The organism is Pseudomonas sp. FSL R10-1350 (genome assembly GCF_009600525.1).
In the GTDB taxonomy this organism is placed as follows: Bacteria; Pseudomonadota; Gammaproteobacteria; order Pseudomonadales; family Pseudomonadaceae; genus Aquipseudomonas; species Aquipseudomonas helleri.
The window spans coordinates 1-57671 of record NZ_WIVR01000018.1; the positions used below are offsets into that span (position 1 = coordinate 1).

Here is a 57671-nt window from a genome sequence, read left to right on the forward strand (position 1 = left end):
CTCGCTGTCGTTGGCTTCTAATAGAATGCCACCGTGGCGCACAGACGCCTCGGCTTGGGCGAGTCCATGTAATTACAGGTTATTCGCTCTGGTGAATATGCCCGAACAGCTCTTGGGTAAAGCGCACGCGCTCTTCGGGTGTCTCTTGAATGCCTTTTTCTGCCAGTTCGGCGAGGTGGGCTTCCACGGCGTGGGTGCGCAGGGTCAGGCCGCAGTTGTTGGCGATCTGGATGTTCAGCCCCGGTCGGGCATTGAGTTCCAGAATCAACGGGCCTTTGTCCTGGTCGAGCACCATGTCGACGCCGATATAGCCCAGGCCGCATAGCTCATAGCAACCGGCGGCCAGCTTCATGAAGCCGTCCCAGTTGGGCAGTTGCACGCCGTCCACCGCATTGGTGGTGTCCGGGTGCTTGCTGATGATGCTGTTCAGCCACGTGCCGCGCAGGGTCAGGCCGGTTGCCAGGTCGACACCCACACCGATGGCGCCCTGGTGCAGGTTGGCCTTTCCGCCCGATTGGCGGGTCGGCAAGCGCAGCATGGCCATTACCGGGTAGCCCATCAGCACAATGATGCGTATGTCCGGCACGCCTTCATAGCTGATGCTTTTGAAGATCTGGTCAGGCGTGACGCGGTACTCGATCAGTGCCCGGTCGCGGTGCCCGCCCAGGGAATACAGGCCGGTGAGGATGCTGGAAATCTGATGTTCGATTTCTTCGTGGCTGATGATCTTGCCCGACACGGTGCGAAAGCGGTCTTCGAAGCGGTCAGCAATCACCAAAATGCCATCGCCGCCCGCGCCTTGCGCGGGCTTGATCACGAAGTCCGAGCGGCCACCGATGATGTCATCGAGCTTCTCGATTTCTTTCTCGGTGGAGATCACCCCGTACAACTCCGGCACATCAATGCCGGCGGCAATGGCGCGCTCTTTGGTGATGATCTTGTCATCCACAATCGGGTACAGGCTGCGTTTGTTGTACTTGAGTACGTAGTCCGCATTGCGCCGATTGATGCCCATGATGCCCTTGGCTTCCAGGGCCTTCCAGGTCTTCCAGAAGCCAAACATCAGGAGTCAGCCTTCAAGAACGCTTTGAAACGCACCAGCTCGGTCAGGCGGTAGCCGCGATAGCGACCCATGGCCAGCATGAATGCCACCAGAATCAGCAGCACGGCCGGGAAGGTGAACACGAAGTACACCAGCTCAGGCACGCTCATCACCAGGTAGGCCAGGGTGGCGGCGAACAGGGTGCCGATGGCGACTTTCATGGCATGGCCGCCGCCACGCTCTTCCCAGGTGATTGACAGGCGCTCGATGGTCATGGTCAGAATCACCATCGGGAACAGTGCCACCGACAGCCCGCGTTCAAGGCCCAGTTTATGGCTGAACAGGCTGATGGCAGCGATCAGGATTACTACGAACGTCAGCACCACCGACAACCTGGGCAGCATCTGCAACTTCAGATGTTCCAGATAGGAACGCAGCATTAACCCGAGCGCCGTTATCACCGTAAACAGGATGATGCCGAACTCCAGTTGGGTTTCGCGGAACGCCAGGGCGATCAATACCGGGGTAAAGGTGCCGAGTGTTTGCAGGCCGATCAGGTTGCGCAGGACCAGAATCACCAGTACGCCAATCGGGATCATCACCATGATCATGAAGGTCTGCTGGGTTTGCAGCGGCAAGCCGTATAGCGAGTACTCGAGGAAGTTGGCGTCGGTGTTCTCGTCGGTCAGTTTGGCCAGGCGAATGGCGTTCATTTCGCTGTTGTTGAGGCTGAACGTCACGTTGGCTTTTTTGCCGCCATCCATCGTCACCAGCGGCTCGTCGCCGATCCACCAGAGCAGGCGGTCAGACGGCAGGCCTTGCTCGCCCGATTCCGGGTTGAAGTACAGCCAGTCGTTGCCGTTGAAGCTGCGCAGCCACAGTTCCGGGTTTTGCGGTTGATCGGCGACCAGGCGGATGGTGTGCACGCGCTCCATCGGGACGTGGGCAATCGACAGCAGCAATTCAATGATCTGGGCTTTGTGCGGGGTCGACGGATCGCCTGCCAGCAGCAACTTGACGTTGTCATCATTGAGGTTGTTCACCCGCTTGATGGTTTCGCTGATAAAGGTTTCGACGTCGGCAGAGTGCTGGCGAATCGGTGCGAGCAGGGCTTCGGCGGCGATTTTCTCCGGGCCGTCGACGGCGATGCTGTCGCGGAATACCGGGCCTTTGACCTTGGTTTTGTCACCCGAATAGCGCTTGGTCAGGACCAGGCGGTAGTAAAGGGTTTGCTTGCCGCTGACCCGGCGTGCCGACCAGGTGACCTTGCGGTTGCCGTCGACGCGGTTGACGCTTACCCCGTAGTTGTTCGAGATAAAGCTTTCATTGAGGCTGACGTAATCGCGGTTAAGCGGCGGGACGAACATCTGGATTTTGACCGGGTCTTTGGCGTTGGCCACGAACTCGACTTTGGCGTCGATGTTCCACAGGTCGTCGGTCGCGTCTTCGGTCACAGGGATGCCGATGACGAAAATCTGGTAGGCGGTAATTGAAACGCCCAACACCAACAGAATGGTGATCAAGATTTTCAGGTGAAGGGTAAGAGCGCGCATTTCAATTACTCTGCGATTTGAGCGTTAGCGACGCAGGCAGGTTTGCCAGCAGCGTATTTAAGACTGGGGTCGACCAGCGCATCAAAGCGTTTAAGCGCTTCGGAGCCAATCAACAGCGGGTATTGGAACGCACTTCGGTCGGTCAAGTTCACTTCGATGGTGCGTAAAGCCTTGCCCATACAAATTTCCAGGCTGATGACCGGGCGCGAGGTGTAGTTCTTGTCGGCCTGCGGGTCGTAGTCACCCGAGCGGCGTTTGATCTTGCTCACACGGGCCAGCGGGCGTTCGATGGGGTGGCTGTGGGCGTCGTCGATGGCCAGGTAAAAGCGCACCCAGCTTTCACCGTCACGTTTAAAACGTTTGATGTCGCGGGCGCTCAGCGAGGCGGTTTTGGCGCCGGTGTCGAGTTTGGCTGCAACCAGCAGGTCTATGCCTGCCAGTTCGGCGTATTCATTCAGGCCGTACACGGTTTTTTCGCCGCCAAGGCTCAGGCCCGGCAGGGACAGCAGACATAGAAAGGTGAAGAGGGTGATGAATTTCATAAATTGAGGCGTGATCTCTTGCAATCTTCAGTTCAAGGCGACTGGCAACGATGCAAGTTTCCTCGTGCGGCTGCCCGATGGATGGGGGCAGGGCGGATGCGGCGGGCATTCTAACATGATGGTTTTATGGCGCCAGCGTTCGCGCCGTCTGCGCGGGCGGTATGTGATGTCGATTACACCAAGGTCTTATTCGACGATTGTCGACAATCCATATTTATCCTTTGACTGATAGCGCTTAAATGGCTAGTTTTGGCGCTATTGATTTCGAAGGTGTCGACAATATGCAGCAAGCACTGGAGCCGTCCCTGGTTGCCCAGGATGACTCGGAAACCTTGTCCGAGAACGTCTTTCGACGCATTCAGGCGGCCATTGTCAAAGGCGAAATCGCCCCGGGCAGCAAGATCTCCGAGCCTGAACTGGCGCGCACCTACGGCATCAGCCGCGGCCCCTTGCGTGAGGCGATTCATCGGCTTGAAGGCCAGCGTTTGCTGGTGCGCGTCCCGCATGTTGGCGCCCGCGTGGTCTCGTTGAGCCATGCCGAGCTGATCGAACTCTACGAAATCCGTGAATCCCTTGAAGGCATGGCCTGCCGTTTGGCGGCCGAGCGCATGAGCGATGAAGACATCGCCGAGTTGCGCCAGGTGCTCGAAACCCATGAGCGCGATGAGGCGTTTCAGGCGGGTGTCGGGTACTACCAGCAAGAAGGCGACTTTGATTTTCATTACAAGATTATTCAAGGCAGCGGCAATCGCACGCTGACCCAGATGCTCTGCGGTGAGTTGTATCAATTGGTGCGCATGTATCGCATCCAGTTTTCCGCCACCCCCAACCGCCCGCACCAGGCGTTTGCCGAGCACCACCGGATTCTCGATGCCATTGCCGATCGCGACGGCGAACTGGCCGAGTTGTTGATGCGCCGCCACATCGGCGCTTCCAAACGCAATATCGCGCGTCACTACCAAGACAGCGCCCAGCAGACAGCCACTCCACGAGGTGAGTCATGAGCAATAAAAACAGTCCAGGCCAGCGTTTCCGTGATGCAGTCGCCAGCGAACACCCGTTGCAAGTCGTCGGTGCGATCAACGCCAACCACGCACTGCTGGCCAAACGTGCCGGTTTCAAGGCGATTTACCTGTCGGGTGGCGGTGTCGCTGCGGGTTCGCTGGGCGTGCCTGACCTGGGCATTACCGGCCTGGACGACGTGCTGACCGACGTGCGCCGTATCACTGACGTGTGCGACCTGCCGCTGCTGGTAGACGTGGACACGGGCTTTGGCTCGTCGTTCTTCAACGTTTCGCGCACGGTCAAGTCGATGATCAAGTTTGGCGCTGCGGCCATTCACATCGAAGACCAGGTCGGCGCCAAGCGTTGCGGTCATCGCCCGAACAAAGAGATCGTTTCGCAACAAGAAATGATCGACCGTATTAAAGCCGCGGTGGATGCGCGCACCGATGACAGCTTCGTGATCATGGCGCGCACCGATGCGCTGGCGGTCGAGGGCCTGGAGTCGGCGCTTGAACGTGCGGCGGCATGTGTTGAAGCCGGTGCCGACATGGTCTTCCCGGAAGCCATCACCGAGCTTGAGATGTACAAACTGTTTGCCGACCGGGTCAAGGCGCCGATTCTGGCCAACATCACCGAGTTCGGCGCAACGCCGCTGTACACCACCGAGCAATTGGCTAGCGTTGATGTATCGCTGGTGCTGTACCCGCTGTCGGCGTTCCGGGCGATGAACAAGGCAGCAGAGAACGTGTACGGCGCCATCCGCCGCGACGGTACCCAGCAAAATGTGATCGACACCATGCAAACCCGCATGGAGCTGTACGACGCCATCAACTACCACGAATTCGAGCAGAAGCTCGACGCGCTGTTTGCAGCGAAGAAATAACACGTGTGGGAGCGGGCTTGCTCGCGATGGGTTCTGCGCAATGATTCAGGCAAACCGTGTTGCTTGAATCGCGAGCAAGCCCGCTCCCACAGAGGTATGTACAAAGACTTGCCGAATCCCTAACAAATTCAAGATTGGAGAGCGCAATGGCCGAAGCAAAAGTATTGAGCGGTGCCGGATTACGTGGCCAGGTGGCCGGGCAAACAGCCCTGTCGACGGTCGGTCAGGAAGGCGCCGGCCTCACTTATCGGGGTTATGACGTGCGTGAGCTGGCAGCCGATGCCCAGTTCGAAGAAGTGGCTTACCTGCTGCTGTACGGCGAACTGCCGACTAAAACCCAGCTGGCTGACTACACCGCCAAGCTGAAAACCCTGCGCGACTTGCCGCAAGCCTTGAAAGAAGTGCTGGAACGCATCCCCGCAGACGCCCACCCGATGGACGTGATGCGCACCGGTTGCTCGTTCCTGGGCAATCTGGAACCGGAGAAAGACTTCTCCGAGCAACTGGACAAGACCAACCGCCTGCTGGCCGCCTTCCCGGCGATCATGTGCTACTGGTACCGCTTCAGCCACGACGCCAAGCGCATCGAGTGCGTGAGCGATGAAGCGTCGATTGGCGGTCACTTCCTGCACCTGCTGCATGGCAAAAAGCCGAGCGAGTTGCACGTCAAAGTGATGAACGTGTCGCTGATCCTCTATGCAGAACACGAGTTCAACGCCTCAACCTTCACCGCCCGTGTCTGTGCATCGACGCTGTCCGATCTGTATTCGTGCATCACTGCGGCCATCGGCTCGCTGCGCGGCCCGCTGCACGGCGGCGCCAACGAAGCGGCCATGGAAATGATCGAGCGCTTTGCCTCGGCCGAAGACGCCGTCGAGGGCACCCTCGGCATGCTGGCGCGCAAAGACAAGATCATGGGCTTTGGTCACGCGATCTACAAAGACAGCGATCCGCGTAACGAGGTGATTAAGGGCTGGTCGAAAAAGCTGGCTGAAGAAGTGGGCGATACCGTGCTGTTCCCGGTGTCCGAAGCCATCGACAAAACCATGTGGGAGCAAAAGAAACTGTTCCCCAACGCCGACTTCTACCATGCCTCGGCGTACCACTTCATGGGCATCCCGACCAAGCTGTTCACCCCGATCTTTGTCTGCTCGCGCCTGACCGGCTGGGCTGCACACGTGTTCGAACAGCGCGCCAACAACCGCATCATCCGTCCAAGCGCCGAGTACATCGGCGTTGAACAGCGCAAGTTCGTGCCAATCGAGCGTCGCTGAATGAGGGAGTTGACGGCCGCTGTTGACTAAATGTGGGAGCGGGCTTGCTCGCGATTCGGCTACCTCGGTCTTTCAGCAAGACCGTGTCGATGCTTTCGCGAGCAAGCCCGCTCCCACATGAGCGCTGCGCCGTCACTCTTTTTTGTCATTACCGTGATCGAGTCCCGCACCATGAATACTGAATTTCGTAAAACGCTGCCGGGCACCCGGCTGGATTACTTCGACACCCGTGCGGCGGTCGATGCGATCACCCCCGGTGCCTACGACACACTGCCTTATACCGCGCGCGTGCTGGCCGAAAACCTGGTGCGGCGTTGCGATCCGGCCACGTTAAATGCCTCCCTGAGCCAGTTGATCGAGCGCAAGCGCGACCTCGATTTTCCGTGGTTCCCGGCGCGTGTGGTGTGCCATGACATCCTTGGCCAAACCGCTCTGGTTGACCTCGCAGGCCTGCGTGATGCCATCGCCCAACAAGGCGGCGACCCGGCGCAAGTCAACCCGGTGGTGCCGACCCAACTGATTGTCGACCACTCGCTGGCCGTGGAATGTGGCGGTTATGACCCCGAGGCGTTTGAAAAGAACCGCGCCATCGAAGACCGCCGCAACGAAGACCGTTTCCACTTTATCGAGTGGACCAAAAAAGCCTTTAAAAACGTCGACGTGATCCCGCCGGGCAACGGCATCATGCACCAGATCAACCTGGAGAAAATGTCTCCGGTGATTCAGGTGCGTGATGGCGTAGCCTTCCCCGACACTTGCGTCGGCACCGACAGCCACACCCCGCACGTCGACTCGCTAGGCGTGATTGCCATCGGCGTCGGCGGCCTCGAAGCCGAAAGCGTGATGCTCGGTCGAGCCTCGTGGATGCGCCTGCCAGAAATCGTCGGCGTTGAGCTGACCGGCAAGCTGCAACCGGGCATCACCGCCACCGACATGGTGCTGGCGCTGACCGAGTTCCTGCGCAAGCAAAAAGTGGTCGGCGCCTGGCTGGAGTTCTATGGCGAAGGCGCTGCGGCGCTGACCCTGGGCGACCGCGCGACTATTTCCAACATGGCCCCGGAATACGGCGCCACGGCGGCGATGTTCTACATTGACCAACAAACCATTGATTACCTCAAACTGACTGGCCGCGAAGACCAGCAAGTGCAGTTGGTGGAGCACTACGCCAAGGTCAACGGTCTGTGGGCCGACAGCCTCAAGGGCGCGCAGTACGAGCGCAATCTGAGCTTTGACCTGTCGTCGGTGGTGCGCAACATGGCTGGCCCAAGCAACCCGCATGCGCGGGTGGCCACCAGCGATCTGGCGAGCAAAGGCATCGCCGGGCAGTGGGATGAAGTGCCGGGGCAAATGCCCGATGGCGCGGTGATCATCGCTGCGATCACCAGTTGCACCAACACCAGCAACCCGCGCAACGTGATTGCCGCCGGTTTGCTGGCCCGCAACGCCAACAAATTGGGGCTGACCCGCAAACCGTGGGTTAAATCGTCGCTGGCGCCGGGCTCGAAAACCGTGGCGCTGTACCTGGATGAAGCGGGGCTGACTGACGAGCTGGAGCAACTGGGCTTTGGCGTTGTGGCGTTTGCCTGCACCACGTGCAACGGCATGTCCGGGGCGCTGGACCCGGTGATTCAGCAAGAAATCATCGACCGTGACCTCTACGCCACGGCCGTGCTGTCGGGGAACCGTAACTTTGACGGGCGTATTCACCCGTACGCCAAGCAGGCGTTTCTGGCCTCGCCGCCGCTGGTGGTGGCTTATGCGATTGCCGGGACCATTCGTTTTGACATCGAAAAAGACGTGCTGGGCCTGGACGCTCAGGGCAATGAAATCCGCCTGAAAGACATCTGGCCGACGGACGAAGAAATCGACGCAGTGGTCAAGGCTTCGGTGAAACCGGAGCAGTTCCGCCAGGTGTACATTCCGATGTTCGCCATTCACGAAGACACCGGCCCGAAAGTCGAGCCGCTGTACGACTGGCGCCCGCAAAGCACCTATATCCGCCGCCCGCCGTACTGGGAAGGGGCGCTGGCCGGTGCGCGTCCGCTCAAGGGCATGCGCCCGCTGGCCGTGCTGCCGGACAACATAACCACCGACCATTTGTCGCCGTCCAACGCGATCATGCTCGACAGCGCCGCCGGTGAATACCTGGCGAAAATGGGCTTGCCGGAAGTCGACTTCAACTCCTATGCCACCCACCGTGGCGACCACCTGACTGCTCAGCGCGCGACCTTTGCCAACCCGAAACTGTTCAACGAAATGGTCATCGAGGACGGCAAGGTCAAGCAGGGTTCATTGACTCGCCTTGAGCCGGAAGGCCAGGTGATGCGCATGTGGGAAGCGATTGAAACCTACATGGATCGCAAGCAGCCGCTGATCATTATTGCCGGCGCCGACTATGGCCAGGGTTCGTCCCGTGACTGGGCAGCCAAGGGCGTACGGCTGGCGGGTGTGGAGGCGATTGCCGCCGAAGGGTTTGAGCGCATTCACCGCACCAACTTGGTGGGCATGGGCGTGTTGCCGCTGGAGTTCATGCCGGGCACCAACCGCAAAACCTTGCAGATCGACGGCAGTGAAACCTACGACGTGATTGGCGAGCGCACCCCGCGTGCCACGCTGACGCTGGTGATTACCCGTAAAAATGGCGAGCGTGTCGAGGTGCCTGTGACTTGCCGCCTGGACACGGCTGAAGAAGTGTCGATCTACGAAGCGGGCGGCGTGTTGCAGCGCTTTGCCCAGGACTTCCTGGAGTCGGCAACCGCTTAACCACTTCCTGTAGGAGCGAGCTCGCCTCGCGATCTTTTGATCTTCTAAAAAGATCGCGAGGCGAGCTCGCTCCTACAGAGGACATGACAGGATTCTATTCATGGCTTTTGCAGCGCAAATCAAAATCCCGGCGACGTATATGCGGGGCGGTACCAGTAAAGGGGTGTTTTTCAGCCTGCTCGACTTGCCTGACGTGGCTCAGGTGCCGGGGGCGGCCCGTGATGCGTTGTTGCTGCGGGTGATCGGCAGCCCGGACCCGTATGAGAAGCAAATCGACGGCATGGGCGCCGCCACGTCCAGCACCAGCAAAACCGTGATCGTCAGCAAAAGCCTGCACGCTGACCATGACGTCGATTACCTGTTTGGTCAGGTGTCGATCGACAAGCCTTTTGTCGACTGGAGCGGCAACTGCGGCAACCTGTCGGCGGCGGTCGGTTCGTTCGCCATCAGCAGCGGTCTGGTCGACCCGAGCCGTATTCCGCGCAACGGCACGGCGGTGGTGCGCATCTGGCAAGCCAACATCAGCAAAACCATTATTGCCCACGTGCCTATCACTGACGGCGCGGTCCAGGAAACTGGCGACTTTGAACTGGATGGCGTGACTTTTCCGGCGGCAGAGGTTCAGCTTGAGTTCCTCAACCCGGCGGCAGAAGAAGAGGGCGCGGGTGGTTCGATGTTCCCCACCGGCAACCTGGTGGACGACTTGGAAGTGCCGGGCGTTGGCACCCTTAAAGTCACGATGATCAATGCCGGCATCCCGACCATTTTCATCAATGCCCACGACATTGGTTACACCGGCACGGAACTGCAGAACGACATCAACGCGGATGCGAAAGCGCTGGCGCTGTTCGAAACCATTCGTGCCTACGGTGCGTTACGCATGGGCCTGATCGATAACCTCGACGATGCAGCCAAACGCCAGCACACACCCAAAGTGGCGTTTGTGGCCAAGCCTGCGGATTACCTGTCGTCCAGCGGTAAGCCGGTAAGCGCGAACAGCATTGATTTGCTGGTGCGTGCCTTGTCGATGGGCAAACTGCACCACGCCATGATGGGCACTGCTGCGGTAGCGATTGGCACGGCAGCCGCCATTCCGGGCACCCTGGTCAACCTGGCCGCGGGTGGTGAATTGCGCAGCGCCGTGCGCTTCGGCCATCCGTCGGGCACCCTGCGGGTGGGCGCACAAGCGCAGCAAGTTGACGGCGAATGGACCGTGACCAAAGCCATCATGAGCCGCAGCGCGCGGGTCTTGATGGAAGGTTGGGTGCGGGTGCCCCCGATTTGAAATAAAAACCTGTAGGAGCGAGCTTGTCTCGCGATCTCTTAACTACCCAACAGATCGCGAGGCAAGCTCGCTCCTACAACTGGTATGTAGAGCGGGCATTCAGACCTGCCAGCCTGACCCTGAGGATGGAACACGACACTCATTCACCCACTTGGAGTCACTCCACATGAGCGCCAACGTCGACCTCAACAACCGTCCCGACTATGACAAGGTCTTGCAGGACATTGCCGACTACGTCCTGACTTACCGCATCACTTCCCCAGAAGCCCTGAACACCGCCCGTAACTGCCTGATGGACACTTTGGGCTGCGGCCTGCTGGCACTGCGTTTTCCGGAATGCACCAAACACCTGGGCCCGATTGTCGAAGGTACGGTGGTGCCGTTCGGCGCACGCGTGCCCGGTACGTCGTTTCGCCTGGACCCGGTCAAGGCTGCATGGGACATCGGCTGTATCGTCCGTTGGCTGGATTACAACGACACATGGCTGGCGGCGGAGTGGGGGCATCCTTCGGATAACCTGGGCGGTATTCTGGCGGTGGCCGACCACCTCTCGCAAAAGCGTGTGGCCAATGGCGAAGCGCCTTTGACCGTGCGTGCGGTGCTGGAGGCGATGATCATGGCGCATGAGATTCAAGGCGTCATTGCCCTGGAAAACTCCTTTAATCGCGTCGGCCTTGACCATGTGCTGCTGGTGAAAGTTGCGTCGACGGCGGTCTGCGCCAAGCTGATGGGCGCTGATCGCGAGCAGTTGCTGGCGGCGTTGTCCCATGCGTTTGTCGATGGTCAGGCCTTGCGTACCTACCGCCATGCGCCCAACGCCGGCTCGCGCAAGTCGTGGGCGGCGGGGGATGCGTCGAGTCGCGGCGTGCGCCTGGCGGATATCGCGCTGCGCGGTGAAATGGGTATCCCGGGCGTGCTGACGGCGCCGCAGTGGGGCTTTTACGACGTGCTGTTCAGCCACACCAACAAGGACCTGGCGCTTAAGCCTGAAGGGCAGCGCCAATTCAGCCTGTCACAGCCTTATGGCACCTATGTGATGGAAAACGTGCTGTTCAAGATCAGTTTTCCGGCTGAGTTCCATGCGCAGACGGCGTGCGAAGCGGCCGTGACCTTGCACCCGCAGGTGAAAGATCGCTTGCATGAGATCGACAAAATCGTGATCACCACCCACGAATCCGCGATCCGGATCATTTCCAAGCAAGGCCAGTTGGCCAATGCGGCGGATCGAGATCACTGCATTCAATACATGACTGCCGTGCCGCTGGCATTTGGCAATCTGGTGGCGGAACAGTACGAAGACGACTTCCACGCTGCGCATCCGATCATTGATGAGCTGCGCGAGAAGATGGTCATTGTCGAAGAGCCACGCTACACCCGTGAATACCTGGAGGCCGACAAGCGTTCGATTGCCAACGCCATTCAGGTGTTTTTCAAGGACGGCACCCACACCGAGCAAGTAGTGGTGGAGTACCCGATCGGCCATCGTCGGCGCCGGGCTGAAGGCATTCCGTTGCTGGAAGACAAGTTCAAGGCCAACCTGGCCACGCGCTTTGTCGGCCAACGCTGCAAGCAGATTTTTGAACTGTGCAAAGACCAGGCGAAGCTTGAAGCAACGCCGGTTCATGCATTTATTGATTTGCTGGTGATTTAAACCCAATCCCCTGTAGGAGCGAGCTTGTCTCGCGATCTTTTGATGGTTTAAAAGATCGCGAGGCAAGCTCGCTCCTACAAGGCGGTGGGGTTATTTAAAACGTCGCTCCACGCCTTTTTCGACCAGGATCTTGGCCGAGATTTCTTCTACCGAGAAATGGGTGGAGTTGATGTGCGGGATGTTTTCGCGCTGGAACAGGCTTTCGACTTCGCGCACTTCAAATTCGCACTGGGCGTAGCTGGAGTATCGGCTGTTGGGCTTGCGCTCGTTGCGAATGGCGGTGAGGCGATCCGGGTCGATGGTCAGGCCGAACAGTTTGTGCTTGTGCGCGCGCAAGGCCGCGGGCAGCTTCAGGCTTTCCATGTCGTCTTCGGTCAACGGGTAGTTGGCCGCCCGAATGCCGAATTGCATGGCCATGTACAGGCAGGTCGGGGTTTTACCGCAACGCGACACACCTACCAGAATCAGGTCGGCCTTGTCGTATTTGTGTGTGCGCGCGCCGTCGTCGTTGTCGAGGGCAAAGTTCACCGCCTCGATACGCTCCATATAGTTGGAGTTATGGCCAATTGAGTGGGATTTACCCACTGAGTAGGAGGAATGTTCCGCTAGTTCCTGCTCCAGGGGCGCCAGGAAACTGGAAAAAATGTCGATCATGAAGCCATTGGCGGTGGCGAGGACTTCGCGAATATCCTGATTGACGATAGTGTCGAAGATTATCGGGCGAACACCGTCTTTTTCGGCGGCGTTGTCGATTTGTTGTACCATTGCCCGCGCTTTTTCCACGCTATCTATATAAGGGCGTGTGAATTTGCTGAAGGTCACGTTTTCGAATTGCGCCAACAAACTCTGGCCGAGGGTTTCGGCTGTGATGCCGGTGCCGTCGGATATAAAGAAAGCAGATCGTTTCATTTGCGCCTTGGGCCTTAAGCTGGTGACGTTTCTTGGATATGATAGGCGCGATTTTGTCGCCCGCAATGGCAGGCAGTGTCACTTATTTTCCAGGTCCAGGCCACAATCGCCGAGAGACTCCATAGACGGAGTGTCCGGCACCCTGAGCTTTTCCAACACAGTTAGTGGAGAGATCACCTTGGTAGAGTACGTAGTTTCCCTCGATAAGCTCGGCGTCCATGATGTGGAGCATGTGGGGGGCAAGAACGCATCCCTCGGCGAGATGATCAGCAACCTTGCAGGCGCTGGTGTATCGGTTCCCGGTGGTTTTGCGACGACTTCCCAGGCATACCGTGATTTTCTTGAGCTGAGCGGCTTGAACGATCAGATCCATGCAGCGTTGGACGCGCTGGATGTTGATGACGTCAACGCCCTGGCCAAGACCGGCGCCCAGATCCGTCAATGGATCATGGAAGCCGAGTTCCCTGAGAAACTCAACGCTGAAATCCGTGCTGCGTTTGCGACCCTCTCGCAAGGCAACCCGGACATGGCCGTTGCCGTACGTTCTTCGGCCACCGCCGAAGACTTGCCGGACGCCTCCTTTGCTGGTCAGCAAGAAACCTTCCTGAACATCCGTGGCGTTGAAAACGTGATTCGTGCGGCCAAGGAAGTGTTCGCTTCCCTGTTCAACGACCGTGCGATTTCTTACCGCGTGCACCAAGGTTTTGACCACAAGCTGGTGGCCCTGTCGGCTGGCGTACAGCGCATGGTGCGTTCCGAAACCGGCACCGCAGGCGTGATGTTCACCCTGGACACCGAGTCGGGCTTCCGTGATGTGGTGTTCATCACCGGCGCCTACGGCCTGGGCGAAACCGTCGTACAAGGCGCGGTCAACCCGGACGAATTCTACGTTCACAAACCAACCCTGGAAGCCGGTCGCCCTGCGATCCTGCGCCGCAACCTGGGTAGCAAAGCGATCAAAATGATCTACGGCGACGAAGCCAAGGCCGGTAAATCGGTCAAGGTCATCGACGTAGAGAAGGCGGACCGCGAGCGTTTCTGCCTGAGCGACGCTGAAATCAACGAACTGGCCAAGCAAGCGATGATCATCGAGAAGCACTACAAGTGCCCGATGGACATCGAGTGGGCCAAAGATGGCGACGACGGCAAGCTGTACATTGTTCAGGCCCGTCCTGAAACCGTGAAGAGCCGCACCCAGGCCAACGTGATGGAGCGTTACCTGCTCAAAGAAACCGGCACTGTGCTGGTTGAAGGTCGCGCCATTGGCCAGCGCATCGGCGCGGGCAAGGTTCGCATCATTAAAGACGTCTCCGAGATGGACAAAGTCCAGCCGGGCGACGTGTTGGTGTCGGACATGACTGACCCGGACTGGGAACCGGTCATGAAGCGCGCCAGCGCTATCGTTACCAACCGCGGTGGCCGTACCTGCCACGCCGCGATCATCGCGCGTGAGCTGGGTATCCCGGCGGTCGTCGGTTGCGGCAACGCCACTCAGTTGCTCAAAGACGGCCAGGGCGTGACGGTTTCGTGTGCTGAAGGCGATACCGGTTTCATCTTCGAAGGTGAGCTGGGCTTCGACATCAAGAAAAACTCCGTCGATGCCATGCCGGAACTGCCGTTCAAAATCATGATGAACGTGGGTAACCCGGACCGTGCGTTTGACTTCGCACAACTGCCGAACGCCGGTGTGGGCCTGGCCCGTCTGGAGTTCATCATCAACCGTATGATCGGCGTGCACCCAAAGGCACTGCTGAACTACGACGGTTTGCCGCAAGAAATCAAAGACAGCGTCGACAAGCGCATCGCGGGTTACAGCGACCCGGTTGATTTCTACGTCGACAAACTGGTTGAAGGTATCAGCACCCTGGCTGGCGCGTTTACCCCGAAAAAAGTGATCGTGCGTCTGTCGGACTTCAAGTCCAACGAATACGCCAACCTGATCGGCGGCAAACTGTACGAGCCGGAAGAAGAAAACCCGATGCTGGGCTTCCGTGGTGCTTCGCGTTACATCAGCGAAAACTTCCGCGATTGCTTCGAGCTCGAGTGCCGTGCCCTCAAGCGCGTGCGCAACGACATGGGCTTTACCAACGTCGAAATCATGGTGCCGTTCGTACGCACCCTGGGCGAAGCGAGCCAGGTGATCGACTTGCTGGCTGAAAACGGCCTCAAGCGTGGCGAAAACGGCCTGCGCATCATCATGATGTGCGAGCTGCCATCCAACGCGATTCTGGCTGAAGAGTTCCTTGAGTTCTTCGACGGTTTCTCGATCGGTTCCAACGACCTGACTCAGTTGACCCTGGGCCTGGACCGTGACTCCGGCGTGATCGCTCACTTGTTTGACGAGCGTAACCCGGCCGTTAAAAAGCTGCTGTCCAACGCTATTCAGGCGTGCAACAAGGCTGGCAAATACATCGGTATTTGCGGTCAGGGCCCATCCGATCACCCGGATCTGGCGCTGTGGCTGATGGAGCAAGGCATTGAAAGCGTGTCGTTGAACCCGGACACCGTACTGGAAACCTGGTTCTTCCTGGCTGAAGGCCAAGCGCAAGCTTGAGTCGTTGAGAGAAGGGGCAGGGCAACCCATGGGTTGCCTTGCTCTCTATACGTGTTAGGGCGAGTTCGTGTTCGGATTCGCCCTTTTTTGTGCAAGAGCATTATGCAAAGCAGCAGCCATTTATTTCCCGTTGCCCTGATCAGCGCTGAGCGTCGGGGTGATCTGAGCGAAGACGTTTATCGCTTGAAGCCCGCCAACAGCCCGGATATTTCCGTGGAGTTGGTGGTGACCCGTCTGGGCATGGCCGATGCGGGCCAGGTGCGGGGTGTGCCGGTCATTTTGTTGCACGGCAGTTTTTCCAATCGACGCTTCTGGTATTCGCCCAAAGGTGTCGGGCTGGGGGCCTTTTTGGCCCGGGCCGGCATTGATGTGTGGCTGCCTGAAATGCGTGGCCATGGCTTGTCGTCGCGCAATATTCACTGGGCCAAAAATCGGGTGGCGGATTACGCCCGCTACGATTTGCCAGCCATTGGTGCGTTTGTGCGTGAGCAAAGCGGGCAAACGCCGCATTGGATCGGCCATTCACAAGGCGCTATCAGCCTGGCGGCGGCCCTGGGCGGTGAGTATCTGCAGGCGGCCGACGTGGCCTCGGCGGCGTTTTTTGGCTGTCAGATCAATCGCCGCTACTGGTCGCTGAAAATCCCGCCGGTGCAGTGGGGCGCTTACCTGTTGTTGAAGCGATTTGCGCAGTTGTCAGGCACCCGTCTCAAACGTGGCCCTGAAGATGAACCGGTCAGCATCGCACTCGAAACCCTGCGCTGGAATGGCTTTATGGGCCGTTTTAAAGACGCGGATCGCGATTGGTGGGCCGGCTTGGCACAGGTTGAACTGCCGGTGCTGGTGGTTGCCGCGGAGGGCGACCGACAAACACCGGAGTGGGCTTGCCGCAAACTGTATGACCAACTGGGCGCCGCGCAGCGCCAGTTTGTGTGCCTGGGACGCGAGCAGGGGTTCAGCTCTGACTTTAATCATGTCGACATGCTGGTGAGCCCGGCGGCTCAGCAAGAGGTGTGGCCACGGGTGCTGAACTGGCTGACCCACGCTGAGATGCGTTGATTGAAACCGCTCGGCAAGGGGGAGGGGGTTTCGGCGGGTAGTGGTTGCGGCTACTATATGACGCTTGTGGTGTTTCTGGTCATATTTTGTGGCCGGTTAGCTAATGAGTTCTCATTGGCGAGTGCGCGGCATGTTTAACGCCAGCGCTCGTCAGAACGTCTATAACAGTAGTGCTGCCGTTTTTCATCTTGCTGCGCCCACCTTTAACAGGAGCTAGTTCATGAATCACTACCTTACCCCCGACTTGTGCGATGCCTATCCAGAGCTGGTGCAAGTGCTGGACCCCCTGTTCAGCAACTTTGGCGGGCGTGATTCCTTTGGTGGTGAGATCGTGACCATCAAGTGCTTTGAAGACAACTCGCTGGTCAAAGAGCAGGTTGAACTCAAGGGGCATGGCAAAGTGCTGGTGGTGGATGGCGGCGGTTCCCTGCGCCGGGCGTTGCTGGGCGACATGCTGGCTGAAAAGGCCGCTAAAAATGGCTGGGAAGGTTTGGTGATTTACGGCTGCATCCGTGACGTCGACGTGATTGCACAAACAAACCTGGGCGTTCAGGCGCTGGCGAGCCACCCGATGAAGACTGACAAGCGCGGTATTGGCGATTTGAACGTGGCGGTGACCTTTGCGGGTGTCACGTTCCGTCCCGGAGAATTCATTTATGCCGATAACAATGGCGTTATTATTTCGCCCTCAGCTCTGAAAATGCCGACATGATTCAGGGCAAAAGCTCACCGCTCTAATCACAAGGACCACGGATGCAAGAGGAAGACAACGCACAGTGGGGGCTGGTGTACGCCCTGGTGCTGGACGGTAAGGGCGGTGCTCGCCATATCCCGCGTACTGAGCTGGACACGCTAGAACTGCAAAGTCATGAAAGCCTTTGGTTGCACTGGGATCGCAGTCACCCGCAAGCCCAGACCTGGTTGCGCGGTTCCAGTGGTTTGAGCGATTTCAGTTGTGATTTGCTGCTCGAAGAAAACACCCGTCCCCGTCTGCTGACCTTGCCCAACAACGAACTGTTGCTGTTTTTGCGCGGGGTTAACCTCAATCCGGGCGCTGAGCCGGAAGACATGGTTTCGCTGCGCATCTTTGGCAGTTCGCAGCGGGTTATCTCACTGCGTTTGCGAAGGTTGCGTGCCATTGATGAAATGCTCAGTGATTTTGAGCAAGGCGATGGCCCGAAAGATCCCGCCGAATTGATCTTGTATCTGGCTCAAAACCTGACGCTGAAGGTCCAGGACTTGATCGGCGACCTGTCCGAAATCGTCGATGACGAAGAAGATAAGATAGATGCCGACGAACGGTATACGCCGGAACACGGTGCTATTTTGCCGATCCGTCGAAGAGCCGCTGGTTTGCGTCGTTTTCTGGCGCCACAACGGGACATTTTCGGGCAGCTCGCGCGAACAAAAATCCCGTGGTTCAGCAGTGATGTGCTCGATTACTGGAACGAGCTCAACAACAGCCTGACGCGTTACCTGGAAGAGCTCGAACTCACGCGAGAGCGCGTGGGGCTGGTGCTTGAAGCCGTAGACCGGCGCATGAGCGAGCGCATGAGCCGCATCATGTACCGCTTCGGGGTGATCACCGGGATCTTTTTACCGATTACATTTCTCACGGGCTTGCTCGGGATCAATGTGGGCGGCGTGCCGTTCTCTAATAATCCCTGGGGTTTTCCCGTGGTTTGCAGCCTGATGGTGGTGATTGCCGTCGTGCAGTGGTGGTTTTATCGACGTTTGCAGTGGCTTTGAACGGGCGCGGAATGTGACCCGATTAAAGTGGCTTGCGTCTTTCACTGAGATACCGAGAGGTGCATATGCACGATCCGTTTGAACAGTCGCTACGTGAAATGCTCAAAACGCCGTCATCCAGCCGTGACGATGATGCGTGTTTAGGGCGAGTGCTGAAAACCGCCAATCGCCAGGTAGGCGCGGGCGATCTCTTCAGCCTGCCCGGTCGCTGGATGCAAGCGCTGACGATTGCATTGAATAGCGGTTCGGCCCATATTGCGCCCGTTTCGCGGCGCAAACCTGCTGCTCGCCCTGTTGATAAGGCTGATTGAACATGGAACTTGATCTCTGGACTCAGAGCCTGGTCACGGCAATGACTGCCCTGTGGACTAAAATTGCCAACTTCATCCCGAACCTTTTCGGGGCGCTGGTTGTCGTACTGCTGGGCTTCGTGGTTGCCAAACTGCTCGATACCCTGCTGTCCAAGTTGCTCGCAAAGTTGGGCCTCGATCGCCTCATGGGCGGCACCGGCCTGACCAAGATTCTGGCTCGCATTGGCATCAAGGTGCCGATCTCGATCCTCATCGGCAAAATTGTTTACTGGTTCATCCTGCTGGTGTTTCTGGTGTCGGCGGCGCAATCGCTGGGGCTGGACCGCGTTTCTGCGGCACTGGATATTTTTACGGTTTATTTGCCCAAGGTTTTCGGAGCTTTGCTAGTGTTGTTGGCGGGTGTGCTGCTTGCACAGTTGCTCAATGGCCTGGTGCGGGGAGCGGCCGAGAGCGTCGGGTTTGATTACGCAAGCGGCCTGGGGCGTGTTGCCCAGGGGCTGGTCATCATCATCAGTATTTCCGTGGCTATCAGTCAGTTGGAGGTCAAAACCGACCTGCTGAACCACGTGATTGTGATTGTGTTGATTACCGTTGGTCTGGCTGTGGCCTTGGCCATGGGCTTGGGAAGTCGTGAAATTGCCGGTCAGATTTTGGCCGGGATCTATGTGCGTGAGTTGTACCAAGTTGGGCAAGAAGTGCGAGTTGGCGAGGTCGAAGGGCAGATCGAAGAGATCGGCACGGTTAAAACCACGTTGCTGACCGAGGAAGGTGAGCTAGTCTCCATTTCCAATCGGATCTTGCTGGAGCAGCACGTGACAAGCCGCTAATGCGGCAAACCCTGCTAATGTATGCCGCCGTAAAAATGCCTGCTTTGAAGGCTGATACGGTGGCCATTGACCTGACTGTCGGCACGACTCGTTTTGAATAAAGCCCAATCGCTATCCATGCGCTACGATCCCCGCGAGCTCTCTGATGAGGAGTTGGTTGCGCGCGCGCATGATGAGTTGTTTCACGTTACGCGTGCTTATGAAGAATTGATGCGTCGCTATCAACGCACTTTGTTCAACGTTTGTTCAAGGTATTTAGGGAACGATAGGGACGCGGATGATGTCTGTCAGGAAGTGATGCTTAAGGTGTTGTACGGCCTGAAAAATTTCGAAGGAAAATCGAAATTCAAGACATGGCTATATAGCATCACTTACAACGAATGCATCACACAGTATCGAAAGGAACGGCGAAAGCGTCGCTTGATGGACGCATTAAGTATTGACCCCCTTGAGGAAGCGTCTGAGGAAAAGGCGCCGAAACCTGAGGAAAAGGGCGGACTTGATCGCTGGTTGGTGCATGTGAATCCGATTGATCGCGAAATTTTAGTGCTGCGTTTTGTCGCAGAACTGGAATTTCAGGAAATCGCAGACATAATGCATATGGGTTTGAGCGCGACGAAGATGAGATACAAGCGCGCTCTTGATAAATTGCGTGAGAAATTTGCAGGTCTTGCTGAAACTTAGTTCAGTGCAAATGGCTCTACGTGTAGGCAAGGTCTGATAGACTTGCCGCCGAGTTGTCCCCCGGTATGTGGGACTGCTTTACAATCACCAGATGGGGATTTAACGGATGAAACTGAAAAACACCTTGGGCATTGCCATTGGTTCCTTTGTAGCCGCAACTTCGTTCGGTGCCCTGGCACAAGGCCAAGGCGCGGTCGAGGGTGAACTGTTCTACAAAAAACAGTACAACGACAGCGTCAACCACGTACAAGACGGTTACAACCCAGGCGCATCGATCGGTTACTTCATCACTGATGACGTGTCGATCAACTTCGCTTACGACAAGACCAACTACACTCGTTCGTCGACCAACACTGGCAACCAGAAGCTGCAAGGCGACAACTTTGGTCTGAACGCTCAGTACCACTTCGGCACCGTAGGCGACGCTCTGCGTCCATACGTTTCCGGCGGTGTTGCTCACAAGAGCCTGTCGAACGTTGTAGCTGATGGCCACAGCGGCCGTGACAAGTCGACTTTCCTGACTGCTGGCGCCGGTGTTAAGTGGTACATCACTGACAACCTGTTCGCCCGTGCAGGCGTTGAAGCTGACTACAAACTGGACAACGGCCGTTGGGACTACGCTCCTACCGTTGGTCTGGGTGTGAACTTCGGTGGCAGCGGTGGCAAAGTAGCTCCTGCTCCAGTTCCAGCTCCAGCACCAATCGCTGAGCCAGAACCAGAAGCTCCGATCGCTGAAGTGGTTAAAGTTGAGCTGGACGTGAAGTTCGACTTCGACAAAGCCGTTGTTAAGTCTCAGTACCTGCCAGACATCAAGAACGTTGCTCAGTTCATGCAGCAGTACCCTGCGACCAGCACTACTGTGAATGGTTACACTGACAGCGTCGGTACCGATGCTTACAACCTGAAACTGTCCCAGCGTCGTGCTGACTCTGTGCGTCAGGCTCTGGTACAGCAAGGTGTTTCGGCTGGCCGTGTAGACGCAGTTGGTCACGGTAAGGCAGATCCAGTTGCGACTAACGCAACTGACGAAGGCCGCGCTCTGAACCGTCGCGTTGAAGCCGTTGTACAAGCTCAATCTAATTAATTTTAGATAAGCTGCCAGAAAAACCCGGCTCAGGCCGGGTTTTTCTTTGCCTGTGATTTGCCAGGCGGCGCGGCTATAATTGCGCCCACTTTCCGTTACCCTTCGAGTCCATTGCGCCCATGTATAACCTGGCCCGCCAGCTGCTTTTCAAACTGTCCCCTGAAGCCTCTCACGATCTGTCGCTGGATTTGATCGGGGCGGGCGGCCGTCTGGGGCTTAATGGTTTGTTGTGCAAGGCACCGGCGAAGCTGCCAGTGACAGTCATGGGGCTGAATTTTCCAAACCCGGTCGGTCTGGCTGCCGGTCTGGATAAAAACGGCGCAGCCATCGATGGTTTCGCCCAATTGGGTTTTGGCTTTGTTGAGATCGGCACGGTCACGCCGCGCCCTCAGCCAGGCAATCCAAAACCCCGTATTTTTCGCTTGCCGGAAGCGCAGGCCATCATCAACCGCATGGGCTTTAACAACCTTGGGGTTGATCATTTGCTGAGTCGCGTTCAGGCGGCCCGCTACAGCGGCATTCTGGGCATCAATATCGGCAAGAACTTCGACACGCCGGTTGAGCGTGCCGTCGACGATTACCTGATCTGCCTGGACAAGGTGTATGCCCACGCCAGCTACGTCACCGTCAACGTCAGTTCGCCGAACACACCGGGTTTGCGCAGCTTGCAGTTCGGTGATTCGCTCAAGCAGTTGCTCGAAGCCCTACAACTGCGTCAGAACGAACTGACGCAGCGCCACGGCAAGCGCGTACCGCTGGCGATCAAGATCGCACCGGACATGAGCGACGAAGAAACCGTGCTCGTGGCTCAGGCGCTGCTGGAGACCGGCATGGACGCTGTTATCGCCACTAACACCACGCTCAGCCGCGTCGGCGTAGAAGGTTTGGCCCATGGGGATGAGGCGGGCGGCTTGTCTGGCGCCCCGGTGCTCGAAAAAAGCACGCACACCGTCAAGGTGCTGGCCGCTGAACTGGCAGGGCGTTTGCCGATCATCGCGGCCGGCGGGATTACAGAAGGCAAGCACGCGGCTGAGAAAATCGCCGCGGGTGCGAGCCTGGTGCAGATCTACTCAGGCTTTATCTACAAAGGCCCGGCGCTGATTCGCGAATCGGTTGATGCCATTGCAGCGTTACCGCGCAAGTAACGGGCAGCGCCTGGCGTGCGGGAATAAAAAAGGGCTCCTTTAGGAGCCCTTGGGCCGAAGCCCGCCGCCTGGATAGGACGGCAAGGTTAAATCGTTGTCGCTTCAAGGTGATGTCGGAAGGTGTCCAGTGTTAGCCGACGGCGTTGATTTCGTTGAGTCTGTGGATGCCCGCAGTGCCAGTCATACCGTCCCAGTTGTCGCCGCGTCCTTCGCGCCAGCCGTTAATCCAGGCTTGACGTACCGACGGTAGAGTAAATGGGCAAAGCTCACGGGATTTACCATGTACGCCATTTTGATATCCGCGCAAAAATGCTCTTTCCAACGGATCACGCTTAAGTCTTCTCATAGGGTGTTTCCCTCACTTGTTGACTGTTTTATTTAGCGTCGACCTTCCAAAGGTCGGGGCAGACTGATCTGCCGTCGGGGGTGCTCGCTGCCGGCGTGGCGAGCCTTTCTGTTGTTGCCTGTGCGGCGACAACCTGAGTCCAGTTCTAACCAATGCACTCGGGTGAGGGAATGATCGTTTTGTCATAAGCACGTAACGAAAATGGTGTTACAGCCATAAGACAGGCTGTTTTTACTCGTCCGGCTCCGGCAAAAGCCTGACAGGACGAGCGCTTGCAAAGATGATGAGTTTCATTCTCCGTTGCTAATAGCTGCCTGCTCCATTTGGGCACTATTCGACGAAGGGTCTGAATATGACCAATTGTTTCTTAATGAATGACCTGCCTCAGCGTCTAGACTCACTCTGCCTCAGGGTGGGTGTTGTTGCTGAAGTGGAACGGCACAGTTTCGTGCCACGCGAGCGCTCTTCAAGAAAAGCGCTTGATTGAAAACGGAGCAGGCGATGCGTTGCCTGCCCACAGAAAGCTAAAAGCTCAGGAATCCCATGTCGGATCGTAACGAACTCTTCCTTACCTGCCCTAAAGGCCTTGAAGGTCTGCTCCTCGAGGAGGCTATTGGCCTTGGTCTTGAGGAAGCTCGCGAGCACACCTCGGCCATTCGTGGCTTGGCAGATATGGAAACTGCCTATCGCCTGTGTCTGTGGTCGCGCCTTGCCAACCGCGTGTTGCTGGTCCTCAAGCGCTTCCCGATGAAGAACGCCGAAGACCTGTATAACGGCGTGCTTGACGTTGACTGGCATGATCACATGGTCCCGGACGGCACCCTGGCCGTTGAATTCAGCGGGCATGGCTCGGGCATCGATAACACTCACTTTGGTGCTTTGAAGGTCAAGGACGCCATCGTCGACAAGCTGCGTACGCCGTCTGGTGAGCGCCCGTCGATTGACAAGTTCAGCCCGGACTTGCGTATCCACCTGCGCCTGGATCGCGGTGAAGCGATTCTGTCCCTGGACCTGTCGGGCAGCAGCCTGCACCAGCGTGGCTACCGTCTGCAGCAAGGTGCTGCGCCCCTGAAAGAAAACCTCGCCGCCGCCGTGCTGATCCGTGCCGGCTGGCCGCGCATGGCCGCTGAGGGCGCCGCACTGGCTGACCCGATGTGCGGTGTGGGTACGTTTCTGGTCGAGGGCGCAATGATCGCCGCCGACATTGCGCCGAACCTCAATCGCATTCACTGGGGCTTTGATGCCTGGTTGGGTCACGTACCGGCCATCTGGAAAAAACTCCATGAAGAAGCCACTGAGCGCGCAGAAATCGGCATGGCCAAGCCACCGCTATGGATTCGCGGATACGAGGCCGATCCACGGCTGATTCAGCCCGCGCGCAACAACATCGAGCGGGCTGGCCTGAGCCACTGGATCAAGATTTACCAGGGTGAAGTGGCGACCTTTGAGCCGCGCCCAGATCAAAACCAGAAAGGCCTGGTGATCTGCAACCCGCCGTACGGCGAGCGTCTGGGCGATGAAGCAAGCTTGCTTTATCTCTACCAGAACCTCGGTGAGCGTCTGCGTCAGGCGTGTCTGAACTGGGAAGCGGCGGTGTTCACCGGCGCCCCGGATCTGGGCAAGCGCATGGGCATTCGCAGCCACAAGCAGTATTCGTTCTGGAACGGCGCTTTGCCGTGCAAGTTGCTGTTGATCAAGGTCACCCCGGATCAGTTCGTGACGGGTGAGCGTCGCACCCCTGAGCAACGTCAGGCCGAGCGTGAACAGGCTGAGTCTGTGGTCGAAGCGCCTGTGCAGCAGCAGTTCAACAAGAACGGCAACCCGATCAAGCCTGCACCGGTGGTGATCGAGCAACCGCGCTTGAGCGAAGGCGGGCAGATGTTTGCCAACCGTCTGCAAAAGAACCTCAAGGCACTGGGTAAATGGGTCAAACGCGAGGGGATTGATTGTTACCGCGTTTACGACGCCGACATGCCTGAGTACTCGATGGCGATCGACCTGTATCACGACTGGGTCCATGTCCAGGAATACGCAGCGCCTAAATCGGTTGACCCGGAAAAAGCCTCAGCCCGTATGTTCGATGCCCTGGCGGCGATTCCACAGGCGCTGAACATCGACAAGAGCCGGGTGATCGTCAAACGCCGTGAGCGTCAGAGCGGCACCAAGCAGTACGAGCGTCAAAGCGCGCAGGGCAAGTTCACCGAAGTGATGGAAGGTGGCGTAAAGCTGCTGGTGAACCTCACCGATTATCTGGACACCGGGCTGTTCCTTGATCACCGTCCAATCCGCATGCGCATCCAGAAAGAGGCGGCCGGCAAACGCTTCCTCAACCTGTACTGCTACACCGCAACGGCGAGTGTGCACGCTGCCAAAGGCGGTGCGCGCAGCACCACCAGCGTTGACTTGTCCAAGACGTATCTGGACTGGGCGCGGCGTAACCTGTCGCTGAACGGTTTCTCGGACAAAAACCGCCTGGAGCAGGGCGATGTGATGGCCTGGCTGGATGCCTGTCGTGAAGAGTACGACTTGATCTTCATTGATCCGCCGACCTTCTCCAACTCCAAGCGCATGGAAGGCATCTTCGACGTTCAGCGTGACCACGTGCAGTTGCTCGATCTGGCCATGGCGCGTCTGGCGCCGGGCGGCGTGCTGTACTTCTCGAACAACTTCCGCAAGTTCGTTCTGGATGAGCATCTGGCCGCGCGTTATGCCGTTGAAGAAATTACCGCGAGCACCATCGATCCGGACTTTGCCCGTAACAGCAAAATCCACCGGGCCTGGAAAATCACTGCCCGCTGATGCTGCCCCGGCGGTAATCAGCCCATAAAAAACGCCCCCTTTCTTGCGATCGGGGGCGTTTTTTATTGCCTGCCTGACGTTATGGCGCGATAGACACCGCGCGGTTAGCCACGGCTGGCTGGCGATACAGGTCTAGCAATACCTGATCGAGAATCGAAGACGCACCCCACGGGCGCGGGTCGTTCAGGATGGCGACCACGGCCCAGGTGTCGCCGTTGCTGTCGCGGCTAAAGCCGGAAATGGCGCGCACGGTATTCAGGGTGCCTGTCTTGATGTGTGCCTGACCGTTCATCGCTGTGGTTTTCAGGCGCTTGCGCATAGTGCCGTCTTTACCTGCGATCGGCAGGGAACTGATGAACTCGGCGGCGTAGGGGCTTTTCCAGGCGGCTTGAAGCATTTGCGCCATTTCACGTGCGCTCACACGCTCGGCACGCGACAGACCGGAGCCGTTCTCCATGACCAGATGCGGCGCTGTAATGCCTTTTTTGGCCAGCCATTGGCGGATCACGCGCTGCGCGGCTTTGGCGTCATCGCCGTCGGCATCGGTACGGAACTGAGCGCCGAGGCTGAGGAACAACTGCTGGGCCATGGTGTTGTTGCTGTATTTGTTGATGTCGCGAATGATCTCGGCCAGGTCAGGCGAGTAGGCGCGAGCCAGCAGTTTTGCACCTTTAGGGACGCTGGCCTGACGGTCCTGACCCTGAATGCTGCCGCCCAGCTCTTTCCAGATGGCGCGCACGGCGCCGGCGGTGTAGGTCGCGTGATCAAGCAAGGACAGATACGTCTGAGAGTTGCAGCCGTCTGCCAGTTGCCCGCTGACGGTGACAATTACCGAGCCGTCGGCTTGGGTGACGGGGTTGTAGCGGACATCGCCGGTGCATTGCTTGGCGTTGATGGCCTTGACCTGATTGTCGATGCGGATGCTCGCAATAGGCGGCTCTACCGAGACCAGCACCTTGCCCGAATCGTTACGCGCTACAAAGCGCAAGGCTTTGAGGTTGACCATCAGAGCGTCGGGTTTGACCAGGAACGGCTTGTTTTCGTCATTGCCGTCATCGTTGAACACCGGCAATTGCGGTTGTTCGAAGAAATTGCGATCCAGTACCAGGTCGCCGGTGATTTGCTGCACGCCGTTGGCCCGCAGGTCGCGCATCAACAGCCAGAGCTTCTCCATGTTGAGCTTGGGGTCGCCGCCGCCCTTGAGGTACAGGTTGCCCTGCAAAATACCGTTGTTCAGGGTGCCGTCGGTGTAGAACTCGGTTTTCCACTGGTGGGTCGGGCCGAGCATTTCCAGGGCTGCATAGGTGGTCACCAGTTTCATGGTGGACGCCGGGTTCATCGACACATCAGCATTGAAGACGGTCGGAACACCCGGGCCGGTCAGTGGCAGCAATACCAGGGACAGCGCGTCGTCTTGCAGCTTGTTGGTCTTGAGCGCTTGCTGGACTTTCGGAGTAAGAGTGGCGTTGACAGGGGCGGCATTGGCGCCGAAGGCGAGCGGCAAAAATAGGCTGGCCAGAAACAATGGTCGTAAAGATTTAATCATCAAAAGTAAAACCCTGCAGGCGAGGGGGAAAATAAGAGGGCATGAACAAAAAGTCCCTCGATGGTCATAAAAGTGTTGGCATTATGCCCCAAGGTTATCGGGCTTGTGCATTAGCGTAGGCCAGGGATTGACTTATTTAATGCATAAAACGATGAGTCGCTCACATGCAACCGGGCAGCGCCAGCCTGAAGCTGGTAAAGTGCCGCCGGTAATTACTTAAGAGGATTGTTCAATGGCTACTAATCGTTCCCAGCGTCTGCGCAAAAAACTGTGCGTTGATGAATTTCAGGAGCTGGGTTTTGAGCTGAACCTGGATTTCAAAGAAGACCTGTCGGATGAGGCTGTCGACGCATTCCTTGACGCTTTCTTGAAAGAAGCCATGGAAGCTAACGGCCTGGGCTATGTTGGCGGCGACGACTACGGTCTGGTTTGCCTGCAGAAGCGCGGTTCGGTCAGCGAAGAGCAACGTGCTGCTGTTGAAGCCTGGTTGAAAGCTCGTCCAGAGCTGACCAGCGTTGAAGTGAGCCCGCTGCTGGACGTGTGGTACCCGGAAAAGCCAATCAATCCGGTAGCCTGACGTCAAACACAAAGGCAGCCTGCGTGGCTGCCTTTGTGTGTTTCATACCTTTGCCCGTCCTGGGCGCTGCTTCAAAAATCCATGTGCTGACACTGTATGCGCCTTTCTGCGGGCCTAGCCTCGCAAGGCTCGAATACCGGCACGTCACAGGCTTTTAGTCGTAAATAGCTTTCTTCTTCCAGTCGCCCTCAGCCTCATCGGTTTTAAGCCCTTCAGTCAGCGCGTTGACCTCATCGCTGCTGGGCTCCAGCGTGCTTTGCAGCAGGGCATTGGCGCGCACCAATTGTGCTTCAAACGCTTTGAGTGACTGGCCATACGGGGCAGGGTCGGCCTGCTTGCGCAAATACTGCACGCCGCGCTCATAGGCCAGGCGCGCCTGACCCGGCTGGTTTTGCTGGAAGGCCAACTGGCCAAGGTTATTGAAGAACTCAATATGCAGCACTACCAGCAGGTGACGGATCTCTTTAAGCCAGTGCTTGGCTTCATTGGCGGGCAGTAACCGATCTTTGGCGGCGCGGGTGATCTGGCCATGCAGCGTTTCCAGCAGAAAGCGCACATCTTTGGCCTTGGCTTCGGTCATGATCGGGTTGGGCGGATTGTTGACCGGGATCGACTCACCTTGCGCAACCAGTGCTTCAAGCTCGGCAACCCGTGCTTTTAAGCTGGCGTCGGATTTTTGCAGCAGCAACAGACGTTGGGTGGCATTGAGTTCAAGGCGGGTCAGCAACAACTTGAGTGCCGACGTCATCAGTTGCCCGGGAAAGGTCTCGTTGACTTCACTGCAACGGCGAATACGGTCATTAAGTTCGGTTTTGAGCCGAGCTTTTTCCACCTTGTTGTGTTCCACCATGTGGTTGATGTAGCCGATGGCGATCAAAAGCACGATCCCGGCAACGACGAGCAGGGTGATGATGGAAGGCGTCAACGTTAAAACCTCTTCGGGTGGTCTGCCTGCAATAGAGTGTGCCAGACAATGTTGCTAATAGGCTTGATCTTAAACAGGTGCGTTAGTTCATTGGGGTCAGGCGGTTGGCTATCTATAGAGAGGTCCATATTCGATAGGTGCATTTGGCCATCACTCAAGCCTGATCATCATAGCGCCTTGTAGGAGGCCGGAATATAGGCCCTAGGAGTCATACGTCACACTATGTAGGAAAAGGCTTAGAAGGGCGGGAAGTCATTGATTTCAATAAATTTTCATATTGGGGTTGACGACTTCCAAAACCATCCCTAGAATGCGCGCCAATTGCAGCGTAAAGCGAACAGCGAAACGCATGTAACCAGTGAAGTTGTAGTGTGTCCCCTTCGTCTAGTGGCCTAGGACACCGCCCTTTCACGGCGGTAACAGGGGTTCGAGTCCCCTAGGGGACGCCAATGCGGGAATAGCTCAGTTGGTAGAGCACGACCTTGCCAAGGTCGGGGTCGCGAGTTCGAGTCTCGTTTCCCGCTCCATTTTTAAGCAGCTTCGCTCTCGGGCGGGGTTGAGTGAAAGCCAAAGCACACACTTCGGTGAGTGCAGTTGGCACTGAAATGTACAGTGTACGTTTCGGGCAACGTCCCCTTCGTCTAGTGGCCTAGGACACCGCCCTTTCACGGCGGTAACAGGGGTTCGAGTCCCCTAGGGGACGCCATTATTGCGGGAATAGCTCAGTTGGTAGAGCACGACCTTGCCAAGGTCGGGGTCGCGAGTTCGAGTCTCGTTTCCCGCTCCATTTTTAAGCAGCTTCGCTCTCGGGCGGGGTTGAGTGAAAGCCAAAGCGCACACTTAGGTGAGCGTAGTTGGCACTGAAATGTACAGTGTACGTTTCGGGCAACGTCCCCTTCGTCTAGTGGCCTAGGACACCGCCCTTTCACGGCGGTAACAGGGGTTCGAGTCCCCTAGGGGACGCCATTATTGCGGGAATAGCTCAGTTGGTAGAGCACGACCTTGCCAAGGTCGGGGTCGCGAGTTCGAGTCTCGTTTCCCGCTCCATATTCTTGTTTTAAAGAGTGCTCAGCCACTGTTTAAAGCATTAAAAAAAGAGGCCTCTTAGGCCTCTTTTTTTATGTCTGTACTTTTTACTCCCTACCCAAACAGGCATCCGCCCAATCAATGCACCTCCCGCTGCGAGCGCTTGATTAGTTGCGCCGCCGGATCGGTCTCAAAGCGCGCTTCGAGCACCCGGATATCGAGGTTATTGGGCAGGCTGATGCGATGGGTCAGCACCAGGGTCATGGCCTCGGTGTCGATGCGCAGGGTGTCGGTGAGCATGGGCAGCGGCAGCAAGGCGCCGTTGAACAAACGCAACAACACAAACGCTCGATGGCCGGGCATTTCCACCTGCGCGTATCCGCTTGGTGTCAGGCTCGGGTCGGTCAAGTTGAAGAGTTCGATGCGCAGGTTGGGCGGTGGAAATTCGATCTGTTGATCGGTGGGCGCACCGTTCCAGTAGGCGAAGTCAAAGTCATAAGGCAGACCCGGCCAGCGCTCTGCTTGCCATACAGCGTCGTAGTTACCGGCCAGAGCCAGTCGCGGTGCCCAGGCCCGGCCGACCACACCAAAACCTTCAGGTTGGTATTTGTAGGTGCCGGCCACCTGCATCATTTGCGTGGAGTCGAGCAGTCCATCAGGGTGTTTGGCTTTATCCAGGTGCAACACGGGCCTGTCGATTGCTTCGATTTGAGGCGCGGGCAGCACCCGCAGGGGCGCATCCAGCTTGAAGCCCAACTGCTCCTGGCGTTTCTCGATCCAGCCGCTGCCCAGCGGGTTGCTGTAGCAGACCTCGTTGAGCAGATACTCCGGGCTGTCAGGCTTTAACAGGTGTTCGGGGTTGCGCACCACGCTGCTGCCGCCAAAGGCATATTCCCAGCGCAGCGGAACGCTCAGAACGGGCTGTGCTTGAGTCAGTTGCCAACCGCCAAACAGGCTGTCTTTAAACTGCCGTGGCCCGCTAAAACGCAACTGCTTGTCCAGCAGATTGCTCCGGGTAGGGGCATTGGCGTGTGCCTTGGCGGCGGCCACGCGTTTCGCTTGCCATTCTTGAAGCTGGTATTCGTTCAACCGTTCGCCGGGGCTCAATGGTTCGGGCAGCGGCACGTCTCTGTGCTCGTACGCCACCGGAATGCTCAAGCGCACGCCTGCGTTCCACGACGTGGCCGGCAAGCCCTGCGGCGCATGTGCCAGTCCCACCACGATCACATCACAGCGCGGTTTAAAGGGGGCCAGGTCGCTTTCTTCGCTGACGCTGCTGGTCCCTTCTTCACCGTAATAGGCGTCATCGGTACACAACGCCACGGGCTTAACGTCCATGACCTCGGCGCGCAATTGCCCCGGTTGGCCATCCACCGGCAACAACCGATAACCGACCTTCATGGCCAGTACCGGATACTCTTGATCGTCTACACCCAGGGCGCTAAAACACAGCGCATCGAAGGGCGTCAGGTTACGAAATTCCATGACGCCTCCTCGCACGAGGGCGTTGAACACCGGTGGGCTTCAGGCGAAACCAACTGGTCAAAATCTGTAGAAAAACCTCACAGGCATCGTCCGGCAGGGGCTCGAAGATAAGGCGCAGATCGTGTTGATGGCACATGGGCGTCTCCTGGTCATTGGTAAGCGTTAATCGACCAGCCAACTGCCGTCGCCGTTTTCCAGCGATCCGCCGTGGTCAGTGGTATCGCCTACGCGTGCGACGGCTTTGCCCTCGATGGTCATCAGAGCCGAACCGCTGGTAATGACAGCACCGCAACCCAAAGTGTCGCCAACACGCGCGACCGCGCTGTTGTTGATATTGAACGCTGCTGCGCCACTGTTAACCGTGGTGGGGCCGCACAGCGGGCAAATGTGGTCATGGCCGACCAGTACGACTGCAGGCATAGAAAATCCTCAAAAATTGATGTCGCAGGGGGGATTGCGCTGCGCTTGAAACCTGCGCAACGGAACGTGGGGTTAAAAGCAGTAACAGGAATGGTTAGTCGTGCATCGACGGTGCCGAGCGTGACTCCAGGTCGATAGCCTCTGGCCAGTGCACTTTGGGCGCGAGGCGGCGGGCGAGGTTGAAACGTATTTTTTCGTTGTTCCAGTCACGGGGCGGACGCGGGAACGAGGGCAGCGCTTGCGGGCCTTGCTGCATAAAGAGCTGGGCCATGGCCCAGTACATTTCACCTTGCTGCAGCTCATGGGCGAAATGAAAGCGATCAATCACCTTGCGGGTGCCGGGCTCCAGCACAGCCAAGGTGACCGTCTCAATCAGACCACCGCTGCCCATAGCGCCATAAATGCTGCAGGCCTCGGCGTGCAGATTGTCCCAGTCATACACTTCAGGGTGTGCTCCCCAGGCGCTGCGGCTGAAAGGCTTGAGGCCGTTGTGACGGAAGCGGTAGACATAGACCTTGCGTCGGGCGCGGTTGAAACGGATGGGTTCGTCGCGTGGGGCTGAAGTGTCCATTCGCCAGATGTACACACCTCCCCATATAGGAGCTATAAACGCAAAGAGACCGAAGAAATGAAATACAAAAGAAGGGATATCTCCAGTTGTTCTAAAAATAGCAATCCACATGAAGGGGGGGATGATTGATAGCAATAGAAAAAAAACTGCTAACCAAACACCCACCCCCCGAGTTCTCACGGTGGCGCGCGCCAACTCAAGGTACACATCATCAACATGATTGGGAGGATTAGTGAGTACTGGCGGGTAAGGCTCTATGGATGGAGGCTCGTTTGGCCCCGGTAAATCACGCTTCCAGCCCGGGGCCGGTTTATCGAGTAGAGGTGTTTTAAATAACATGTGTTCTTTCCAGTTCGGAGTGAGCAGGCAGCCACAGGGCGAACGAAATATGAGGGTTAACCGTGCATCGACGGCGCCGAGCGTGACTCCAGGTCGATAGCCTCTGGCCAGTGCACTTTGGGCGCGAGGCGGCGGGCGAGGTTGAAGCGTATTTTTTCGTTGTTCCAGTCACGGGGCGGGCGCGGGAACGAGGGCAGCGCTTGCGGGCCTTGCTGCATAAAGAGCTGGGCCATGGCCCAGTACATTTCACCTTGCTGGATATCGTGGGCGAAGTGAAAACGGTCGACTACCTTATGAGTACCGGGCTCCAGTACTGCCAGCGTGACTGTCTGGGTCGAGCCGCCGCTGCCCATGGCGCCATAAATGCTGCAGGCTTCGGCGTGCAGATTGTCCCAGTCATACACTTCAGGGCGTGCCCCCCAGGCGCTGCGGCTGAAGGGCTTGAGGCCGTTGTGACGGAAGCGGTAGACATAGACCTTGCGTCGGGCGCGGTTGAAACGGATGGGCTCGTCGCGTGGGGCTTCAGTGTCCATTTTCCAGAAGTACATGCCCGCCCATAGGGCTGTAATACACCCGCACAGGCCAACTAAGACTAGAGATAGCGAAGGCGCTCTATGTTGTGTGACTGCATACACAATCAGAATGGCCGGGAAAGCTATGGACAGCAGGAAATTAAAAGGAGCTAGCCAAACGCCTACCCCACGCATCCTCATCGTGGCGCGCGCCAACTCAAGGTACACATCATCAACATGATTGGGAGGATTAGTGAGTACTGGCGGGTAAGGCTCTATGGATGGAGGCTCGTTTGGCCCCGGTAAATCACGCTTCCAGCCCGGGGCCGGTTTATCGAGTAGAGGTGTTTTAAATAACATGCGTTCTTTCCCGTTCAGGTAAGAGCCATCTGCCTCTTCGATCTTTCGAGAAGGCTTCCAGCAGTAAAAGGGCAAGTTAAGTGTTAATGGCTTACAGCAAAGTTTGCCGTAGGACAGATACGAAATAAGCGGACTAACAGCAGACAGGCCATGTGGTTTACTGGTGATCCATTAAGGTGAGTTCCGCATAGGCATCGAGAATGTCGCGATTTGGCCAGTAGGTCAGGGACAAAGTGGCCGCTTCGATGTTGTGTCGACGGCTATCGGGCAGCAGCTCAATCGCACCTTTGATGTCTTTTACTTGCAGTGTGCGGGCATCGGCGGACGTGACTGTCCGAATATTTAGGGTGGGTGTGGTGCTGCTGGCCTGGTAATCCGGTTTTTTTGGCAGTTTGGGAACGGCCAGTGCTGTTTGACGCTTGCTGGCTGGCGTCGCCAGTTCGGGCGGGTTCAAATTGCCTTGCGCCACGACTTCACCGCCCGTGTACTGATCGGCCGCACCATCGCCGTGGCGATGGACCGTAAGTGACCAGCGATACGCCGAACGCTCGGCATCGAAGAGCGGCAGGATCAAGCGATATTCCAGTTGTCGCCTGAGGATTGCCGAGCTCTTGCCCATGTTGCCGGGTGAGTAGGTTTCAACGAATCGCAAGCTGAAGTTCACGCCCGCCTCAACTCCCATGGTCGCGGCGTTGAGTTCGGCAATGGCCATGGCGGCATGTTCAGGTTTGTCCCAATGAATGGGGGGTGTTTCATTGTGATAACCGAAGTAACAGCGGCGGGTCCAACGCTCGAGTGCTGTTGACTCTTCTCCCTCTGCCCATTTGAACAATGCGTATCCTGCTAAACCGAGCAGTAAGGCTATGCCGAGTGGACCTAGCAGCGCTGTAGCACCTGTTGCGGCAGCCCAGATGCCAAACCCGGCTCCAATACCTGAAACTATTGCAGAAAATGCATATCTGGATGCCGCAGTAGCATCGCCTCCCTTAGAGCTGCGATTAGCTGCAAATCCCGCCTGTGTCGCATCATATAAACCAGCAACTGCGCCAATTGTCGCACCGGCTCTAGCCAGCAAGCGTCCGGTATTAGCCAGGGTTTTAAACCTTGCTGTTCGGGCAGGGTTTAGTGCGTTGCTTTTTTGTAGTCGGCTTGAGCCAGCTTCCAGTGCAAGGCCCACAATCTCGACGCTGCTACCCAACACCCCCAAACTACTCCCATACAGCGCCAACCTGGCCTCATCGGATTTATCCCCAATGGCCTTTTCCGCTTCTTCAACGTTCTTCTTCAATGAGTCGCTGGCCAAGTAGAGGCCGCCAATGGCCAGCAGCAGTTCGCTGCTGGTGGCGACACCACGCAGCCCGGTAAAGCCGGTGCGCACCCAGTGCGCCGCTTGTTGGGTTGATACTTTGAGGCCTTGCAGCAGCTTGCGCGTTTGCGGGTCGAGGGTGCCCAAACCGACGGTGACGTTCACCAGCAAGGCGTGTGCGCTTCGGCCCAGATGATCCACGCCCAGGTTGGCCTGGCGCATCAGGCTGTCTTGCAGTTCGGTGACTTTGCCTTCGACCCAAACGCTGATGGTCACGGCATGGTCAACTATTTTAGGGTGCAATACCGCCAGGCTGAGCAGGCCGTTCTGGATGATCGGGCGTACCTGTTTGCGCGCTTGGCGAGCCTCATGGTCGATCTCGCCCAGCTTGTCTTTCGCGCTGTCCGAGGTGCGGTCGATGGCATCAGCGGCTTTTTGTTGCAGGCTGCACAGGTATTCGGATTGCAGGGCGTAGTACTGACCCAGAGTCATCGTCACTTTGAGCTGGGTCAGATGCACGCCGTTATAGAGCAGTTGCACGGCACAGTTAAGACGCGACACAACGCGCGCCACAGCCGGGCTGAGTGCCGGTTGCAAGCGGGCCGCTGCGCTGTTGAGAGCCCCCAGAAGTTGCGCCATGGCCAGTTGCAGATGAGGGCGAACAGAGTGTTTGAACTCGTCGCTGCCGATGAGCGCGACAATCGTGGAATAGAGTTTTTCAGTGTCGTTCCACTCACTCTCATCTGTCTCAGCGTTAAAGCTGGGCAGCAGGTCTGCCAGCAGTTTTTTGTCACGGACTAACAGGGCGCGATAGACCGGGCTTTGCGGATTTTTAAGCCAATCGCTCCACAGTGATGCCGTAGGGCCGGTGTCTGCAGGAGGGTTCTGAGTGTGTGAGCCCTTGTCTTGCGGGGGCGGCGCCTCGCTGATGCCGCCCTCCAGGCAGCGTGCCATGGTTTGACAGTAGGCCAGCCCTGACGGGCGATTGGCCCCGTCGTAGTCATGTTGCTCGATTCGTACAAACTGCTGTGAGCGGCAGGCGGCAACGTAGGCGTGTGCGCTCTGATCGATATAGCGCTGGTAGTTCGCCAACTCCTCTTCATAAAGTCGCTGAAACAGCGCGCGGGCTTGTTCGTCGTAACGCTCTTCCAGCGCCTCATCGGCGCTCAGGGTTCTTTGCCGTACGAGTCGTTCGCGTTGCACCTCGGGGCTGGAAAAGTCCGGTGGGCCATCGCCACTGACAGGATCAATCGCTGGCGGTGTCTGATTGTCAGCGGTTTCACGGTTTACGACGCGGATAGCCAGCAACAGCTGAGAGGTCTGGTATTTGTAGGCCCGCTCTGGCTCGCTCATCCACTGCTGTCGGGTCTCGACCCAGCCGTTACGCAGGCCGTTGTATTCCTGCACCAGACCGATGGTGTCATCCAGCACAAAGGCCAGTACGCCTTGCTGGAGTTTATGGGTCGCGATGGCGCTAATCACAAAGCCCTTCAGCGCGCCTGCACGATGGGCCCTGCTGTAGAACCCGTGCACGCTATCAAAATACGGCGTGTGCGCTTGTTGTGAGTGCTCGTAGAAGCGCCAGTCTTTTACCGGAGGGTTAAGTGTTAGGACTGCGGATGAGGCTTCGGTTTTATGCGCTTGGTACTCGTAGACCTGCTTGTCCACCTGCAGGTTTTCAGTGTTCATGGCCAGGCCGACGCTGGCCGGATTGTCGCGTGCGCTGGCGAGGTCGAGCTTTTGAAAGCGCTCTGGAGCGCGACCGGCTTTGTAACCGTCCAGCACGCTGGCAGGCCAAGGGTCGCTGGCAAAGGCCAGCCAGGCGGTGGCGTGTTTGTCGGTGTCGATGTTGAGGAATGACGCCGGGCCATCGTGATGGGCGCTGACGCATGCATCGGACAAAGAAGCCTCGTTGGCGGGCGCTGGCTCGTAGGGGTTGAACTGGCGCAAATAGCCGTCCGGCGTCACCTGATAAGCCTGCCAGATCGAACGATCCAGCAGCACATAGAGGTAGCCCGCACGCAAGGTGCGTAACCCCATGCGCGTATCAGTTTGTACTGTATCGGGTCGGGTTTGTTCATCCCGTGAGCGCGGCACGAGGGCGTGGCGCAACGGCAGAATGGGCAGGCCCTTACGTTGACAGGCCCTGCAACGGTCCGTTGAAACGGCCGTTTCGCTGATGGCGATGTTGAGTTGTGTACCCACAGTCATGGACAAGCTCCGGCATAGAATAAATCCTCCACAACCTGCCTCCAGGCGCTGTCGTTGAAGAGAGCAAACAAGGTGCTGAGCGGTCGCTGTTCTTGGACAGCCTGCTTGATCACGCTGCGAACGCCGGCATGCTCATGCAGGCGCGGGTGCAGCATCAGGTGGAACAAGGCCAGTGTCAGGAGGTCGGGTTGTTGTGCGAGCCCCAGCGTGCGGGCTTGGCGGATTTGCATGTAAGCCTTTGCAGCGGCTAGCGGCGGGAGTGCTGTAGGGCCGTTCCAGCGATCAGGTGCATAGGTGAGTGGCACTTGCAGCGCCCGCCGCCAACTGCTCAGCAGTGCAGACACCATGGGCACATCCTGCTGTATGGCGTAAGCGCGCTCGTCGGGAGCAGAACCCTGATCGGGGATGCCTGTCAGCATACCGCTGTCGCCGCTGCTAGTGGGCAGCAGCCAGTGTCGAACTGGCCACCACGGCCCCGGTTCATTACGACGGTAAGTGGCGACGAGCAACTCCAGGCGAAGGGGTTCATGCACCGGGAAATACGTGCATGTCTGCCCCTGCGTCAGTTGGCCCAGAGCGATGACGTGGGCGCTGACGGTCTGTGCATTGGCGCCACTGCTGAGCCAGCCACACACACATAGCGTTTGTGGCGGAAAAAATCATCTTTTGCGCGCAGAGCCGAGAGTGCCAACAGCTGTTGTGAGGGCGACCTGCCCGGCTCGGCCAGAGTCACGAGCACGGGGCAAGCTAATGGCGTATGCATCAAATCGGGACGCAGCAGGGGCGTAATCGCTTCCCGGCCGAGGGTTTGATGCAACGCCTCAATGTGCAACGGGTCGTCCGAGGCGCAGTCAGCCGACAGATCGATCAGCAAGTACAGCGTGTCGTCGGGCGCATGGTGTTGCGCGACGAATGCCTGAACAGTGGCCGGGGTCATCGGTTTTTCTCCACGCAGGTCTGGCCTGTATCGGGCAGCAACGTCAGCGCCAGGGCATTACCTTCACCCGCTGCTTTAGCCGTCACCGGGCCCTGCAAGGTGATTGCAACGCCATTGAGATGGATGCCCTGAGCATCCAGCGTGATACTGCCGCCGGGGCCCTGGAACACCACGCGTTCACTGGCCTGCAGTTGATAGACCGTGGTGGCTTGATGCATGCCTTGGCCTGCGGTCAAACGATGCTGGCCTTTGATCGTGCTTTGGCTGTGGCCACCGACTTCGCTTTGGTGATTGGCGGTGGTGGAGTCGTAGCGATCATTGCCGACCTGCTGCCAAAGGTCTTTGCCGATGGTGACCTCATGGTTACGCCCGATGGACAGCGAGCGGTCTCGTCCGATCTCATTGGACTGGTCATGTGCAATGCAGAGGTGTTCGTCATTGCCAACTTCCTCCTTCCTGTCATTGCCCACAAACGTCGTGTTGTCATGCTTGATGTAAACGTTCTTGTCCCGCTCGGCATGGATGTAAACCTCCTGTTGCCCCACCTCATCCTCAAAGCGCAGTTCGTTAAACCCCGTGCCTTTGTGGGTGCGGCTTTTGATGGTCATGCGGGTTTTGTGTTTGGGCAGTTCGTAGGGCGGCAGGTTGGCCTGGCGGTAGGCTCTGCCGGTGGCGATGGGTTGGTCGGGGTCGCCGTCGAGGTAGCTGATGATCAGTTCCTGGCCGATGCGCGGCACGGCCATGGCGCCCCATAAGGTGCCGGCCCAGCCTTGGGTGACGCGGATCCAGCAGGAGCTGTGGTCGTTTTCCTGGCTGTCGCGGTCCCACGGGAAGCTGACTTTGACCCGGCCCCATTCGTCGCAGTAGATCTCTTCGCCCGGCGGGCCGACCACGGTGGCGGTGTGCGGGCCGTCGATGCAGGGTTTGGGCTGCAACGGGGCTTTCCACTCGGCGTCCCAGCGGATGGCGCTGGCCTTTAAATGGTAGGTGGTGCTGTAGTCGCTGCCACCAGCTTCTTCTTGCAGGCTGCTGTGTTGTTTGCCGGTGTGTTCAAGGGCAATGCTGCGCCAGCGGTCGTTGAAGTCCGGGCGCGGATGTTCGCTCAGGTCGAAGGCCAGACCGGGTTGCAAGCGGGCGTCGTCGCCTTCGAGTTCGGCCATGCGCGCGTCGCTGCGCAAGGCGTGGAGGCGGGTTTTGGTAAAAGGTTTACCCGCCGCATCGCGTTTATAGCGGCCGGGGTAGTCGTAGCGCTCGTAGTCCTTGTGCTGGTTTTTCAGGGCCAGGCCGCCATCGGCGGTGTGTTGCTGGTTGTAGCGCGGGTGGGTGAAGGTGTAATCGCGCTGCACCTGGCGAGAGGTGCGCACCTGCTCGGTGTAACTGAAGCGATGCAGGGCAGGCTCTGCCGAATCGCCGCCGCCCATGGGCTGGTAAAGCACCGGGCAGTCTTTGTGGGTGCCGATGGTGCCAAGGCCGCCAACACGATCGGTGAGGATCAAGGTGTGGCCATCGGTGCGGTGTTCGAAGGTGTAGAGCAGGCCTTCTTCAGCGGCCAGGCGGGCAATAAAGTCGAGATCGGTTTCGCCCGCCTGCACGCAGTATTCGCGGGTCTGGTGATCGAAACAGATCTGTTTTTCGAGGTCGGTGATGCGCTGGCCCTTGAGCACCAGGGTGATGATCTCGGGCACGGTTTTGTACTGAAACATCCGCCAGTTGGAGCGCAGGCCCGCGCGGGCCAAGGTCGGTTCGATCACCGCGTGGTAGCGGGTACGGCGAAAACCGGTGTCACCCTGACGGAACAGACTGACCAGACCATGGACATAGCGCACCGGCGTTTCGCCGCGCCACACCGTGAACAGCGCGCCCAAATCGAGGACACGATTAAAGTCCACCGCCGGGTCGTGGCTGACCAGGTCCAAGGTTAATTTGAAGGGTTGCGACAAGCCTTCTTCGAGCTTGAACTCGACCACCTCAAAGGCATCGCCTTGCAGGGGCTCGAAGGTAAAACGCAGATCGCTTTGACGGGGCATGGGCGCTCCTGAGGCACGCTACCGCGCGCCCCGTCATGGCAACGGGGCGTGCGGTGGCGAACACATAAAACTGCCTGCCAGAGCGGGCAGAAACAGCGGTGGGTTAAACCGGCTTGCGCCAGTCGTCTGAGGCTTCGGTCCCTGCAACCACGTGGCTCCAACTGACCTTGCGGTAGGCCAGGCTGGTCTTGATCAGTTGGGTGTAGTTGGCGTTATCGCTGTCCTGGGCATGGGGCAAAACGGTGTGGATTTCGACGACGGTGGCGTCTTCCAGCTTGGTGGTGAAGAAGTGCTCCTGTTTGCCATCGGTGGAGGTGCGGAACCACTTGACCTCAACGGTGGGCAGCATTTCGCCGGTGGCCAGCGCCTGGTAGAGCATGGGCGAGGCCTTGCTCAAAGCACTGGTGAATATCAGCGGTTTGTGTACCCGTTGCCCCGAAGGCTGGCCGCTTTGCGGGTCGGTGGGGGTGCTGATCAGGTGGTCGACTTCCTGGGCCAGAATTTCGTCCTCATGGCCTTCCACATACACGTTGCCCACCGAGTCTCCGGTAAACGCGCCTTTGGTGATGTGGCCCTGGGTCTGGCCGTGGATGCTGATGTAGGCAGGTGTTGGCATGACAAACTCCTTGTAACGATCAATAAAACAACCCGATGGGGTTGCTACCGTCGGTGTGACGGCATGGGTTTATGGCCCGGTAAGGGCCAAGGGTTTGCAGGCGCCCGATGCGAGCGCGCTGAAAATCGGCTACAGCGTGAGAATCCGGTCGAGGGAAACCAGCACTTGCTGGGTGATGCCGTGCAAACGCACGGCGTACAGCGTGTACGCCACGACCAGCACCGCGCCCGCCATGGCCCAGGGTGTCCACAGCGGCCACGCGCGTTTGATGCGGTAGTTACGCGGGGCGACGTGGGTCAGGGGCTCGGTCAGGCGTTTGGGCGTCTCACCGCGCAGCGGGCGCAAGAGGCCGTGCAGGTGATTGATGATCCGTTGCAGTTCGTCATCGCCTCGGGGCACGTTGCCGTGTTTGCCCTTGAGGCCCGTGCACAGGCACAGGTACATGAACTCCAGCACGTGCTGGTATTTGGCGGCGTCGGTGGCCATGCGGGCGAGCAGGGTGAAGAACTTCTCGCCGCCCCAGGATTCATGATGAAACACGCTGAGCAGCGAGCGCGTGCTCCAGTTTGAACACCTGCCCCACGGGGTACTCATCACCACTTCGTCCACCAGCAGGCACAGGCTGTAGGAATACGCCTTGAGCGCGCCGGGGTCATAGTCCAGCGAGTTGAGCTCTTCCATGATCGTGCTGATCTGGTTATGCAGGTCGCGGTACAGCGCGTTGATATCGGCATGCCGGTCCAGGTGGCGCAGGCGAATCAGCAGGCCGATCAGGGGCATGGCCGGGTCGCACAACGGGTTCCAGGCCAGGCCGCGCAACTCGAATTCAGGGTCGGCCAAGTACGTTTGCGTTTGCTCTGTGATGACTGGCGGGGCGGGGGTAACCGCGTCCTCAAGCGCTTTGATGGGGGACTCAGGCGTGGTGTCTTCACTCATTTTTTTCACTCCTGATCGCCCAGAACTGCAGCTCTAGTTCCGGGAAGTCGCCGGCGACATGGAAGCCAAACCCGCTGCCCGTGCTCAGGCTCTGCCAGCCAGGGTGATGACGGTCGAGTTCGAAGTAGCTGAAGCCGGCATGGAACGGCAGATGGCGCGGCGCCACGGGCAGCGGGATCAGGGCAATGCCCGGTAACTGCAAACTGACCAGTTCGCCCAAGGCTTCGGTGGCGCTGATCTTTATCTGTTTGGGCAACTGCTCGCGCAGGGTTTCCAGCGGCAGATTGGCGCGTACCGCGAGGATGAACTCGGCAGTGTCCAGCAGGCGCTTGTCGCCCAGCAGCGCAGTGAGCACGCCGAATTCCTGGGCGACGATGGGCAGCGACACGGCGCGCGGCTGCAAGACGGTCCCCAGCGCCCGGCGCAAGGTGTGCTCCAGCGGTTTGAAGCAGGCCCGCAAGTTGTCGTGCTGGTAGGCCGGGTACTCCTGGGGCAGGCGGCCCTCGTCGGTAAAGGTCACCAGTTCGCCGCAGGCCTGGGCGAAGGTGATGTACAGCCGCTCGGGGTGGACATGGCGTTGCCGGGCCAGGTGCTGGAACAGCGGGTACATCCGGTTGAGGGTTTGCAGCAGGTTGAAATCGGTGACATCGGCCACCCCGGATTGCCCCGACGAGCCGATGCGTTCAGCCAGGTTTTTGGCCCGCTCGCGGATCTGCCCGGCCACTTCCCCGAGGTAGCGCTGCAGCACCGGTACGGCCTGCAAGGACACACAAGTGGGGTAAAAATGCTCGTCCATCACCAGGCTGCCGTCCGGGCGTTTATCGAGGATCTTGCCCACGGCAATGCAGGTGAAGGCGCTGCGGTCTTCGTCCTCAAGCATCAGCTTGAGGTTGGGCACGGCCACGTTCATCGTGGTCACATCGCCGACTTCGCTGTGGGTGTCACGCACATCCACCTGCTGGGCCAGGTAACGGCTGTTGGCATAGCCTTCGGGCCAGCGTATTTCCAGGGCCTGAGCCGACTTGAGCGGCAGCGTCAGGAACACGGTCTGGTTGGCCGCACTGCTGTGGGTAATTTCCAGCGGGGTGGGCGGCGCCTGATCAGTGGGAATATCAAAGACGCTGCCGTCGGGCATGATCCCGCGTGCCCGGGTCAGGGCGATCTTGCCAAAGCTCAGGTACTCGCTGTTGAGCGCCAGTTCGCTGAAACCATAGAGCGCGTCGTTGAGGCTGTTGAGGCGTTGCTGCACGGCCGCTTCGGCGGCGCGGGCCTGTTGCTGGAAATGCTGGGGTTTGACGAACAACCCCTCGTACCAAATGACCGGGTGACGTGAACTCATCAGTGGGCTCTCTGCGTGAAAGGGGGTGAAAAGGCATTCATCGGGTTTCCCCTTTGAGCTCAACGCTGGCGGCGTCCAGTTGCACCAGCAGCGCGTATTGATGGCCCTTGGGGTCTACGCGCAGGGTCTGCTTCCACTGGGCGTTGTCGGCGTCGTAGTAGTGGGCGATCACCGCGATAAAACGCGTGTCTTCGTCCAGGCTCTGCGGGTCGATAAATTTGAATTGGCCCGGCTGCAGCAGGTAGTCGTCGGCGCGGATCCAGGTGCTGCCCAAGGTCTTTTTCAGGTCATCCATCAGTGTCTGGAGACTGGCGTTGCGCAGCAGGCTGTCATCGCTCAGTTGCAGCACCTTGAACGCGATGGGGCTGGCGATGGAGCGCGGCGCTTCAGCGTCTTGCGGGGTAGACAAACTGACACCGGGGGCGTCGTAGTCGCCAAAGGGCGAGGCTTCAACCACAGACATTTGTGTGTCCGCGTCGGGCTCTGGCAGGCCCGCTGACTGCGGCGTGACGGTCTCGTGAACGTGATCAAGCAGCGCCTGCAATTGCTCGGTCAGCGCCTGCGGGCTGGCGGCCTCCACGTTCACGGTATAGGGCGAACGAATCGGCGTTTCGGCGGGGCCGGCTCCGGGGATGATCAGGCGCTGATTGACGCTGTGGCTGGCATACAGGCTCAACGAGTAGCGGCTGGGTTGATCATCAGGTCCGCCCACCGGGATCGACGGTGTCCAGATCACCTGGCCGATCTTGCCGAGCAGGGTGCAACCGACCAACGCCAGGCAGCCGAGCAGCAACAGGGCGAAGCGGATATGGCCGCCCACCTGCGTGCTGTCGAGGTGCACGGCGCGGTGGGGGTTTGCGCGCTCGACGCGGGGTTGGTCAGCGTTGGCGTGGGCTGCAAAATCCAGTACATCGTGCAATGGCGGCGCTGCGGTGATCGCTTCCAGGGCCAGCAGCGGGTCGCTCTCCCGGGCGGGGTCCAGAGGGCGACTCAACTGCTCGAATTCATGGCAGATGTGCGTGCTGGTGTCTGTCGGGGGCAAAAAAGGCAGCGTGTGGGCGTTCCAGTCTTCAAGGCCATCCCGGCGGCCGGTGAGCAGTTCATTGAGCGAGCGCTGGCTCAGGTGGCGGCGGTCGTCTGCCAGCGCATGGGCATCCAGATGCACGGCAATTTGGTAGTCGCCGATGTGTAAAAAATCCCCTTCGTTCAACTGCACGGTGGTGTCACGGCCCAAGGGCAGGGCATGGCCGTTGGCATAGGTGTGGCCGCAGTGATCGGTGACGCAGGCGCGATTGCCCAGCCAGTGGATCTGGCAATGGTGGGGGCGAACGCTGCGGCTGCGGTCGTTGAGCAACCAGTCGCAATCCACACTGCCGATGCTGCCGCCGTGCAAGGCAAAACGGTGGGTGGGCTGGCAACCGTGGAGCAATTGCGCGGGGTTGCTGATGACCAGCGTAAGGTTCATGCGCGCCCCCTGATCCGTACCACGGCGGGGTGACGGTGCGCCTGGCACTCGATGAAACTGGTCCAGCCCAAGTGAGTCCCGCCTTCGCGGCGCAGGTTGAACGGCGGCACGTCTTCTTCGCGCAGGCCCAGTTCCACGTAATAAGCCGGTACGTCCCGCGCCAGAAAGTCCAGCAACTGGCGCAGCCGTGCACACTGACTACCGCTGGGCAGGAACTCCCGGAAGCGCTTTTGCGACAGGTTGGGGATCACCAGGGTGAACTGGCTGGCGCGTGTGCGGGCACGGTCGCCGATGGTGAAGTTCTCCCCGAGTACACCGTTAAGTGAGCCGAGGGCCACGCGATGGCGCTTGAGCAAGGGCACCGAGCGCGGTTCAAATTCACGGATGTAAACGCCGTGCAGATCAAAACAATGCTCCACAATCCCGCTCACCACAGACGGCGCACGGCTGCGGCTGGCAATCAACCCGGCAAAGCTCAACAGACGCCCCCAGGGCAGCGGTGTCGCGCCGCGCAGGTCGTTGTCATTGAGGCCAATCAGGGAAAACACATAGCGCGAGAAGCGGTCGCGAGCGTTTGCCTGGAAGCGGATGTAGTAGCGATATTTTCGCCAGCTGTGGTGCAGCAAGGTCAGCAGGCGATGATTGAAAAAATCGAGGAACTCGGGGCGAATGCCACGGCCCTGCGCTTGCTCATAGGCCAGGCGGTCCAGGTAATAACCGGGCAGCGGCGAGTCGGCGCCCTGCAAGCCCAGAAACGTGGTTTGCACGCGGTAGCGCTCGTTGCCGAGCGTTTCATCGACACGCTCGGCCACGGTCAGGTCAGAGGCCGGAAAGCCCATGCCCGCGTGGCTTTGCAAACGAATCCGGCGACGGCTGGCGCGGCTTGCAGGTTGGGCCTCTAGGTCATCGTCGTGCAGCGCGTGCAGGTGTTCCAGCAGACGATGGAACGAGTAGTTCCGCGCATCGGCCAGGAGCGTGTCGGCTAGATCACGGGTTGTCTGCCGGTCAACAGTGGCCATTCATAGCACTCGTTGTTAGTGGTATTGATCACTTCCAGCATGTGGAAGGAGTTGATGCTTGCGTAGAGCGCGAAGAAGTGCGAAAGCACGCTGGCGAACAGGTACAACTCGCCCTCGCAGAGGAACGCCTGCTGGTCCAGCTTCAAGCGGGTGTGCAGGCCGCGCACGGGCAGGCCCTTCATCAGCCAGTCAATGGGTGTGGTGACGGCTTCGCCAATCCCGTCCAGGCGCTTGCGGGTGGCGCGGGTCTGTTGCAGGTCGTGCAAGGCGGCAAAGTCATAGGCGCGGATCACCGCCTTGAGCGGCTCTGCCGAGAGCAGTGACAGGTAGTTCAGTGACAGGTTGGAAATCAGTGTCCAGTGCAGGCTGGCGTCCAGCACCGGCCGATACGAGCGGGTGGGCGCGATCAGGTTGGTGTAGGTGGCAAAGGACGGCGTGGTCTCGGTCGACAGCGACACGTCATCAATGCCCAGCGCCTGGGGTAAATCACGGTTGCTGCAGGTCAGTTCGATGGACGCGGTTTCATGCTCGCCGATGTAGTCGCGTTCATCGCCGCGCACAAAAGCAATGCGCTGCTGCAACCCCTCGCGGCCGTGGGACTCTTCGATGTGGGTGCGAAAGTACAGCGCCGTGCGGCCCTGGGCGTGTTCGATCTCATGCTGAAAAGACTCAAAAGGCGTAAAGGTGCGCAGCGGGTCGCCCTTGTGTTCTTTGTCGCTGGCGCTCCAGCCGGCCACGCGGTCGACACTGAAAATCTCATAGGCATCTGGGCGCTGCCCGGTGGGGATGACCCGCTGTTCCAGGCTGCGCCCGTCCAGGGCAATGGGTTCGGCATCGTGGCTGAACAGGTTGACCGCCGGGGCGCAGAACAGGTGCAGGTCGTGGGTCTGTAAACGAATGTCGCCGGGCATGGGCCGGGAGAACTGGAACTCGAAGCGAATCTCATCGGTGCTGATGGCAGGCCAGGCTTTGCCCAGACGGGTCAGGCTAAAGAAGTGAAAGCGCTGCGGGAACACGAAGTATTCCTGCAAGATCCGATAGCCGTCGAAGACATTGCGCGGGTAGGGCAGCAACGCCTCTTGCGGGGTAAACCCCGGAAAGCCGATGTCTTGGGGGTTCAGCCCGTAGGCGGTGCCATTGACGTACAGGGTCACGCTTTTGAGGTAATGGGCGATCCACAGGTACAGGGTTTGCGCCGTGGCGTTGCCACCGCCGAGGTGAAAATCCAGTTGATCGCAGCCCAGGCTGCTCAACGGTTGCCGGGTCAATACGCTGAGGTCGATGCGCACCACTGAGGCTTCGCGGCTATGGGCATCACTCACGCATTTGACCGCCAGCGGGTACAGGCTGACCTCGGTGCAGGTGCGAAATTCGCAACTGATGCCGTCCACCGGTTTGGCAAACAACGGTGTGCCTTTGGGCAGCACCTGGCGCTGGCTGATGGCGTCGGGCAGCGGTTTGAAACGCACGATGGTGCAACTGGGTAATGGCCGCAAATAGTTGGGCCAGAGCATTTGCAGCAGCGGGTGCGTCAACTCCGGCAGGTCATCGTCAATCTTCATGCCGAGCTTGGCGGTGAGAAACGCAAAGCCTTCCAGCAGCCGTTCCACATCCGGATCGTTGGCCTTGTCACCCAAAAACTGCGCCAGTTGCGGGTTGTCCTCGGCAAACTCACGGCCCAGCTCGCGCAAGTAACGCATCTCTTCGGCAAAGCGTTCTTTCAAGCCCATGGTGTCCCCCTTTATTTCACGCGGGTGTAGCCGTCGCGGCCGTGCATGGCCACGTCGATCAGCACCCTTTCGTCCTTGTGGTTGAGCTGCACCTGGCAATCGAGGCGAAAATTCAGCTCCAGCGGTAAATCCGGGTCGGGCTGATAGCGCACGCCAACGACCTTGATCCTCGGTTCGAATGCCTCGATCGAGCGGCGTATGTCGGCGCTGATAGCGATCACCAAGTCAGAGCTGCCCTGGGCTGCGCCATTGAAGTCGCGCAGGCCCAGTTCGGGGCTGCTTTGCGAGCAGCCCTGGCGGGCATTGAGCACGTGCTCCAAATGGCGCTTGATCGCGTCGATACGCTGGCGGGCCTGTTCGTCCGCGGTGCCCGGGCGGTAGCGCGGTGCGTCAGGCTCCAGACGTTCGAACAGGCTGGCGCGGCCCAATTACTGGGTGTCCAGCCGACCGACCAGTGAGATCTCGAAGTTGGCGCCCATGTACTTGAAGTGCGGGCGGATCGACAGCGAGACCTGATACCAGCCCGGGTTGCCGGCCACGTCCTGCACATCAATCTGGGCCGCGCGCAGCGGGCGACGGCTACGCACATCGGCGGAAGGGTTGTCTTGATCGGCAATGTACTGCTTGAGCCAGGTGTTGAGCTCGCGCTCCATGTCCTGGCGTTCTTTCCAGCTGCCGATCTGCTCGCGTTGCAGGACTTTGATGTAGTGGGCCAGGCGGTTGACGATAAACAGGTAGGGCAATTGTGTGCCGAGCTTGTAGTTGGTCTGGGCCTCCTGACCTTCGCGGGTCTTGGGGAAGGCTTTGGGTTTCTGAATGGAATTGGCCGAGAAAAACGCCGCGTTGTCGCTGTCCTTGCGCATGGTCAGCGGGATAAAACCGGCTTCTGCCAGCTCATATTCCTTGCGATCAGAAATAAGCACTTCGGTGGGGATCTTGGCTTGCAACTGGCCCAGTGATTCATACAAATGCACCGGCAGATCCTCTACCGCACCCCCCGATTGCGGGCCGATGATGTTCGGGCACCAGCGGTAACGGGCGAAGCTGTCGGTGAGTCGGGTGGCCATCAGAAAGGCCGTGTTGCCCCACAGGTAGTTGTCATGCTGGCCGTCGATGGCTTCGTCGTAGCTGAAGCTGCGCACCGGGTTTTCCAGGCCGTCATAGGGCGTGCGCAACAAAAAGCTGGGCAGGGTGGCGGCGATGTATTTGGAGTCTTCCATCTCGCGCAAGCTGCGCCATTTGGTATGGCTGGGGCCTTCAAAGATGTCGTTGACCTCCTTGATCGACGGCAGGTCCTGGAAGCTTTTGAGATTGAAGAATTCGGGGCTGGCGGCCATGACGAACGGTGCGTGGGCCATGGCGCCTACAGAGGCCACATAACTGAGCAAACGGATGTCCGGTGACGAAGGGCCGAAGGTGTAGTTACCGATCATGGCAGCGATGGGTTCGCCACCAAACTGGCCGTAGCCTGCGGTGTACACGTGCTTGTAGAGGCCGCTGCGGGTGATGTCGCCAGCGTTGTCGAAATCGTCGAGCATTTCTTCTTTGGTGACATGCAGCACGTCGAGCTTGATGTTCTCGCGAAAGTCCGTGCGATCCACCAGCAGTTTCAGCCCGCGCCACGCCGATTCCAGTTGCTGGAACTGCGGCTGATGGAGGATTTCATCCATCTGCTTGCTCAAGGCAAGGTCGATTTCGCTGATCATCTGATCAACCCGGAACTTGTTCACGGGCTGTTCGTGATGGCCGCTTTGCAATATCTCGCTGATGAACGCGGCCACGCCTTGTCTGGCGACCGCATAGCCTTCCTGGGCCGGGGTCATCATGGTGTTGGCCAGCAGTTGATCGAGTAGCGAGGTGGGGGCATCGGTCACCCGGATTTGGGCGTTGGCACTTTCCATCGGCATGGGTGGTACTCCGTTTTATGAGCTCGGTTTCGGCAGTCGCAGGGCAGTGAACAGGCAGGTAACGCTTGGCGTTTGGGCCTAGGCGTCAGGCGAATCCTTGGGGGCAGGCAGGGTCAGGTTCAGTTCGCGAATAAGCCGTTGGCGCGAAGCATCGTCAGCCAGCAGGCTTTGCAACTGTTTGCGGAAGGCGGGGGTATTGCCCAGCGGGCCTTTTAACGCCACCAGCGCGTTGCGTAACTCCAGCAGTTTGTTCATTTCAGGCACTTGGCGGGCGATGGCATCAGGGCCGAAATCGTTAATCGACTTGAACTGCAAATTAATGCTCAAGTCGTTCTCGATATCGTTGGTCAAGACGCAAGGCACTGCCATTTCTAATGACACTTCGGCTTTGGTCAGTACATCATTGAAGTTGTCTTTGTCGATACGTACGGGTTGTCGGTCTTCAAGAGCGGACTCTTCGCCGTGGCCTTTAAAATCACCGGTTATCAGTAACTTTAACGGCAATTCAACTTCGGCCTGTTGATCGCCTGTGGCCGGAATGTATTTGATGTTAATGCGTTCTTTTGGAGCTACGGAACCGTGAGCTTTCGACATGGGAAAAGTCCTTTTCATTCGAAGGTAGCCCTATTAGGAACCGATTTCTCTAGGCCTGTCATGTCGGCCAAAGCCGTTAGTTGTGTGGCTTTTCTCTGTAGGAAATTACGATTATGAGTTTGGTAGTACTTGCCCTACATAGTTGCAGGAAGTCGCTGAGGGATATGTCTGTTAATTGCACTAATAACGTTAATTGTGGAGTGTTTTACTTGCTACTTAATTGCCGGTTAGTCCACGCTCCGGACAATTAAGGCGTTATACGTCGAACTTTTTATCAGCGAGAAAGGATCTTGCGCGTTATGTCATGCCCATCATTCATACAGGAGGTGCAAATGCGAATAAGCAGTGGGCGGGCATGGGCGTTAGGCGCCTTTCTATTAGTGCTGGCGGGGCAACAGGCATTGGCCATGCCTGCAGCGCGAGACTGTACGACCGTTGTGTCGTCGTTAAAGCGTCTGGAATGCTTTGATCAGGCGGCCGGAACGCCGATTCGCAGCATGGCGCCACAACCCATCACTTATGTGGGGCGAATGTTGCCCATCGTCGATCTGGTGCAGCGCAATGAGGCCAGACGCAGTCCCGGTGACTTCCGCTTTTTGATCTCCCACTGGCCAGAGCTGGATGACGAGCGAGCACAACGGGTGGTTATTTCTGCTCCGGCCCTGGGGGCGTTTGCCCCCCGGCCTACCTTGGCCATCAGTTGCGAATCCAAAATCACTCGCTTGCAACTGGTGCTCGATGAGCCAAGCAAGCGCAACAAGCACCGTATCCAGCTGTTTGCAGATGACAAGCCGGTCTCGAACGCGACATGGCAAGTGATGGATGAAGCAGGGCTGGTGGTCGAGTTCAGTCGGGGGTTACCGACCATTGCGCTGTTGCGCCAGATCATGGGCAGCCAGCGTCTGGAGCTGAAAAGCACGCAGGACGCAGCCCTGAATGGGCTGGTGTTTGACGCGCAAGGCCTGGACGCGTTGATTGCGCAGGAGCGTCAAGCATGCCGCTGGTGATCGAGGTACCGGCCGATATTGTCCCGCTGTTGCTGGCGCCGATTGAACCGGAACAACCCGCCGGGTATTTCGATATCGAGGACGAAACCTATCAGGCAATTGATCAGGAAATGATCAAGCTCGGGGGCTTGCGTGAAGCCAGCATCGACTGGCCGTATATCGATGAAGCGTCCCGCCAGTATTTGGCCAGACAGTGCAAGCACTTGCGCATCCTCGGGCATTTGCAGGGGGTGTGGCTGCGCACCCGGCAGTGGGCGCGCTGGGCCGATGCCGTGGGCTTGCTGGCGGGTATCGTCGAGTTGTATTGGGACAGCGCCCACCCCAAGCCCGGGCCGACCGGCTATCTGGCCAAGCGCAAACAGATCAAGCGCCTGCTTGAAGAGTTGGGACAAGCCCTGTCGAGCCTGGACCGCAGCAGTTTTGTCCCGGTGCATCAGGCCACGGCGGAGCAGGCGTTACTCGACCTTGCGCGCGGCGCAGTCGCGGCCAAGCTCGACTCGGCGCCGATTGAGGCACTGCAACGTCAGTTGGCCAAATACAGTGAGCCACTGGTGCCTGAGTCGACCAACCAGGCCCCATCTTCCGGCGTCCTGAACCCGACCTTGTTTACCCGCACCAGCGCGCCGCCCGTGGGCAGCGAACGTGAACAACGGCGTGCCTTGCTGGCAATGGCCGAGCAACTCAATCAACAAGACCTCTATGACCCGGTGGGCTATCAACTGCGCCGTTTTGGCTTGTGGGCGCACCTGCATGCCGCCCCGGCCATCACCCGCGACCGCCGCACTGAATTAAGCGCGGTGCCTCAAGACATTGTTGACGCGTATCAAGAAGCACTGGGCGCCAATGCCCTTGAGCCCGCCTTGCTGTTGCGCATTGAAAAAAGCGTCGCGGCCTCGCCGTACTGGCTGCGTGGCAGCTACCTCGCGGCCCAGGTGGCCTCGCGCCTGGCGATGGATGACGTGGCCTTGGCTGTGCGCCGCTGTTGTGAGCGACTGGTGTGTCGGCTCCCGGCTTTGCTGGAGCTTAATTTCAGCGACGGCACGCCCTTCGTCGACGCGTCAACCCAGGCCTGGATCAGCGGTGCCGACCAGCGCGAGGGCGCCAGCAGTGCGGTGCCTGAGTACGCGGGCCTGCGCGACGAATTGGTGACCCAGTTGAATACCGAAGGCGTTGAGGTAGTGCTGCTGCGTTTGCAGGCATTGCACGCAGCCCATGAAGCCCCGCGCCAGCGCAGCCACACCACGGTGATCGCCGCTGATTTGCTGGGGGCCCTTGGCCTGTCCTGGCTGGCCGATGACCTTTACGCCGGGGTGGCCCGGGTGATGCGCGAAACCAGCGCCCAGGCGTGGGAACCCGAGTTGTATCAGAAGTTGGCCCAGCACCTTGGCAACCCCGCGTTGATCAAGGCCGTTCAGGAGTAGGAGCAGTTTATGGAAAGGGTCTGGAGTTACATCAAGCGCTGGGGTTGGCCCGTGCTGCGGCATTTCAAGCAGGCGCTGGCGCTGATGGTTGTCCTCGGCGTGGTCTTTGCGCTGATCGGCATCTGGTGGCTGGGGCCGCACTGGACATGGCGCGAGCATCAACCCTTGGCTGCGCTGGCGATGCGCGTGTCGGCCAGTGTTGTGGTGGTGGTCGTGCCGTTGCTGTTCTGGGCCTGGCGGGTGCGTCAACGCTTGCTCAGGCTCAATGCCGAGCACGCGCGTGAAGCGGCGGTTGTGCTGGATCCCTGCCTGCCCTATGTCGAGGCGCAGGAGCGTTCACTTGATCAAAGCCTGAGCCATTTATTGAACAATATGGAGCGTCGCCGTTCGCTCTATCAATTGCCGTGGTACCTGGTGCTGGGCGAAGAAAACGCGGGCAAGACCAGCCTTGTCACCCGTTCAAATCAGAGCTTTTCCCTGTCCCATATCAACAGGACGGGGGCCCGCGCGCAGCCGGAAGAAAAACTGGCGTATGGCATCGACTGGTGGATCGGCGACGAAGCCGTCTTGATCGATCCGCCGGGTGAGTTGCTCACGCAACCGAAGCCCTTGACGCAAGAACAGCGCGCCGAGCAAGCGCAAGAACCGGTGGCGGCCAAAGGTAAATTCAGGCCGGTATTGCCTGGGGACACTCACCCGCGCCTGTGGCTGCACCTGCTGGACTGGCTGGGGCGCAATCGCAGCCGCCGCGCCCTCAACGGGGTGGTGCTGGTGATCGATGTACAAGCCTTGCTGATGCAGCGCCCCGAAGCGCGCAAGGCTCGCGCTAACGTGCTTCGCACGCGGGTGTATGAATTGACGCGGCATTTGGGCACACGCCTGCCGGTGTATGTGGTGCTGAGCAAATTTGATCTGCTGGAGGGTTTTGAAGAGTTCTTTTCTCAGCTGTCGCGCCGGGGCCGTGAAGACTTGCTCGGCTTTACCTTCAGCCTGGACGCGGTCGACGATTTTGATGCCTGGCTGGCGGAATTGGCGGAGCATTACAGCGCGTTTGTCGAGCGTCTCAACGAGCAGGTTTTTGACAGCCTCAGAGGCGCCCGCTCATTGGAGGACCGTGACCGGCTGATGGGTTTTCTGCGTCAGTTGGCAGGGCTGCGCCCGGCGCTGTTTGGCTTCTTGAATGAAATGCTCGGCACCGACCGTTTCACCACACCGGCGCTGGTCCGGGGCGTGTATTTTTCGTCGGTCTTCCAGCAGGGCACCCTGAGCAATGCGTTCGTCAAAGAGGCGGGCCAGCCGTACCACCTGCCGCCACCGCCTGCCGAGGTCAAACCTGCGCAGGGCAAGGCCATTTACTTTGCCCAGCAATTGTTCAAGCAAGTGATTTACCCCGAGGCGGGGCTGGCCGGTGACAACATCAAAGTCGCCCGCAACAAGCAACGACTGTTGATCGCAGGTTTTGGCGTGGCTTCGCTGGGCTGTTTGCTGGTGGTGGGCTTGTGGCAGCACTACTTCACCGTCAATCGTGACAAGGCCGCGAACGTTTTGGCCAGAAGTCAGGAGTTCAGCACCGGGGACATTGACGCCAATCTCGATGCCACCGGGCGCAATTTGCTGGCGCCGCTGGACCAGATCCGTGACGCCGTCTCGGTGTACGGCGATTACCGTGAAGCCTGGCCGTTGCTGTCCAATATGGGGCTGTATCAGGGCCGGGCGATTGGCCCGCGGGTTGACGAAGCCTATTTGAACTTGCTGTCCAGGCGCTTTTTGCCCGCCATCGCCAGCAGTGCTCTGGAGGCGATCAATATCGCGCCTGCGGGCAGCAATCAGCAACTGGTGGCGTTGCGGGTGTACCGCATGATCGAAGACCGCCAGAACCGCCGACCGGAGATCGTCGAAGACTGGGTTGCCAAACAGTGGCAGCGCGCGTATCCGGGCCAGGGGCAACTGCAGGCAGACCTCATGCGCCATCTCAATTACGCGTTGAAATATGCCGACACGGACTTGCCGCACTACCGCGAACGGATCGTCCAGGTTCAGCAACAACTGCGCCAGCGACCCATGGCGGAGCGGGTGTACAGCACCTTGAAACAGGATGCCCAAGAGCGCTTGCAACGCCCGCTGGACTTGCGCAACGAAATCGGCCCGGCTTTCGATATTGTTTACCGCCCTTTAGTGGTCAACCCGGACACCGATGGCAGTGAGTTGCAGTTGGCGCCATTGCTCACCGCCAAGGGCTTCAAAGAGTACTTTGAGCCCGGCACGCAAGACATTATTGAACTGGCCATGATCGATCAGTGGGTGCTCGGTGAGCGCCAACGTCTGGACTACTCGCCAGAAGACCGCAAGGTCCTGACCCAGCGGGTTCGTGCCCTGTACAGCGCTGACTATGTAGACAGCTGGCGGCGGGCGCTTAACCAGTTTGTGGTCACTGATTTTCGTGATCTGAGCCATGGGGTTGCCGTGCTGGAGCAGGTCACCGGCCCGGCGGCGCCGTTACGGCGTTTGCTTGAAACGCTGCGCGACAACACCGTGATCTACCCGGCCGTGCCGTTGATCGAGGGCACTGCGGTGGTCAGCCTGGACAAAGTGCCCGAAGGCCAACAACAGGCGGCGGGTATTCGGCGTGCCTTTACCGGCTTGGCGCAATTGATCATCCCCCAGGGGGAGCGGCCTTCCTACTATGAAGAGACCCTGCGCGCCATTGGTGCCGTGCATGACTATGCCAAGGCCGTGCACGACAATCCGGACCCCGGCAAGGCCGCGTTGAAGACTGTGCTCAATCGCTTTTCGCTCAGCGGCAGCGACCCGATTGCCAACCTGCAACGGGTTGCCGTGGGCCTGCCGGAACCGATGAACCAGCAGGTCAAAAAACTCGCGGACCAGACCTCGCAAGTGCTGGTGGTAGCTGCCCTGCGCGAGCTGGAAAAGCGCTGGGACAGCGAGATCTACAGCTTCTATCGTGATCGGCTGGCCGATCGTTACCCGTTCAAAACCACGGGTGAAGACGCTTCGCTGGACGACTTTGAAGCCTTTTTCGGGCCGCAAGGGCGGTTGCAACAGTTCCATGACCAGTACCTGGACATCTTCCTCAAAGACAACCTCGACGTGCTCTACTCCGAGAGCCTGGGCGGTTATCTGGTACGCAGCGACGTGCTGGAACAGTTGAAAAAAGCCGAGCGTATTCGCGACACGTTCTTCAACCATCGCGGGCATTTGGCGGTGCAACTCACCATCGAACCGCTGGCCCTGAGCACCACGCGCCTGAGCAGCCTGCTCAGCGTCGACGGCCAGTTGATCCCCTATCAGCACGGCGCGCCACAGCGCACAGGGTTGGTGTGGCCCAACGACCTGGGCAATGCCAATGGCAGCCAACTGACCCTGGTCAACAGCAGTGGCAATACCGCCAGCCTGAGCTATCGCGGCCCGTGGTCACTGTTTCGGCTGCTCAGTCGAGGCCATCTCAACGGCCGTACCGACACCAGCGTCGACCTGACCTTCGCCATTGCCGACGGGTTGATGCGCTACCGCGTGGTGGCCGAAAAAGCCAACAACCCCATCACCCAGCGCACCTTTGAAGGCTTTGCCTTGCCCAGAACCTTGCTGGAGGAACGCCGCCACCCCAAGGACGGCGACAAACTCACGCAGTGGTCAGGGCGGTCCAAGCGTCTTGCCCTATCTATGTAGCACCTGCCTTTGTTCTCCCTGAGTAGGGTGTTGGCTCCGCCCACCCACTCAGGAAGAGCAAATGCTCGATACCAATCCTCTATTGAACACCTCAGTGCTGCCGCCGTTTTCAATGATTCGCGCTGAGCATTTGGTGCCCGCTGTTGAACACATCATCGCTAAGAGCCAGACAACCGTAGCTGGCATTATTGCCAGCCAGACTTCATTCCCCACCTGGGACGATCTGGTGCTGGCGATGGATGAGGTAAAGGCCCAACTCGAAGAAACGATTCAAATGATTGACGTGCTCAGCACTGTACACACCCATAAGGCGTGGGCTGATGCAGTCACCCTCTGCGGGGGCCTGATGACGCAATACAAAGGGCAACTCGCGCAAAACACCACGCTGTATGCGTTATACCAGGCCCTGGCCGACAGCCCGATTGCAGCGTTGTTCAACAGTGCGCGCAAGCGGGTACTGGAAAAAATACTGCTCGAATATCGCCAGGCCGGGCTTCACCTCGGTCCGGTGCACCAAGAGCGGCTGCGTGAATTAAAGGAGCAAACCCGTCTGCTGGAGCAGACGTTCAGTGCCCATGTACAGCAAGCCACTCAAGCCTGGGGCAAACACATTGAAAACGAGTTGCTGCTAGCGGGCCTTGCGGCCCCGTTAAAGCAGCGCCTGGCGAGCGCAGCGCAGCATAAAAACCTGACCGGCTGGTGGTTAACACTGGATGACGAAGTGTTTCACGACGTAATGCTGTACGCGCAGAACCGGCCCTTGCGCGAGGAGGTATGGATCGCCCGCTACACCCTCGCCACAGCGCTGGGCCCGCAACCTGAACAGTTGAACAACGATGATGTGTTAACGCGGCTGCTCAGCAACCGCCATCAAATTGCACAGTTGCTGGGCCATGAGCACTTTGCCCAATTGGCTTTGCAAGGGCAGATGGCGTCGTCGACCGACGAGGTCATGAATTTTTTGCGTCATGAACTCGAATCACAACGCGCCACGTTTACCCTCGAGAGAGCGCAACTCGAGGCCCTGATGGTGGAATACGACATTCCAGAGCTCGAACCCTGGGATTATGAATACCTTGCCCAAATACTGCGCCAGGCCGACGGCGTGTCCCAGGATGCGCTGAATGTGTATTTCCCGCTGCCGACGGTTGTGGAGCGTCTGGTGCAATTTACCCGGCGGTTGTTTGGCGTTGAACTGGTTGAACAGACGCAGTTCGACCGTTGGCACCCGGACGTGCGCCTTTACCAAGTCATGGAACATCAACAAATCCTCGGGTACTTGTTTATTGACCCTTATGGCCGCCAAGAGACTGATGGGGCCGTTGAAGTGCTGACGCTGCGCAACCGCCGAATGACGGCCGAAGGGCGACCCCGGTTACCGATTGCTGTGCTGTCCGGCCGGTTTGCAAAAGGTGACGATGAACAGCCCTGTTTACTGAGCCACACGCAATTGCGCAGGCTGGTGCATGAGTTTGGCCATTGTCTGCAGCACCTCTTGACGGGGCAAGGGTACCGGGACATTTCCGGGATCGGAGGCATGAGTCCTGATGCGATTGAATTTGCCAGTCAGATCATGGAGCAGTGGTGCTTTAGCGACGAGTTTCTGGTCTGGATGTCGGCGCATTATCAGACTCAAGAGGCGATGCCTGCTGATGCGGCTCAGCGCTTAACGCGCGTGGTACACACTCAAACCAGTTGGGCCACGGCCAATGTTTTGCTGCTCATGCTGTTTGATATCGAGGTTCATCGCACCCAAGGCGATGGGCGCAGCCCACATGAGGTGTTTGATGCCCTGAATACGGAAGTCGGGCACTTGAAGTGGCCACATGACGTGAGCCCCTACAACAGCAACGGGTTGATGACATCACCCCATGTGGCTCGAGGCTATTCGTATAAATGGTCCGGTGTGTTGGCCAGCCAGGCGTTTGAGCAATTCAGCCGTCGAGGCCTGTTTGACGCAGAGACAGGGCAGGCCTTTCGCGATGCCTTTTTTACCTATGGCGATGCGCGTTCCTTGAGGGACTCCATGGAAGCCTTTCTGGGCGCCGACAAGGTAGACCGTTTCTTTCCGCCATCCGCCGCGTTGCTGCGCGTCGATAACACCCGGGACGTTGCGACCTTGATGGGTCAATTGACGACTTCGCAGCAGCAGATGATTGAGTTGAATGACGCTTTGCCACGGCCTGCCGGTGTTGCTGCGCAGCACTTGAAGAGCTGGTTTAAAACCACGTTCCCCGAGCTGGCGG

Annotated in this window: 45 protein-coding genes and 6 tRNA genes (1 of these 51 running past the window's edge); 27 read left to right on the top strand and 24 right to left on the bottom strand. The window is 58.6% G+C overall.

Going from position 1 to position 57671, the window contains the following annotated elements; genetic code table 11:
* Window positions 1-79: 79 nt before the first annotated feature.
* Genes GHO25_RS10680 through GHO25_RS10690 form a run of 3 tightly spaced genes read right to left on the bottom strand, consistent with a single transcriptional unit; the run spans window position 80 to window position 3137 of the window.
* Window positions 80-1063, bottom strand: a complete 984-nt coding sequence (locus GHO25_RS10680; protein WP_153333378.1) for an alpha-L-glutamate ligase-like protein — start codon at window positions 1061-1063, stop codon at window positions 80-82.
* Window positions 1063-2595, bottom strand: a complete 1533-nt coding sequence (locus GHO25_RS10685; RefSeq protein ID WP_048369811.1) for an inactive transglutaminase family protein — start codon at window positions 2593-2595, stop codon at window positions 1063-1065. Before GHO25_RS10685 ends, GHO25_RS10680 begins: the two co-directional genes overlap by 1 nt.
* A 5-nt stretch (window positions 2596-2600) precedes the next feature.
* Window positions 2601-3137 carry an ATP-dependent zinc protease gene (locus GHO25_RS10690; protein ID WP_048369813.1) on the bottom strand — a complete coding sequence of 179 codons (537 nt, stop codon included), beginning with the start codon at window positions 3135-3137 and terminating at the stop codon, window positions 2601-2603.
* Window positions 3138-3418: 281 nt separating this feature from the next.
* On the opposite strand from GHO25_RS10690, the gene GHO25_RS10695 reads away from it, so the two are divergent.
* The 6 genes from GHO25_RS10695 to prpD all read left to right on the top strand — a co-directional run bounded on the left by GHO25_RS10695 (window position 3419) and on the right by prpD (window position 11998).
* Window positions 3419-4141: a GntR family transcriptional regulator gene (locus GHO25_RS10695; RefSeq protein ID WP_123751888.1), complete on the top strand. Its 723-nt coding sequence runs from the start codon at window positions 3419-3421 to the stop codon at window positions 4139-4141.
* Window positions 4138-5025 carry a methylisocitrate lyase gene (gene prpB, locus GHO25_RS10700; RefSeq protein WP_048369817.1) on the top strand — a complete coding sequence of 296 codons (888 nt, stop codon included), beginning with the start codon at window positions 4138-4140 and terminating at the stop codon, window positions 5023-5025. Before GHO25_RS10695 ends, prpB begins: the two co-directional genes overlap by 4 nt.
* A gap of 146 nt (window positions 5026-5171) precedes the next feature.
* Complete coding sequence (prpC, locus tag GHO25_RS10705; RefSeq protein ID WP_048369818.1) at window positions 5172-6299, top strand: 2-methylcitrate synthase; 1128 nt, start codon at window positions 5172-5174, stop codon at window positions 6297-6299.
* Window positions 6300-6470: 171 nt separating this feature from the next.
* Window positions 6471-9062 carry a Fe/S-dependent 2-methylisocitrate dehydratase AcnD gene (acnD, locus tag GHO25_RS10710; RefSeq protein WP_048386830.1) on the top strand — a complete coding sequence of 864 codons (2592 nt, stop codon included), beginning with the start codon at window positions 6471-6473 and terminating at the stop codon, window positions 9060-9062.
* Window positions 9063-9162: 100 nt separating this feature from the next.
* Window positions 9163-10347, top strand: coding sequence for a 2-methylaconitate cis-trans isomerase PrpF (prpF, locus tag GHO25_RS10715; protein ID WP_153390761.1), 1185 nt, complete (start codon window positions 9163-9165; stop codon window positions 10345-10347).
* Between the two features lie 166 nt (window positions 10348-10513).
* Window positions 10514-11998 (top strand): 2-methylcitrate dehydratase, encoded by a 1485-nt coding sequence (prpD, locus tag GHO25_RS10720; protein WP_153390762.1) that lies wholly within the window; start codon window positions 10514-10516, stop codon window positions 11996-11998.
* Window positions 11999-12088: 90 nt separating this feature from the next.
* Here prpD and GHO25_RS10725 read toward each other — a convergent pair whose 3' ends face one another.
* The gene (locus GHO25_RS10725) at window positions 12089-12907 is read right to left on the bottom strand and encodes a pyruvate, water dikinase regulatory protein (protein ID WP_048386835.1); all 819 of its coding nucleotides are present in this window, start codon (window positions 12905-12907) and stop codon (window positions 12089-12091) included.
* Between the two features lie 178 nt (window positions 12908-13085).
* Between GHO25_RS10725 and ppsA the strand changes: the two genes are divergently transcribed.
* The 9 genes from ppsA (at window position 13086) to GHO25_RS10770 (ending at window position 22317) form a co-directional block, all read left to right on the top strand.
* The gene (gene ppsA, locus GHO25_RS10730; protein ID WP_048369825.1) at window positions 13086-15461 is read left to right on the top strand and encodes a phosphoenolpyruvate synthase; all 2376 of its coding nucleotides are present in this window, start codon (window positions 13086-13088) and stop codon (window positions 15459-15461) included.
* Between the two features lie 102 nt (window positions 15462-15563).
* Window positions 15564-16517, top strand: coding sequence for an alpha/beta fold hydrolase (locus GHO25_RS10735; protein WP_153390763.1), 954 nt, complete (start codon window positions 15564-15566; stop codon window positions 16515-16517).
* A 220-nt stretch (window positions 16518-16737) separates the two neighbouring features.
* Window positions 16738-17229, top strand: coding sequence for a ribonuclease E activity regulator RraA (gene rraA, locus GHO25_RS10740; protein ID WP_048369829.1), 492 nt, complete (start codon window positions 16738-16740; stop codon window positions 17227-17229).
* Window positions 17230-17270: 41 nt separating this feature from the next.
* Window positions 17271-18266: a zinc transporter ZntB gene (locus GHO25_RS10745; RefSeq protein WP_048386838.1), complete on the top strand. Its 996-nt coding sequence runs from the start codon at window positions 17271-17273 to the stop codon at window positions 18264-18266.
* Between the two features lie 65 nt (window positions 18267-18331).
* A complete protein-coding gene (locus tag GHO25_RS10750) occupies window positions 18332-18577 on the top strand; it encodes a hypothetical protein (RefSeq protein WP_048369831.1) in 246 nt (81 codons plus the stop codon).
* Window positions 18578-18579: 2 nt separating this feature from the next.
* Entirely contained in the window at window positions 18580-19404 is an 825-nt protein-coding gene (locus GHO25_RS10755) for a mechanosensitive ion channel domain-containing protein (protein ID WP_048369832.1), read from the top strand.
* Between the two features lie 93 nt (window positions 19405-19497).
* Entirely contained in the window at window positions 19498-20088 is a 591-nt protein-coding gene (gene sigX, locus GHO25_RS10760; RefSeq protein WP_088500243.1) for an RNA polymerase sigma factor SigX, read from the top strand.
* Between the two features lie 106 nt (window positions 20089-20194).
* On the top strand, window positions 20195-21172 hold the full coding sequence (locus tag GHO25_RS10765; protein ID WP_153390764.1) for an OmpA family protein: 978 nt from the start codon (window positions 20195-20197) through the stop codon (window positions 21170-21172).
* 119 nt (window positions 21173-21291) lie between these two features.
* Window positions 21292-22317: a quinone-dependent dihydroorotate dehydrogenase gene (locus tag GHO25_RS10770; protein WP_048369838.1), complete on the top strand. Its 1026-nt coding sequence runs from the start codon at window positions 21292-21294 to the stop codon at window positions 22315-22317.
* 130 nt (window positions 22318-22447) lie between these two features.
* On the opposite strand, the gene rmf is transcribed toward GHO25_RS10770, so the two are convergent.
* On the bottom strand, window positions 22448-22663 hold the full coding sequence (rmf, locus tag GHO25_RS10775; RefSeq protein ID WP_082148720.1) for a ribosome modulation factor: 216 nt from the start codon (window positions 22661-22663) through the stop codon (window positions 22448-22450).
* Between the two features lie 543 nt (window positions 22664-23206).
* On the opposite strand from rmf, the gene rlmKL reads away from it, so the two are divergent.
* A complete protein-coding gene (rlmKL, locus tag GHO25_RS10780; RefSeq protein ID WP_048369839.1) occupies window positions 23207-25462 on the top strand; it encodes a bifunctional 23S rRNA (guanine(2069)-N(7))-methyltransferase RlmK/23S rRNA (guanine(2445)-N(2))-methyltransferase RlmL in 2256 nt (751 codons plus the stop codon).
* Between the two features lie 79 nt (window positions 25463-25541).
* Here rlmKL and dacB read toward each other — a convergent pair whose 3' ends face one another.
* Window positions 25542-27008 carry a D-alanyl-D-alanine carboxypeptidase/D-alanyl-D-alanine-endopeptidase gene (gene dacB / locus GHO25_RS10785; RefSeq protein ID WP_048386840.1) on the bottom strand — a complete coding sequence of 489 codons (1467 nt, stop codon included), beginning with the start codon at window positions 27006-27008 and terminating at the stop codon, window positions 25542-25544.
* 232 nt (window positions 27009-27240) lie between these two features.
* On the opposite strand from dacB, the gene GHO25_RS10790 reads away from it, so the two are divergent.
* Window positions 27241-27585 carry a YggL family protein gene (locus GHO25_RS10790; protein WP_048369844.1) on the top strand — a complete coding sequence of 115 codons (345 nt, stop codon included), beginning with the start codon at window positions 27241-27243 and terminating at the stop codon, window positions 27583-27585.
* Window positions 27586-27739: 154 nt separating this feature from the next.
* Here the strand turns inward: GHO25_RS10790 and GHO25_RS10795 are convergent, their stop codons facing one another.
* Window positions 27740-28510 carry a hypothetical protein gene (locus GHO25_RS10795; RefSeq protein WP_123751827.1) on the bottom strand — a complete coding sequence of 257 codons (771 nt, stop codon included), beginning with the start codon at window positions 28508-28510 and terminating at the stop codon, window positions 27740-27742.
* A gap of 373 nt (window positions 28511-28883) precedes the next feature.
* Between GHO25_RS10795 and GHO25_RS10800 the strand changes: the two genes are divergently transcribed.
* From GHO25_RS10800 to GHO25_RS10825, 6 genes are all read left to right on the top strand, one after another.
* Window positions 28884-28959 (top strand) — tRNA-Glu (locus tag GHO25_RS10800).
* Window positions 28960-28961: 2 nt separating this feature from the next.
* A tRNA-Gly gene (locus GHO25_RS10805) sits at window positions 28962-29037 on the top strand.
* Window positions 29038-29140: 103 nt separating this feature from the next.
* Window positions 29141-29216, top strand: a tRNA-Glu gene (locus GHO25_RS10810).
* A gap of 5 nt (window positions 29217-29221) precedes the next feature.
* Window positions 29222-29297: transfer RNA gene (locus GHO25_RS10815), tRNA-Gly, on the top strand.
* A gap of 103 nt (window positions 29298-29400) precedes the next feature.
* A tRNA-Glu gene (locus GHO25_RS10820) sits at window positions 29401-29476 on the top strand.
* Between the two features lie 5 nt (window positions 29477-29481).
* Window positions 29482-29557 (top strand) — tRNA-Gly (locus GHO25_RS10825).
* A gap of 117 nt (window positions 29558-29674) precedes the next feature.
* On the opposite strand, the gene GHO25_RS10830 is transcribed toward GHO25_RS10825, so the two are convergent.
* The 17 genes from GHO25_RS10830 to tssB all read right to left on the bottom strand — a co-directional run bounded on the left by GHO25_RS10830 (window position 29675) and on the right by tssB (window position 49310).
* Window positions 29675-31021: a DUF2169 domain-containing protein gene (locus GHO25_RS10830; protein WP_153390765.1), complete on the bottom strand. Its 1347-nt coding sequence runs from the start codon at window positions 31019-31021 to the stop codon at window positions 29675-29677.
* A 162-nt stretch (window positions 31022-31183) separates the two neighbouring features.
* Window positions 31184-31441: a PAAR domain-containing protein gene (locus GHO25_RS10835; protein WP_153329854.1), complete on the bottom strand. Its 258-nt coding sequence runs from the start codon at window positions 31439-31441 to the stop codon at window positions 31184-31186.
* A gap of 94 nt (window positions 31442-31535) precedes the next feature.
* Window positions 31536-32351 carry a DUF6708 domain-containing protein gene (locus tag GHO25_RS26895; RefSeq protein ID WP_372240934.1) on the bottom strand — a complete coding sequence of 272 codons (816 nt, stop codon included), beginning with the start codon at window positions 32349-32351 and terminating at the stop codon, window positions 31536-31538.
* Window positions 32352-32407: 56 nt separating this feature from the next.
* Window positions 32408-33223, bottom strand: a complete 816-nt coding sequence (locus tag GHO25_RS26900) for a DUF6708 domain-containing protein (RefSeq protein ID WP_323370827.1) — start codon at window positions 33221-33223, stop codon at window positions 32408-32410.
* A 157-nt stretch (window positions 33224-33380) separates the two neighbouring features.
* Complete coding sequence (locus GHO25_RS10850; protein ID WP_153390767.1) at window positions 33381-36740, bottom strand: T6SS effector BTH_I2691 family protein; 3360 nt, start codon at window positions 36738-36740, stop codon at window positions 33381-33383.
* Window positions 36737-37273, bottom strand: coding sequence for a hypothetical protein (locus tag GHO25_RS10855; protein ID WP_153390768.1), 537 nt, complete (start codon window positions 37271-37273; stop codon window positions 36737-36739). The genes GHO25_RS10850 and GHO25_RS10855 overlap by 4 nt, the downstream gene beginning before the upstream one ends.
* A gap of 29 nt (window positions 37274-37302) precedes the next feature.
* Window positions 37303-37677 carry a hypothetical protein gene (locus GHO25_RS10860; protein WP_153390769.1) on the bottom strand — a complete coding sequence of 125 codons (375 nt, stop codon included), beginning with the start codon at window positions 37675-37677 and terminating at the stop codon, window positions 37303-37305.
* On the bottom strand, window positions 37674-39704 hold the full coding sequence (locus tag GHO25_RS10865; protein ID WP_153373746.1) for a type VI secretion system Vgr family protein: 2031 nt from the start codon (window positions 39702-39704) through the stop codon (window positions 37674-37676). The genes GHO25_RS10860 and GHO25_RS10865 overlap by 4 nt, the downstream gene beginning before the upstream one ends.
* Before the next feature lie 103 nt (window positions 39705-39807).
* Complete coding sequence (locus tag GHO25_RS10870) at window positions 39808-40320, bottom strand: Hcp family type VI secretion system effector (RefSeq protein ID WP_048389002.1); 513 nt, start codon at window positions 40318-40320, stop codon at window positions 39808-39810.
* Between the two features lie 129 nt (window positions 40321-40449).
* Window positions 40450-41256: a type IVB secretion system protein IcmH/DotU gene (gene icmH, locus GHO25_RS10875; RefSeq protein WP_153390770.1), complete on the bottom strand. Its 807-nt coding sequence runs from the start codon at window positions 41254-41256 to the stop codon at window positions 40450-40452.
* Complete coding sequence (gene tssK / locus GHO25_RS10880) at window positions 41249-42595, bottom strand: type VI secretion system baseplate subunit TssK (RefSeq protein ID WP_153390771.1); 1347 nt, start codon at window positions 42593-42595, stop codon at window positions 41249-41251. The genes icmH and tssK overlap by 8 nt, the downstream gene beginning before the upstream one ends.
* Window positions 42596-42632: 37 nt before the next feature.
* Window positions 42633-44060 (bottom strand): type VI secretion system lipoprotein TssJ, encoded by a 1428-nt coding sequence (gene tssJ / locus GHO25_RS10885; RefSeq protein WP_153390772.1) that lies wholly within the window; start codon window positions 44058-44060, stop codon window positions 42633-42635.
* Window positions 44057-45079: a type VI secretion system baseplate subunit TssG gene (tssG, locus tag GHO25_RS10890; RefSeq protein WP_153390773.1), complete on the bottom strand. Its 1023-nt coding sequence runs from the start codon at window positions 45077-45079 to the stop codon at window positions 44057-44059. Before tssG ends, tssJ begins: the two co-directional genes overlap by 4 nt.
* Complete coding sequence (gene tssF, locus GHO25_RS10895; RefSeq protein WP_048389010.1) at window positions 45043-46809, bottom strand: type VI secretion system baseplate subunit TssF; 1767 nt, start codon at window positions 46807-46809, stop codon at window positions 45043-45045. Before tssF ends, tssG begins: the two co-directional genes overlap by 37 nt.
* A gap of 11 nt (window positions 46810-46820) precedes the next feature.
* Entirely contained in the window at window positions 46821-47237 is a 417-nt protein-coding gene (gene tssE, locus GHO25_RS10900; protein ID WP_048373670.1) for a type VI secretion system baseplate subunit TssE, read from the bottom strand.
* On the bottom strand, window positions 47238-48710 hold the full coding sequence (tssC, locus tag GHO25_RS10905) for a type VI secretion system contractile sheath large subunit (protein ID WP_088500278.1): 1473 nt from the start codon (window positions 48708-48710) through the stop codon (window positions 47238-47240). It lies immediately after the preceding gene.
* 84 nt (window positions 48711-48794) lie between these two features.
* Entirely contained in the window at window positions 48795-49310 is a 516-nt protein-coding gene (gene tssB, locus GHO25_RS10910) for a type VI secretion system contractile sheath small subunit (RefSeq protein WP_048373666.1), read from the bottom strand.
* Window positions 49311-49642: 332 nt separating this feature from the next.
* Between tssB and vasI the strand changes: the two genes are divergently transcribed.
* From vasI to GHO25_RS10930, 4 genes are all read left to right on the top strand, one after another.
* Window positions 49643-50317, top strand: coding sequence for a type VI secretion system-associated protein VasI (gene vasI, locus GHO25_RS10915; protein ID WP_256677206.1), 675 nt, complete (start codon window positions 49643-49645; stop codon window positions 50315-50317).
* Window positions 50305-51738, top strand: coding sequence for a type VI secretion system protein TssA (gene tssA, locus GHO25_RS10920; RefSeq protein WP_153390774.1), 1434 nt, complete (start codon window positions 50305-50307; stop codon window positions 51736-51738). Before vasI ends, tssA begins: the two co-directional genes overlap by 13 nt.
* A gap of 9 nt (window positions 51739-51747) precedes the next feature.
* Window positions 51748-55425: a type VI secretion system membrane subunit TssM gene (gene tssM, locus GHO25_RS10925; RefSeq protein ID WP_153390775.1), complete on the top strand. Its 3678-nt coding sequence runs from the start codon at window positions 51748-51750 to the stop codon at window positions 55423-55425.
* A gap of 61 nt (window positions 55426-55486) precedes the next feature.
* On the top strand, window positions 55487-57671 hold the 5' portion of the coding sequence (locus GHO25_RS10930) for a M3 family metallopeptidase (RefSeq protein ID WP_153390776.1). 3926 nt of this gene lie beyond the right edge of the window; 2185 of the gene's 6111 nt are visible here — the first part of the coding sequence; the start codon lies at window positions 55487-55489; its stop codon lies beyond the right edge, outside the window.

Excerpts from the sequence above, each read along its gene's own strand:
- GHO25_RS10680 (WP_153333378.1), bottom strand. The coding sequence starts at position 1,063 with ATGTTTGGCTTCTGGAAGACCTGGAAGGCCCTGGAAGCCAAGGGCATC.
- GHO25_RS10685 (WP_048369811.1), bottom strand. The coding sequence starts at position 2,595 with ATGCGCGCTCTTACCCTTCACCTGAAAATCTTGATCACCATTCTGTTG.
- GHO25_RS10690 (WP_048369813.1), bottom strand. The coding sequence starts at position 3,137 with ATGAAATTCATCACCCTCTTCACCTTTCTATGTCTGCTGTCCCTGCCG.
- GHO25_RS10695 (WP_123751888.1), top strand. The coding sequence starts at position 3,419 with ATGCAGCAAGCACTGGAGCCGTCCCTGGTTGCCCAGGATGACTCGGAA.
- prpB (WP_048369817.1), top strand. The coding sequence starts at position 4,138 with ATGAGCAATAAAAACAGTCCAGGCCAGCGTTTCCGTGATGCAGTCGCC.
- prpC (WP_048369818.1), top strand. The coding sequence starts at position 5,172 with ATGGCCGAAGCAAAAGTATTGAGCGGTGCCGGATTACGTGGCCAGGTG.
- acnD (WP_048386830.1), top strand. The coding sequence starts at position 6,471 with ATGAATACTGAATTTCGTAAAACGCTGCCGGGCACCCGGCTGGATTAC.
- prpF (WP_153390761.1), top strand. The coding sequence starts at position 9,163 with ATGGCTTTTGCAGCGCAAATCAAAATCCCGGCGACGTATATGCGGGGC.
- prpD (WP_153390762.1), top strand. The coding sequence starts at position 10,514 with ATGAGCGCCAACGTCGACCTCAACAACCGTCCCGACTATGACAAGGTC.
- GHO25_RS10725 (WP_048386835.1), bottom strand. The coding sequence starts at position 12,907 with ATGAAACGATCTGCTTTCTTTATATCCGACGGCACCGGCATCACAGCC.
- GHO25_RS10735 (WP_153390763.1), top strand. The coding sequence starts at position 15,564 with ATGCAAAGCAGCAGCCATTTATTTCCCGTTGCCCTGATCAGCGCTGAG.
- rraA (WP_048369829.1), top strand. The coding sequence starts at position 16,738 with ATGAATCACTACCTTACCCCCGACTTGTGCGATGCCTATCCAGAGCTG.
- GHO25_RS10745 (WP_048386838.1), top strand. The coding sequence starts at position 17,271 with ATGCAAGAGGAAGACAACGCACAGTGGGGGCTGGTGTACGCCCTGGTG.
- GHO25_RS10750 (WP_048369831.1), top strand. The coding sequence starts at position 18,332 with ATGCACGATCCGTTTGAACAGTCGCTACGTGAAATGCTCAAAACGCCG.
- GHO25_RS10755 (WP_048369832.1), top strand. The coding sequence starts at position 18,580 with ATGGAACTTGATCTCTGGACTCAGAGCCTGGTCACGGCAATGACTGCC.
- GHO25_RS10765 (WP_153390764.1), top strand. The coding sequence starts at position 20,195 with ATGAAACTGAAAAACACCTTGGGCATTGCCATTGGTTCCTTTGTAGCC.
- GHO25_RS10770 (WP_048369838.1), top strand. The coding sequence starts at position 21,292 with ATGTATAACCTGGCCCGCCAGCTGCTTTTCAAACTGTCCCCTGAAGCC.
- rmf (WP_082148720.1), bottom strand. The coding sequence starts at position 22,663 with ATGAGAAGACTTAAGCGTGATCCGTTGGAAAGAGCATTTTTGCGCGGA.
- rlmKL (WP_048369839.1), top strand. The coding sequence starts at position 23,207 with ATGTCGGATCGTAACGAACTCTTCCTTACCTGCCCTAAAGGCCTTGAA.
- dacB (WP_048386840.1), bottom strand. The coding sequence starts at position 27,008 with ATGATTAAATCTTTACGACCATTGTTTCTGGCCAGCCTATTTTTGCCG.
- GHO25_RS10790 (WP_048369844.1), top strand. The coding sequence starts at position 27,241 with ATGGCTACTAATCGTTCCCAGCGTCTGCGCAAAAAACTGTGCGTTGAT.
- GHO25_RS10830 (WP_153390765.1), bottom strand. The coding sequence starts at position 31,021 with ATGGAATTTCGTAACCTGACGCCCTTCGATGCGCTGTGTTTTAGCGCC.
- GHO25_RS10835 (WP_153329854.1), bottom strand. The coding sequence starts at position 31,441 with ATGCCTGCAGTCGTACTGGTCGGCCATGACCACATTTGCCCGCTGTGC.
- GHO25_RS26895 (WP_372240934.1), bottom strand. The coding sequence starts at position 32,351 with ATGTTATTTAAAACACCTCTACTCGATAAACCGGCCCCGGGCTGGAAG.
- GHO25_RS26900 (WP_323370827.1), bottom strand. The coding sequence starts at position 33,223 with ATGTTATTTAAAACACCTCTACTCGATAAACCGGCCCCGGGCTGGAAG.
- GHO25_RS10850 (WP_153390767.1), bottom strand. The coding sequence starts at position 36,740 with ATGACTGTGGGTACACAACTCAACATCGCCATCAGCGAAACGGCCGTT.
- GHO25_RS10860 (WP_153390769.1), bottom strand. The coding sequence starts at position 37,677 with ATGACCCCGGCCACTGTTCAGGCATTCGTCGCGCAACACCATGCGCCC.
- GHO25_RS10865 (WP_153373746.1), bottom strand. The coding sequence starts at position 39,704 with ATGCCCCGTCAAAGCGATCTGCGTTTTACCTTCGAGCCCCTGCAAGGC.
- GHO25_RS10870 (WP_048389002.1), bottom strand. The coding sequence starts at position 40,320 with ATGCCAACACCTGCCTACATCAGCATCCACGGCCAGACCCAGGGCCAC.
- icmH (WP_153390770.1), bottom strand. The coding sequence starts at position 41,256 with ATGAGTGAAGACACCACGCCTGAGTCCCCCATCAAAGCGCTTGAGGAC.
- tssK (WP_153390771.1), bottom strand. The coding sequence starts at position 42,595 with ATGAGTTCACGTCACCCGGTCATTTGGTACGAGGGGTTGTTCGTCAAA.
- tssJ (WP_153390772.1), bottom strand. The coding sequence starts at position 44,060 with ATGAACCTTACGCTGGTCATCAGCAACCCCGCGCAATTGCTCCACGGT.
- tssG (WP_153390773.1), bottom strand. The coding sequence starts at position 45,079 with ATGGCCACTGTTGACCGGCAGACAACCCGTGATCTAGCCGACACGCTC.
- tssF (WP_048389010.1), bottom strand. The coding sequence starts at position 46,809 with ATGGGCTTGAAAGAACGCTTTGCCGAAGAGATGCGTTACTTGCGCGAG.
- tssC (WP_088500278.1), bottom strand. The coding sequence starts at position 48,710 with ATGGAAAGTGCCAACGCCCAAATCCGGGTGACCGATGCCCCCACCTCG.
- tssB (WP_048373666.1), bottom strand. The coding sequence starts at position 49,310 with ATGTCGAAAGCTCACGGTTCCGTAGCTCCAAAAGAACGCATTAACATC.
- vasI (WP_256677206.1), top strand. The coding sequence starts at position 49,643 with ATGCGAATAAGCAGTGGGCGGGCATGGGCGTTAGGCGCCTTTCTATTA.
- tssA (WP_153390774.1), top strand. The coding sequence starts at position 50,305 with ATGCCGCTGGTGATCGAGGTACCGGCCGATATTGTCCCGCTGTTGCTG.
- tssM (WP_153390775.1), top strand. The coding sequence starts at position 51,748 with ATGGAAAGGGTCTGGAGTTACATCAAGCGCTGGGGTTGGCCCGTGCTG.